This window comes from Pedobacter sp. SYP-B3415 (genome assembly GCF_004138205.1).
GTDB lineage: Bacteria > Bacteroidota > Bacteroidia > Sphingobacteriales > Sphingobacteriaceae > Pedobacter.
Map to the genome: position 1 here is coordinate 1 of NZ_RXNQ01000012.1, position 57,671 is coordinate 57,671.

Here is a 57,671-nt window from a genome sequence, read left to right on the forward strand (position 1 = left end):
GCCAATCCATAACTGGGGACTGGCATTCTCGCAATTATACATTAAATTTGGTGACAGAATTCTTCAGGAGAACAGAGGCTTCTGAGAGGCGTTAATTTAGAACTGACACAGTTCGCGTTACACTCCCATACACGTGTGTACAGGGCAATAAAAAAGCCCCTTGCGGGGCTTATGTATTATTTACTGAGGTACATCGACTTCTCTTTATACAGATGTCTGAAATAAGGATCTTCAAGATCTTTGATGAACCGGATGGCCTCACCGGTCGACTTCATTTCCGGTCCGAGTTCCTTTGCAACTTCCGGGAACTTCTCATAAGAGAAAACCGGCTCTTTGATGGCAAATCCTTCAAGCTTACGTTCAATAGTAAAGTCTTTAAGTTTATTCACGCCTAGCATAATTTTCGCAGCGATATTGATGTAAGGAACATCGTAAGCCTTCGCAATAAAAGGAACGGTACGTGAAGCGCGCGGATTGGCTTCGATAACGTACACCTTCTCGTCTTTTACTGCAAACTGAATATTCAGCAGTCCGCGGATATTTAAGGCTTTTGCGAGTTTGACAGAATAAGCCTCCATCTGATCCTGAACGTTCTGAGACAGCGCAAAAGGGGGCAGCACAGCGCTTGAGTCGCCAGAGTGTATCCCGGCCGGCTCAATATGCTCCATCATACCTACAATATGTACGTCTTCGCCGTCACAGATTGAATCAGACTCAGCCTCTTCAGCGCGGTCAAGGAAGTGGTCGATGAGCACGCGGTTGCCCGGCAGGTCACCAAGCAGTTTTACCACAGCTTTCTCAAGGTCTTCGTCGTTAATTACAATACTCATTCCCTGGCCACCCAGTACGTAGCTTGGACGGACAAGCACCGGATATCCAACCTGGTTTGCTACTTCAAGAGCTTCTTCTGCATTTTCAGCAACACCATAGCGCGGATAAGGAATATCCAGCTCTTTAAGCAGGTCAGAGAAACGGCCACGGTCTTCCGCTATATCCATGTCGTCGAATGACGTACCAATAATGCGGATGCCATTATCTTTCAGTTTTTCTGCCATTTTTAAGGCTGTCTGACCACCCAGCTGCACAATTACACCCTCTGGTTTTTCCAGATCGATGATCTCCCGAACATGCTCCCAGAATACAGGCTCGAAATATAGTTTGTCAGCCATGTTGAAGTCTGTAGATACCGTTTCGGGGTTACAGTTGATCATAATGGCTTCAAAGCCGGATTCTTTTGCTGCAAGCAGTCCGTGAACGCAGGAGTAATCAAACTCGATGCCCTGACCAATACGGTTCGGACCTGAGCCCAATACAACGATTTTCTTGCGATCAGACACCTGCGATTCATTCTCTTCTTCGAAGGTTGAATAATAATAAGGGGTTTGCGCAGGAAACTCTGCAGCACAGGTATCAACCATCTTATAAACACGGTTTATACCCAGTTCCTTTCTGCGGTTGTAAACATCGTCTTCAGACACATTGCCAAGCAGCCATGAAATCTGCACATCAGAGAAGCCTTTTTGCTTCAGGGTCATGAAGAAATCTGCAGGAATGTTATTGAGCGAGTACCGCTTTAGTTCTGTTTCCAGAACAACAAGCTCGTGAATCTGGTTAAGGAACCATTTATCAATACGGGTAACCTTACGGATAGATTCGATCGGCACGCCAAGAGACATCGCATCTTTGATCAGGAACAGGCGGTTCCATGACGGATGTTCAAGGCCTTCCATAATCTCATCAAGGTTACGGATCTGGCGGCCGTCGGCTCCAAGACCGGCCCGGTTAATTTCAAGGCTTTGACAAGCTTTCTGCAGCGCTTCGATAAAGTTACGTCCAATAGCCATAACCTCGCCAACCGATTTCATCTGCAAGCCAAGTTCTTTGTTTGCTCCTTTAAATTTATCAAAGTTCCAACGGGGAACCTTTACGATCACATAATCGAGCGTCGGCTCAAAATACGCGGATGTTGTCTTGGTAATCTGGTTTTCAATTTCGTCCAGGTTATACCCGATGGCCAGTTTCGCCGCAATCTTAGCAATCGGATAACCGGTTGCTTTACTCGCAAGCGCCGATGAACGGGAAACCCGCGGGTTAATCTCAATGGCTATGATCTCATCGTTAGCAGGATTTACAGAGAACTGCACGTTACAGCCGCCGGCGAAGTTACCTATAGCGCGCATCATGCGGATAGCCTGGTTACGCATATCCTGGTAGCAACGGTCAGACAGGGTCATAGCCGGCGCTACCGTTATCGAATCTCCTGTATGGATACCCATCGGGTCGAAGTTCTCGATCGAACAGATAATAATCACATTATCGTTGCTGTCGCGAAGCAGCTCAAGCTCATATTCTTTCCAGCCCAGAACCGCTTGCTCAACCAGCACCTCGTGCGTAGGCGATGCTTCAAGACCACGTTTCAGCGCTGCATCAAACTCTTCTTTCCGGTGAACAAATCCACCGCCTGAACCGCCAAGCGTATAAGACGGACGGATTACAAGCGGGTAACCGATCGTTTGGGCTGCTTCCTTACCTTCAAGAAATGAGTTAGCAATCTTTGATGTAGCCACACCGACACCGATATCGACCATCAGCTGGCGGAAAGCTTCACGGTTTTCCGTTTTTTCAATTGCAGCTACGTCCACACCAATAACCTTTACACCATGTTTTTCCCAGACACCACGTTCTTCAGCTTCTTTACAAAGATTCAAAGCCGTTTGTCCTCCCATGGTTGGAAGCACCGCGTCTATTTTCTGTTCAATGAGAATCTGCTCAATCGATTCGACGGTAAGCGGCCGCAGGTAAATGTGATCTGCAATTACCTTATCGGTCATGATCGTTGCCGGATTCGAGTTGATAATGGATACTTCAATGCCCTCTTCTTTGAGAGACAATGCAGCTTGGGATCCGGAGTAATCAAACTCACATGCCTGTCCGATAATAATAGGGCCAGAACCGATAATGAGTACAGATTTGATGGAGGTGTCTTTTGGCATAATGCTAAAAAGTCAATTTATCTTTATAAAACTGGAATAAGACTTGACAGACAGCCAGATAGCCTACCTAAAGGAAAGAAAAGCTCCGACTTCTGTCGGGATGCAAAGATACGCTTTTTGCAAACACCTCGGCTTAATTTTTTCAAATAATGCCGGATAGCAAACCTGATCGATTTTACCTACTGCGGAAGACGAATTACACCAAGATCAGTAACGTTGGTATCTGTTACGGCCACATTGCGGATCGTCGTATCGCGATAAGGCGAGTTGGCACGGATCAGCACCTGGTACACCCCGGCCTTCATCCTGCCAAAGCGGAAATTTCCTGACGTAATTGTGCCACGCAGGGTATCTGACCCTATGATGGCCAGAGCGGCATTTGCGCCCTGCGGCGGATTAACCTTTCCCTGCACAGCGCCCTGCTGCCGGTATGAAAAGCCGAGGGACATGAGGACGAAGAAGCAAAATGCAGTCGGTAGAATCTTTTTTGTTTTCATAAGAAGCATGTTAGCAGGTCTGCATCAATCCAATCGGGTTACATGCAGACAACCTAAGATAAATATAGCCGGCACAAATAATAAATAAAAATAAGGCGTAGCTAATAATTCGGGCAATTTGTACGTTAGGCATATATCTGTCGTAACTTTAAGCCGCAATAATAACGCCCTGCCATTGCCGGCAATGAGCCGCAAAAACAGACACACACAAATGATTCCATTTTTATGAACACCTTCAACAAATTCAGTACAATCGGCCTTGTACTTGTCATTCTGATTTCGGGATGCGCAACAGTACAGTCTTTTATTAAATCAAGTTTTCCGTATACCTCAACAATTGTAATTCCCGGCTCGGCTACCCCGGGACAAACGAATTCTGCCATCAGTTCGGCAAGCAGTTTTGATGAGGTCTTTGGAAATAAGGACGGCAATAACTACGTAAGAGACGTCAGGGCGGAATCTGCCCGAATTACTGCAGTAAATCCGGCAGACCAGAACCTTGGCGCATTTAAATCGATTAAGCTCTATATTTCTAACCGGACCGGGCACGAAGTCATGATAGCGTCACGAAACGATATTTCGGAAAATATTGGCTCGCCACTTGTACTTGACGTAGACAAATCCCGTTTTATAGATGAATACATCAAGGGAAGTAACCTGCGGATCCGGATGGAATACGTACTTCGAAGTAGCGTGAAGCAAGACATCAGCATTAAGGCTTCAGTCAGTTTCAGTTCACTTCCTGTCAAATAGATTAAAAGCTTCCTCAGCAACAGCGTTGCAAAGAGGATTTTCTTCATAAATAGTTTGTTTGGTTTATTATCCGGTACTGGAAGCCCTTCCATGCCGGATTTTTTTTGCTTTATTTATTACTTTTGAGCATGCACTTCCCTGTACCGGCAATCAGCCTCTCAGAAGCTTTTCATAATTTTTTTTTCGAAACAGGCGCTCTGGAATGGGCGGGCGTATTTACCGGCATTTTGTGTGTCTGGCTTGCTGCCCGCAACATCATCTGGAACTGGCCGGTTGCCATTGTCAGCGTGATCATTTACATCTTTATATTCCTCGAAGCGAGGTTATATGCAGACATGGGCCTGCAGGTCTATTTTTTCTTTATGAACGTATATGGCTGGTATTACTGGAGCAGGCGTCAGGGCAATCATAGAGAACAGCCCGTAACCAGTATGGGTAAAGAGGAGTGGCTGTTCTGCGCGGGTGCCACGCTTGTTTTCACGTTTGCCCTTGGCACTTTACTCTATCAGCATACCGACGCTTCTTTTCCCTTTCTGGATAGCTTTTGTACAGCTGTAAGTCTGGTTGCGCAAATTTTTCTGGCCCGCCGGGCAATGCAAAACTGGCTGATCTGGATCTTTGTTGATCTGATCTATATTGGCCTCTATATTTCAAAGGGACTTTACCCGACAGCAATGATGTACGGACTATACATTTATATTGCTGCGCGGGGTTACATAGCGTGGAAAAAGATCTATCTGGAGCAACGTGAACAAATCAATTAAAAAGATAGCTGTTGTCGGCCCTGAAAGCACCGGCAAATCTACCATCACACAGCAGCTGGCAAAACATTATGGTACGCTCTGGGTGCCCGAATACGCCCGGTATTATTGTGCAGCACTGACAGCTCCCTGTACCATGCAGGATGAGATCAATATGTATCATGGTCAGGTTGCGCTTGAAGAGTCTTTTCTGGCTGTCACAGAACAGGAACTGCTGTTTTGCGACACAACCTTTCTGACCGTCAAGATCTGGAGTGATGAGATTCTTGGCGAGAGCCCTGCTGTGGTGTTAAAGGGTTTGAAGGAACGGCATTATGATTTTTACCTGCTGCTTGATATCGATCTGCCATGGGCCGACGATCCGCTGCGCGACTTTCCGCACAAACGTGAACACTTTATGCGTGTCTGGCATGAGGAACTTCAGGCGCTGAATGCCGATTACGTAGTTGTGGGCGGGATTGAAACGCGACTTGCCAATGCGATTGCTGCAGTGGATGGTTTTCTTTCCCGTAATCAATCTTAAGGACCTGCATAAAAAAATCCCGCAAGTTAACTTGCGGGATCAGGTTTTATTTGTGTGTTTTTGGGAGGTTTCTATTTAGCGACGTACATAACCTCTTTCACAGCCTTAACCGTACGTGCTACATTTGGCAGACTTGCTGCGATAAGCGTTGGCGCATACGGGAGCGGCACATCCGCACAGGTAATACGTGTTACAGGTGCATCAAGATAATCGAAAGCATTCTTTTGAACATTGAAAGCGATCTCAGAAGAGATTGATGCCAGCGGCCAGGCTTCTTCAACAACAACCAGCCTGTTGGTCTTTTTAACTGAATTGATAACCGTAGCATAGTCGATCGGGCGAACGGTACGCAAGTCAATGATTTCTGCATTGATGCCTTCTTTAGCCAGCTCTTCAGCGGCCGGGTTAACAACCCTGCTGAGCATCTTGCCAAAAGTAACGATGGTTACATCTGATCCTTCTTTAACAACGTGTGCCTTTCCGATAGGAAGATAGTATTCGCCTTCAGGAACTTCGCCTTTATCACCGTACATGATCTCAGACTCCATAAAGATTACAGGATCAGGATCAATGATTGATTGCTTCAATAATCCTTTTGCATCATATGGTGTGGAAGGAACAACTACTTTTAGCCCCGGGGTATTGGCATACCAGTTCTCAAAGTTTTGGGAGTGCTGTGCAGCAAGCTGTCCGGCGTTTCCGGTCGGACCGCGGAATACCGCAGGGATCGGAAACTGACCACCGCTCATAGAAAGCATTTTAGCAGCACCGTTAATGATCTGGTCAATCGCAACGAGAGAGAAGTTGAAAGTCATGAACTCAACAATTGGAATCAGCCCGTTCATGGCCGCACCGATGCCGATGCCGGCAAATCCCAACTCAGCGATCGGGGTATCGATTACACGTTTGTCGCCAAACTCATCCAGCATTCCCTGGCTCACTTTATAAGCACCGTTGTATTGGGCTACTTCTTCACCCATCAAAAAAATGCGATCATCTTTGCGCATTTCTTCACTCATGGCTTCGCGAAGCGCCTCTCTGAATTGTATCTCTCTCATTGTACGTTTTTGATTTACAGACGGCAAATATAATTAATGTATCTTAAAAAGAAGACTGTGTTTTGATTCAGCAAAGCGGCATACGGTAATAAAATTGTTCCGGTTTAGAAAGCCTTATCCGGGAGCCATGAAATTCACGGTATAACGTTCCAAAGCCGGGAACTTCCCGATTATTTTACAACACTTACTTTCCGCAAATAGTTAAGTAAGGGCAGTAAACGCAGTTTTCTTCGACTGTTGTTTGCAAAAAAGGAACAGACGGGTCAAAAACTTCCGTAAGTTTAGAATGAAGCTGCTGTTCAAACCCTTCTTTGATACGTTGAAGCTGATCGGCTTCGAGTAGCAGGCGGCTGCGTGCCGTTCCTTCGCTGAAGAGCGTCCCTTCATCTTTCATTTTGCGAACAACGTACAGGTTTGGTTCTACGGCGCGCAGGCCCTTCACCTGTTCATATATATAGGTATAGAACAGCGTCTGAACCATGGCCTTGTTTGGCTTTTTGGTGTCGCCGGCAAAAAGTTCCTCTATAGTTGAATAGCGCAGCTCATCCTTTCCTGTTTTGTAGTCGACAATCCTGGTAATGCCGTTTCGCCTGTCAACCCGGTCAATGATTCCGTACAGGTTAATCTTGCGTGGCTTTCCGTCAACATGAATCGTATAAGGGAGTACGTAAGCCTCTTTATTTTCAAGTTCGATCAGGCTGAAGGGTGCAATCTGTTCGTCATGGTCAATAATCACGCTTGCATACTGTTTTACAATGGCGAGTATGACCTGCTGCATGCCCGAAAACCCTTCAGGCACGTCAGGTTTACCGAATATGACCTCTGCAAAGGCTTCGCGACACAGTTTATCCAGTCTGCGTCTGCCTTCCTTGATCCGCTCTGCCGTTACATCATGCCCCGATGTTTTCATGGGACTATAGAAATTCTCCATTACCAGGTGAAGAATACTACCGATCTGGTTTGCCTCCATATTTTCGATCAGTTCATCCGGTTCTTTTACATCAGCTACATAACGGAAGAAAAACTGCATCTGGCAGTTCAGATAAGTCGTCAGCGCGGTGGCAGATAATTTTTTTGCGAACGGACCATATGCATCCAGGTACCGGTCAAGACGTTCGCGAACCTGGCCTGCCTTTTCCACTTTGAAAGGAATTCGCCGCGTTGGACTAATCGGCTGCTGCTGCTCATAATAGGAAAAGCTGAAGCCGCTTTCGTATTCAAGCTGTCGAAGAAACCGGGTCGGCTCTCCGGTGTTTTGTTCATCCGAGAGCCCGTTATACACGAGATGAAGCGACTTGCACCGATGAAGCAGCCGGTAAAACATATAGGCAGAGATGGCATCCTGGTTTTCCAGTACCGGCAACCCATAGACACGCCTGATGCTGTCTGGTATGAAACTGTGTGCAACACCAACATTAGGCAAAACGCCTTCGTTGGCACCTATAATATAAAGGTCATCGAAATCCAGATTCCTGCTTTCAAGCAGCCCCATAACCTGTATGCCCTGCAAAGGCTCACCTGTCAGCGGAACCGAAAGACCCGACAGTGCCTTTCTGACAAGGCCGAAGACAAATCGATGTTCATTCACCTGGGGCAGGTATTGACGTAAGGTGTCTTCAAGGCGGTTCAGCTCTTTGATCAGTCCTGCCAGCAGGTCGGCGTCAAGCTGTTTGAGCGTACCGGCCGACAACTGAAGTTCAAGAACCTGCGTAAACAATGCCGACAACTGCGGCAGCACCTGCTGTGGCGTAGCCGGCCGGTCAAAAAACAGGGCAGTGACACCTTCGGTGCGTGTAAGCGCAAAGACCGGCACCTCTACCCATTGATTTTTAAGAATTTCTGATTGAATCTCCTGCTGGGCTGTCAGCGAAACCTGCGACAGCGGATGGCTAAGGAACGCGCTTGCATCTTTGTGATAGACACTGCGATGCCCGTTTTTCAGCAAGTGTTCCTGCATGGTAAGCCAGAGGTCTGCAAAGCCGTAGACAGAGGAGGCCGCCAGGGGGTAACCCATCGTTACGTTCAGTTGAATCGGATAACCAAAATCTTCAGGGTATTGCTGGGGTACGGTTTGCAGCACGGGAACCAGCAGGCTTTCATCTGCCAGGATCACTGCCATCCTGGACGGACCGGCGTTCTGCAGCGACGAATAAGCCTGACCAAGTGCGGTATGCAGAATTTTTGCCTGAGCAGCACGACCCTGCGCCTTGTAAACTGAAACCCGTTTTGGAGCGGATCTGATCAACGAGCGGTCGGCAGGCAGTTCATTTTTTAGTTGGAGCTGCCTGATATTCCGTCGTAAAAAAAGACCGGCTTCCTGGGTGGTATCATCGAGGTAGTAGCTATCTGTATCAAAGTAGAAGACCGCCCTGCCTTCGCCCTGCCAGCGTGTAAAAACCGCTGCTTCCGCTTTGCTAAGGGCGTTGAAACCAATAATGATCACTTTTGAAAAACCATCGGCAAAGCCGGGGTTACCCATTCTGTTTTCAGCAAGCTCGCGATAAATATTGCCCGTCGTGCTCAATCCCTTAGCTGCCAGCTCCTGGTGGAAGGCACGGTAGAGCGTCGGCATCCGGCGCCACATACGTATAAAGTGCTCCTGTTGCGCCTGTTGTTTGCCGGCAGAAAAAGATCGCCAGAATTGTTCCAGAAAAGCCTGCTGTTCTTCATTGAGGTGCTGAAATTGCTTTTGGATCACGGCTATGTCTTCCAGCTCTGTAAAAACCTGGACTGCGTCTGCCAGGTCGCTGTCTATTTGGGCAAAATCGTTCAAAATAGTCTGCGCCACGCTGTAAAATGCCTCGGGGCGAACCGGCGTATTGCCTTCAGCCTCCAGCAACCGTGAATAAACCTGGTACAAAGTGAAATACTGGCTGAAATGGTCGGCAACCTTCGCCGAAGAGGATCGCGCGAAAAATTCCTGAACGGTAAAAAAAGCCGGGCTCCAGAACGGCTTTCCGATTGCTTTTGAAAGGTAGTGCTGCAAATAAGCAACAGGCCGTTTGTTATTGAAAACAATAGCCGTGTCTTTCAGGCTATCGCCGTATACCGATACAAGGTGTGTGGCAACTTCTTCAAGGAATGCGTTCATGTCAGATCATTTTTAAAGTGCCGCGAAGCGCATAAAACAAATAGGCATCTACCTTCGTATACCCCATCTCTAACAACAGATCGCGGTATTCCTGAACCTGTCTGACATGTTTGTGCTGTTCCTCCTGCGTAAACTTGTAGTCGATAATGATAACTTCAGGGCCATTGATCAGCACTTTGTCAGGCCGTTTGCTACGCCCGCCGGGTGCTACAATATTTTGCTCATTCAGAACCTGGTAGCCTTGTGAAAGCAAGGCCGATAATTCGGGGTGCATCAGTACTTCCTCTACTCGTGAAAGAAATCCGGGTAACTCCGTTTCTTTCACAAGGCCTTCCAGCAACATTTCCTGCAGAACCTCTTCAGGTTTTTTTACACCATCTGTGCGTGACAGCGCCTCATGAAGTACTGACCCTTCGCGGCCGCTTTCTGCACCTATAAAAATGTCTGCGCGGATATTCTCCTTATCGAACAAACCTGACAGCCGTTCGGAGACCGGATAGCGGTCTAAAATGAGCGGCCGGTTTTTACCGGATTTTGGCTGGCGCGATGGCGGAAAGGCTTCCAGGACGAAACTTCCGTTTTCTTCCCGCTCTGTTGTGAAGACAGGATGCAGGCCCAGCGTCTGCTGAAGCAGATCGCTCGTGTTGGCAAGGCTTGCGCTATCCTTTTTCTTTCCCATTAGGGTGAGGGAAAGATAATCCTTGGCCCTCGTCGTGGCAACGTACAACATATTCAGCGCATCCATATTGTTGTATAAAAGTTCTTCAAAATAAGAAGCTGCAAGCCCCGAGCGGCTAAGGGCTTTTTTATATTTTAAAGGAAGGCTCTGCAAATGCTGATAGTGGGTATCCCGGCTGGGCACCCAGAAAATGCTGTTTGGCATCCCGTTCAAATCCCACGAACAGAACGGTATAATGACTGCCCGGAATGCCAGGCCCTTTGATTTGTGAATTGTGATAACCTGAACGGCATCACTTTGCTGGCTGGCAGGCAGGGCCATATCACTTCCTTCTTCTTTCCACCAGTCAAGAAAGGCGTGTAAACCTTTGTCGCCGCGCTGCGCAAAATTGCCGGCCATGTCTCTGAATGCAAGCAGATAGGCAAGATGTGCCGACTGCACGGGGCCGTTGAGCCCGTAAGCCACGATCAGTTTTTCTATTAGCTCAGGCAGCGGCAGACTAAGCCAGCGGCGGTAATTCTTACAGAGTGATGCAGGCAATACCCCGGTTAGCTTTTCGATATCTTTTACACCAAGTTTGAAATAAGATTCAGGTGGTGCAACAGCTCCGTTCAGCATGGCGTAAAGGCTTACGCAATTGGCGCGGTAAAGCTGTGTGTTTTTAGCCGCGCCCCCGAGCATTTCGAGGGTGTTGACAAGCAGTCTGATGGCCAGGTTAGATGCAACAAGCAGGGCTTCGCCAGAAATCACAGGAATGTGATCTTCCATCAGGCTTTGAACAGCATGTAAAGCTTCGCTGTTACTGCGTACCAGCAGGCAGATATCACCTGCCTGAAAACCCTGATTTTGCTGCAGATCGCGAATCTCCTGTTTTGCAGCGTCCATAGCCAAACGCCGGAAAGCTTCGTTTCTCAGCGTTTGCCCGTTCTCATCTTCATCAATTACACGAAAGCGCACTGTTCCTCCGGGCGCGGTACCGGCGTGTTTTTGCTGGGTTGCCCTGCTATAGACAGAAGTGATAATGGTGTCGTAATCCTGTGCTCGCCACCAGGACCTGACATCGGCAGCCGCCTCCTCGTCAATCATTTCATTCAGCCTTTGCTGCAGCAACGCCGGGCCATGCTGATAAATATGGTTGTTAAATAAGATGATGTTTTCTGCAGAACGGTAATTTGCTTCCAGGTTCTCTTCGTCTATGTAACCTGCGCCGATATCTGCAAGCGCCTGCCGGTGAAGAATGTTCCAGTCGCCATTGCGCCAGCGGTAAATCGACTGCTTGACATCGCCAACAATAAGGTGCTCGGTTCGTTCGCCCTGCGACTCAGCGAGCGCGTTGGCGAGCAGCGGCCTGAAACTGCTCCACTGGCTCACCGAAGTATCCTGAAATTCATCAAACAGAAAATGCTTGTACCGGCTGCCTGTTTTTTCCCAGATAAAGGACGGGTTGCCGTGATCCCCTCCGGTGATGCCTTCCAACAGCCGCTGGGCATCGCTGATCAGCAGATTTCCGCTTTCCTCGCGATACGCTTTCAGTAACTGGCTCATTTCCTGCATCAGTCGCAGAAAATAGAGATTTTCGTCTACAGCCCGTGCTACAAGGTAGTCCGGCAGTCCGTTTGCGTAGGCCTGAAACAGCTTTTTGATAGCTTCATTTAACTCGGCGAATACCGGCTCCTCATGACCGGCTTTGAACCATTCATTTGGTGTATCAATCAGTTTTTCCAGCTTCTCTATCTTCTCAAACTCGCCTGCGGCAATCTTTTGCAGGTTAAGCAGGGGCGACCGGGATTTACCTTTAAGTAATTCGGGGAAAATGTCTGCAGCAGAAAAAATTTCATGCGCACGGGCCGCCAGTGTGCCGATCTCATCTTCGAACGCTTCAATACCCTGCCGCGTAAGCTGCTGATAATCTTCAAAGAGCGTGTCAAGACCGCCCTGTGCAGACAGCTCCTGCATGGCAGCATCAAATGGCTGATAACGCTCCTTAAAGATCTCGCCGGCAAGGTCTTTAAGTTCGGTACGATAGTTCCAGCTTTTATTATTGGTAATGCGGTCGAGGGCCAGGCTGATGATCCAGCGCAGTAACCCCGGCTGCTCATCCAACTGCTGATCCAACTTTTCAGCCAGCTGCTCTTTTACCTTATCATAGTTCATTTCGAGCATATAACCGGTGTCCAGGCCGAGCTCAAAAGCAAAACCACGAATAACGCGTTGTACAAAGCCGTCAATCGTGCGAACTGAAAAGCGGCTGTAATCGTGAAGAATCTTGCGGTAAATTTTGTCTGCCTCAAGCTGCAGGGTTTCTGGCGAGTGGGCGGGATGCGCTTCAAGAAGTGCAGTTCGTATATCATCCAGTCCGTCGTGGTTCCGCGCCAGCCCCTCAAGCACTTCGAGAATCCGGGTCTTCATCTCTTCGGTCGCTTTGTTTGTGAAGGTGACCGCCAGTATTTCACGGTATTTGTTCTCGCCGGAAAACAACAGCATCAGGTAGTGCAAAGTGAGGCTATACGTTTTGCCTGAGCCGGCAGAGGCCTGTAATATTTTTACCGATCTGGGCATAATCGAGGTGCTGGTGCGCTTGACGAGGCAATTTAATTAAAAAAGCTGCGGCAGGCAGCCGAAATTATCCACATAGATTATAAAAAAAGCCACTGTCTGTAAAGACAGTGGCCCATATCATATCAAATGTATGCTTAGTCGATCACCGTGATCTTAAGCATGTTTGTTTTGCCTTTTTGCTCCATCGGGATTGCCGCGGTATTGATCACGATATCTCCCTTTTTGATCAGCTTTTGTTCTTTAAGCCATTGGTTAACATCAATAATAGTGTTATCTGTACTTTCAAACTTGTCGTAATAAAAACCGCGAACACCCCATATCAGGCTCAGCGTATTAAGCAGCGACCTGTTTCCTGTGAAGATATAAATAAGCGCTTCCGGACGATGGCTTGAAATCTCAAAGGCAGTGTAGCCGCTCAGTGTCATCGACACAATGCCAACGGCACCCGTTTGTTTTGACAGGAAAGCTGCAGAGTCACAAACCGCGTCGCTTAGGAAACTTGGCGATTTCGGCTTAAGGAATTTATCAGCATGAAACGGATAATTGTTCTGCTCAATATTCTGAATGATCTTCTGCATGGTTTCAATGACGATCAGCGGAAATTCTCCAACCGACGTTTCGCCGCTAAGCATCACCGCGTCTGCACCATCAAGCACAGAGTTCGCCACGTCATTTACTTCTGCGCGGGTAGGCCGTGGGGTAGTGATCATGCTTTCCAGCATCTGGGTCGCAATGATAACCGGTTTAGAAGCCGCCCGACATTTCTGAACAATCATTTTCTGCAGAAGCGGAACCTCTTCCATAGGCATTTCCACGCCAAGGTCGCCCCGGGCCACCATCACGCCGTCTGTAACTTCGATAATCTCGTCAATATTGGCAATCGCCTCCGGTTTTTCGATCTTGGCAATAACGCGGGCACTTTTACCACGCTCAGCAATGATTTTCTTTAATTCAATAATATCTTCTGCTTTCCGCACGAATGACAAACCGATCCACTCTACATCATTCTGCAGAACAAACTCCAGGTTTTCGCGGTCTTCCTTTGTCAGCGAAGGAATAGAAACTTTTGTGTTTGGCAGGTTAACACCCTTACGTGACGTCAGGATACCGCCATGCACGACTTCGCAAACCACTTCATCCTCGAGATTGGTCTCAAGAACACGCATCTGTAACTTACCGTCGTCGAGGAGGATGATCTCATTTTCCTGAACGTCTTTAGGGAAGTTCGGATATGTAATATAGATCCTGTCATCGTCGCCGATACATTCTTTAGTCGTAATAATCGTTTTAGTGCCGTTGATCAGGTTGATCCCGCCATCTTTTACCTGGCCTATTCTGATCTTAGGCCCCTGAAGGTCGGCCAGGATGCCTACGTTATAACCGTGTTTCTGATTAAGGTCCTTGATGGTATCCAGAACAACCTGGTGATCTGCCTGCGAGCCATGAGAAAAATTAAGGCGGCAGACATCCAACCCTGCGTTAAACATACTGTATAAAACATCGGGCTTTTGCGAAGCTGGGCCTAATGTTGCGACAATTTTGGTTCTGGAATGGAAAGGTTTCATGTATTATCTTTTATGTACAAAGCCGCGTTCCGCCCGGGCGGCTGCAGCTGCAATTTAATTACAATGTCTTGTTATTGGGGCGTTTGAGCCCTCCAAATATAGTGTATTTAATACACGATCAAGATAAATTTTATATTACCAAATTTTCCCGCGACTTCAATTTATGCGGGTCGATGCGGGCAGCAACCTGAATATCAGGCAATTTATTGAGACCGGAAAGTACAAATTCCAGGTCTTCTTCGTCTATGAAGTCGCGTATGATCATGAAAAAGTCTACCCGGCTCATTTCGGGCACCAGGAAACCATCCGGATTACGGTTTGCAAGAATATAATACTCCAGTTCCCGGTCTTCTATAAAATAGCAGTACTTGGAAAAGGCGAGCGGAGCTTCGTCGGCATTCAGGTATACCTCATGTTCCTCTACGCGCTCGAGCTCGATACCGAGCTGGTTATTGATCTTATGGCAGAGCACATAATCACGAAGTGGCGCGGTGATGGCGATCAGCGTAAAATCGAGGTCGAGTGTAAGCTTGAGATAAGTCCTGTTCAAAACCGCGGCAGATTTGTGAAGGCGAAATTAAAAAACTAATTCTATATTAGCTCTGTTAATACTGGGCCTCAGTACCGAGAAATAAAAACATTTGAAAATTGTCAGAATTTATTTTTCTTTGCACTGAATTATTTAACCATTAAAAAATTTAAAACTATGTCTGATATTGCTTCAAGAGTTAAGGCTATTATCGTAGAAAAATTAGGTGTTGATGAGAGCGAAGTTACGCCTGAAGCTTCATTCACTAATGACCTGGGCGCCGATTCTTTGGATACGGTAGAGCTCATCATGGAATTCGAAAAGGAATTCAACGTAGCTATTCCTGATGATCAGGCGGAAACGATCGGTACAGTTGGTCAGGCGATCGCTTATTTAGAAAAAAACGTTAAGTAATAACCCTTTCTGTCATAAATGGGACTAAGAAGAGTTGTAGTAACAGGGCTCGGTGCGCTCACTCCAATAGGTAATAACGTTCCTGATTTTTGGAACGCTTTAACTGCTGGCGTGAGCGGAGCTGCTCTTATCCAGGGCTTTAATACGGAGAAGTTCAAAACCAAATTCGCATGCGAGGTTAAAAACTTCAATCCTGAAGAATTCCTTGATCGCAAGGAGGCCCGTAAACTCGACCCGTTTGTGCAATATGCCCTTGTTTCGACTGAAGAGGCGATCAAGGATGCCGGTCTGGATTTCGAGAACCTGGATACCAACCGTATCGGTGTGATCTGGGGCTCGGGAATCGGCGGTTTAAAAACATTTCTTGACGAGGTGGTGAATTTCGCTAAAGGTGATGGAACCCCGCGTTACAATCCGTTTTTTATTCCAAAAATGATCCTGGACATTGCGCCGGGTCATATCTCTATTAAGTATGGCCTTCGCGGGCCAAATTTTTCGACTGTTTCGGCCTGTGCATCTTCTACAAATGCGCTGATCGATTCGATGAATTACATCCGCACCGGTTATGCAGATGTAATCATTAGCGGAGGCTCTGAAGCCATCATCAATGAAGCGGGTATCGGCGGTTTCAATGCCATGCACGCGCTTTCTACACGCAATGATGATCCGGCGACAGCCTCCCGCCCGTTTGATAAAGACCGTGACGGCTTTGTAGCCGGTGAAGGTTCGGGCACAATTATTCTCGAAGAACTCGAGCATGCCAAAGCACGCGGTGCAAAGATCTACGCCGAAATTGTTGGCGGAGGTATGAGCGCCGATGCAAACCATATTACAGCACCTCATCCCGAAGGGCTTGGCGCGCGCCTGGTTATGACCAATGCGCTTCGCGACGCCGGCCTGACCGTTGAAGATATTGATTATATCAACGTTCATGGAACGTCAACGCCCCTGGGCGACATCAGCGAAACTAAAGCCATTGTAGACCTGTTCGGTGAACATGCTTACAAATTAAACATCAGTTCTACGAAGTCTATGACAGGCCACCTGCTCGGAGCAGCCGGTGCCGTAGAGTCGATCGCTTCTATTCTGGCAATCAAAGAAGGTGTCGTTCCTCCAACCATCAACCACTTTACAGATGATCCGCAGATTGATCCCGAACTGAACTTTACGTTCAATCAGGCTCAGAAACGCGAAATCCGGGCTGCATTGAGCAATACCTTTGGTTTCGGCGGTCACAATGCTTCTGTGGTTTTCAAAAAGTTTGAAGAATAGTTTACGCTGATCTTTCCGCGCTGCGATAATTTGCATCCTGGCACGAAATAATATAAATTAGCTTAATTGGTTAAGCTGCTGTTGTTTATTCGCTGAATGCCTATTTTAAAATTCTACAAACTCTACTTTTCGCCGCAAAAAGAATTCGTAAGGAACCTTCGTAACGTTATAGGTTATGTTCCGGGTAATGTCTCTTTGTACCAGATGGCTTTCAGGCACCGGTCTATGGCCAGGGTATTAAAAAACGGCAGCCGCAGCAGCAATGAGCGTCTTGAATTTCTCGGCGATGCCGTTCTGGGCTCGGTTATCGCAGAGCTGCTTTTTAAACACTATCCCTACCGGGAGGAAGGCTTTTTAACCGAAATGCGTTCCAAAATTGTAAACCGTGCAAATCTGAACCAGCTTGCCCGCAAAATGGGCTTTGATAAGTTTATTCAGTTTGACCAGAAATCGGTCAGCATTCAGACCAAACACAATTCGATGCTCGGCGATGCTTTTGAAGCACTCATCGGAGCTATCTATCTTGATCGTGGTTATAACTTTACCCGCGAATTTCTTTTAAACCGCATCGTAAAACCGCACATCGACATCCATACACTTGAACTTACAGAAACGAATTTTAAAAGTAAACTGATTGAATGGTGCCAGCGTCATGGCAAAGATGTGTCTTTCGAACTAACGAACAACGGCGACGGCGAAAGCACAAAATTATTTACCGTACAGGTATTGGTTGAAGGTGAAAGCAAAGGTATAGGGCGCGACTACAACAAGAAGAATGCGGAAAAAATGGCTGCTGAGAAAGCCTGCGAAATGCTGGCAATTTAACCGCCATGACCTCATACCTGTTAGTCAGGTTTCACATCTCCGCGCAGAATCGCATTGATGCTGTCTATAGACAAATTTTCCTCGGGATTTTTCAGATAGCGGTTATAGCTCTCTTTGACATATTTGATGGCATCGTAACTATTCCACTTCCGCACAGTCTGGTAATCCGGGCGATAGTTAAATACAAACGACTGTAGTTCCTTCCCGCGCAGCGGTGTATGTTGTGCCACCAGCCGGCTATTGAAAAGCTGATCTACAAGGATGTTCTGATTTTCAGACGCATAGTATCTTCCGAACCTGCGCGCATTACGCGGCGTACGGCCAAAGGCCTCATAAATTGCTGTTAAAGGCGTAAACAGAAATGAAAGAAAAGGCGGTTTGCCTTCATAAAAAGATCCGTTTCTTTTAAAATCGCGCTTCGTTTCATCAAGACCGGCTTTCCGGTTAAATCCTGTTATGGTTACATCTTCCAGCACATTGACCATCGGAACAAGCTTTACCACCATCGGCGCGGCAGATGATACCGCCAGTCGCTGTTCATTAAATCCGCGCCGGCTAAAGATCAACGTATCTCCGGCCGCGGCACTAATGCTAAACAATCCCAGATCACTGCTTACAACAACGAAGCGGTTGCGCTTATTAGTAACCTCAACCCCGCCAACCCGGTTTTTAGTTCCCCATTCAAGTATAGCGCCTGTTACCTCCCGATTCTGGGCAGATAGCCTTCCGGCAAACAGAAGAGAAAAAGCACAAATGAATAAAAGGAATTTTGGCATCGAATGATCTTCAAAGATATTTGTTAAAATTAGCAATTGTTAGGCGTAAAATCTGTTAAAAAAGGTTAATGAATATCAGAAGATTTCTCGGTTTGATTTTTCTCGTTTACGCCGGACTGATCTTTCTTGTCTTCATGCTGGTTGTGAGTCCTTTTGTTGTGGCATCGGCAGTAGCGGGGCAGAAAAAACTCGCTTTTGCTTTTCTCCGGATCTGGGCTGCGGCATTCTCTTCGCTCACATTTTTCAGATTCGGGCGTAGATTGGCTGTTGAAATCAATCCGGATCAGGCGCACATTTATGTAGGCAACCACAGTTCTTATCTTGATGCTGTAGCCATTGTTCGTTGTCTGCCCCAGGAATTTAGTCCGCTGGGTAAAATAGAAATGACCCGTATACCCGTTTTTGGCTGGATGTACCGGCATATGGTTGTTACGATAGACCGCAGCAGCAAGGAAAGCAGGGAATGTTCGGTTCTACGCTTGCAGGAACGCCTGCGCCAGGGTGAATCTGTGCTTATTTTCCCAGAAGGAACAATGAACCGGGGCCCTGATATCCTGCTTCCCTTCTACGATGGCGCCTTCAGGCTGGCCATTGAGACGGCTACGCCGGTTCTTCCCTTCGCAATCTTGAACAGCAGAAAACTATTGCCGCGTAGCGATGTACTCATGCTCAGGCCAGGCCTTGTAAGCGTTATAATCGGCGAGCCGGTCCCTACAGCTGGGCTTAAGCTGCAGGATCTACCTGAACTGAAACTACGTGCTGAAGAACAGATACGCATGATGCTGCGCACGAAACAAGTTTGACCGCACTGCGCATTGCCCAATGGTTTTTCTATCTTTGCACATGATCAAATCCATGACCGGGTACGGCATCGCAACTGCAGACGCTCCGGAAAGCAGGTACAGTGTCGAAATCAAATCACTGAACAGCAAATTCTTCGAACTCAACCTGAAACTGCCAAAAGCTTATGCGGAAAAAGAACTTGCCGTTCGCAACCTCTGCAGCAAGGAAATTGAACGTGGAAAGGTAAGTGTAACGATTGTCGCGGAAAAGAACAACGCTGAAGCGAAAGGCGCCAAAATAAACACGGCACTCGTTCAGCAATACTTCAGTCAGCTTAAGGCGCTCGATCTTGAACTGGGTGCCGGTAGCCAGGACCTGCTTTCAACAATTCTGAATTTCCCGGAGGTAATCAGTTATAGCGAAGAAACCGTTAGCGAAGAGGAATGGGCTCAGGTTCAGGCTACCTTTGCAGAGGCGCTTCATAATTTTAATGCCTTCCGCAGAACCGAAGGTGCGGTATTGAGTAAAGACCTGAGTCTGCGCATAGGCAATATCCTTTCAAATCTTGCAGAACTTGAGATACTCGAGCCACAACGGATCAAACACATCCGGGAAAAGTTCAGCCGCTTCCTGGAAGACGCGGTTGGCAAGGCCAATATAGATATGAACCGTTTTGAGCAGGAACTGATCTACTATATTGATAAGATAGACATAACAGAAGAAAAGATCAGACTGAACAGTCACTGCGACTATTTTCTTCAAACGCTTGGCAACGCTGACGCAAACGGTAAAAAACTGGGATTTATTTCGCAGGAGATTGGCCGGGAGATCAATACCATGGGAGCAAAGGCCAATGACGCCGGCATGCAGAAACTTGTTGTGGGAATGAAAGAGGAACTTGAGAAAATCAAGGAACAATTGTTAAACGTACTTTAATCGCGCTTGCCTGATTTATGATACAAGGGAAACTTATTATTTTTTCAGCCCCATCGGGTGCCGGCAAAACCACAATTGTACATCACCTGTTGCGGAAATTTCCGGAGATCAGCTTCTCCATCTCAGCTACCACGCGTGAAAGCCGGGGCACGGAGCAACATGAAAAAGATTATTACTTTATCAGCAAGGAAGAATTTCTGCATCGGGTTGCACACCAGGAATTTGTTGAATTTGAGGAAGTATACAACGGCACTTTTTACGGTACCCTGCGTTCAGAAATCGACCGCATCTGGGCAGACGGCAGGCACGTAATTTTTGACATTGACGTAGAAGGCGGCCTGCGGCTGAAGCGGAAGTATGAAGATGACGCGCTGGCAATATTTGTTCAGCCACCTTCGCTGGAGGTTTTGAAGGAACGGTTAAGCGGGCGAGGTACAGACAGTGCAGAGAAACTACAGGAGCGGTTTGCAAAGGCTGAGAAAGAGCTGAAATACGCCGATAAATTTGACGTGATTTTGAAAAACACTGATCTTAATATTGCCTGTGCTGAGGCAGAAGAACTCGTAAAAAAATTTATTTATAATTAGATCGGGGCTTGCCATGACCGGATTATTTTTTGGCTCCTTTAATCCTATCCACATTGGGCACCTCATTATTGCCAATTACATGGCAAGTTATACCAGCCTTGAAGAGGTCTGGTTTGTTGTATCGCCGCTTAACCCTTTAAAAGAGCGGAAAGGCCTGGCAGGAATGTATGACCGGCTGGAGATGGTTAACCTTGCTACCGATCAGGCGCCGGGCATCCGCGTCAGCGATATCGAATTCAAGCTGCCACAGCCCTCGTATACGATTGATACACTTGCATACCTCAAGGAAAGATACCCGGAGAAGACATTTGCACTGATCATGGGATCTGACAACCTCGTGTCTTTGCATAAATGGAAAAATCATGAGGTGCTGCTGCGCGACTATCAGATCTTTGTTTATCCGCGGCCGGGTTTTGATCCAACGGCGTGGAAAAACCATCCGTCGATTGTAATTACCAATACGCCACTCATGGAAATTTCTTCGTCATTTGTGCGGAAATCCATCACCGAAGGGAAAAACATCCGCTTTTTTGTCCCGGATAAGGTAATCGAATTTATGGAGAGTAAAAACATGTACAGATGAAAACCGCCATACTAAACCTGAAATTACCGACCGACCCTTTCTGGGTCAAAAACGTAGTGGAGGGCAACCTGCAGGCATTGTAGAGCGATCATGCATACTGTGAGCAAAAGGCCGCCAGCAATGCGATTACGCTGATTACACTCAATCCTGACCGGACAGAACTGGTGACTGCCATGTCTGCGCTTGCGCAGGAAGAGATGGAGCATTTTCAGCGCGTTCATCAGCACCTGGTAAAGCGTGGTTTTACGCTCGGCTGGGATAAAAAAGACGCCTACGTAAACGAACTGGTAAGATTTATGAAAAAAGGCGGATCGCCTACCGAACAGCTTACCGAGCGCCTGTTATTTGCTGCCATGATCGAAGCCAGAAGCTGCGAACGGTTCAAGGTTCTGGCAGCGCATATTGCAGATGCCGAACTTGCCGGTTTTTACAAGGAATTAATGGCCAGTGAAGCCAATCACTACATGCTGTTTATTCGCCTGGCAAAGCTGTACGCCGCCGGTATAGACATTGACAGGCGCTGGCAAGAGTGGCTGGAATATGAAGGGAAGATAATCAGCAATTACGGCAAAGAGCAAAGCATTCACGGTTAGAAAATCAGGAAGATGGCCGGTTTTTTATGCAGATCGGGGGTATCCTTTTTCCATTGCGACACGGGCTGTGTTTTAATCAACTCATCATGTGCTGTCAGATTACAGGCTATACACAATTGTGTGTCAGGCCGGCAGCTTTTAATGACTTCTTCGAGAAGCTGGTTGTTGCGAAATGGCGTTTCTATAAAGATCTGTGTCTGCCGGTATTTTCGGGCAGAAACCTCGAGGTCGCGCAGCCGTTTTGCACGCTGCTCCTTATCAATTGGAAGATAACCGTGAAAAGAAAAGCTTTGTCCATTAAAACCCGATCCCATCAAAGCGAGGATGATAGAACTGGGGCCTGGCAAAGGTACAATACGAATTCCCTGCTTATGTGCTTCAGCAACGATATCCGCTCCGGGATCAGCAATGCCGGGGCATCCCGCCTCACTCATAAGTCCGACATCTTCTCCGTTATTTAATTCTGCAAAAAATTGTTTGAGTCCGCGGTTTCGCTGGTGTTTACCATAGTCATGAATAACAAGTTCATTTTGGGGCCGTTTTAAACCGGCTTCTTTTAAAAATCGCCTTGCCGTTTTTTCGTTTTCGACAATGTAGCAGCGAAGCTGATTAACCGTTTCGATTATAAAAGGGGTAAATGTCTTTGCTGGTGCATCTTCAGCCAGCGGAACAGGTATCAGGAACAGGGTGCCTTTTTGCATGTGTAATGATAGGAAAAAAAATAAGAATGCCCGGTCAAACGCTGCACAACAACCCTACTCAGCAGACAGGCTTTCTGCCGTATTTTATTCTACAAAATAATAAGTGTAGCAAATATTGCTATGCAATGACCGTTTTAGCGCACAATAAAATATTATTTCTGCGGGCATTTCATGCAATTTTTGATCATCTAAACCGTTTTACTTATATTTAGTTAAGTGTTTGGCTCCTAGGGTTTAAACCATTTGCATATTTTGGTTCTCTAATTGATACACACACAGCGTTAGGTTAAAACACACACACAAATGAAAAGACTGAAATTAGCGGCGATTGTGCCGGGGCTTATGTTGCTCCTTGCCGTTACCACGACTCAAAAAGTCATGGCACAAGACGAAGAGGTTTCGATGCAAACCTTTTATGACGAGTTATCGCCCTATGGCACCTGGATTCAGGATCCGGAGTACGGATATGTATGGCGGCCTGATGTAGATCAGGGCGAGTTCAGGCCGTACTATTCGAATGGTCGTTGGGTAATGACCGATTATGGTAACACCTGGGTTTCAAATTACGATTGGGGTTGGGCACCGTTTCATTATGGTCGCTGGGTTTACAATCGCTATAATACCTGGCTTTGGATACCGGATACAACCTGGGGACCGGCGTGGGTAGATTGGAGAAGCGGTGGCGGATATTACGGCTGGGCTCCGATGGGACCGTCGATAAACATCAATATCAGCATAGGTCGCAGGTACCGTGTTCCTGATTACTGCTGGAATTTCATCCCTCAGCGTCAGATCTATTACAGCTCCTATCCGAGATATTATGCCGGTAGAAACGTAACGATCATCCGTAATACGACGATAATTAATAACACTTATATTAACAACAGGCGCACCTATTATACCGGGCCACGCGCTGATGAGATCAGACGAGCCACGAATCAGGATGTTCGTGTATACAGCGTAAACCGCAGCAGCAGACCTGGCTCTACGAGGATTTCAAACAATACTGTTAATATTTATAACCCAAGGCCGACACGTGGTGTCGACAACCGGAATGCTGCACCAAGAAATGTCGTTGCAGGCAACATCAGCGACGCCCGTCCGGGTCGCGGCAACAGCAGAGGGGCAACAGCTGAACGCCGTACCTGGAGTATGAACCGCGATGGAAACGCTTCAGCAAGCAGACCGTCGAGAGTTGAAGGCAGCCGCGGGGAAGAGCGGACCGAAGGAGCACGTCCATGGTCACTGAACCGTAACCGCAGTAACGAGGGAAACAGCGGTGCAAGACCTGAAAGAATGGAACGTGGCGAATCAGGCAACAGGATTGCTGACCGTATGCAATCTGGAAGCACACTGGAAGGCAGGGGTAATACTGATCGTGCAGAGCGCCCTCAACGTATGCAGGCACCCGAACGCAGAGAAATGCCCCAGCGCATGCAAGCGCCTGAACGCCGCGAAGCTCCGCAGCGCATGGAAGCACCACAGAGGCGTGAAGCACCACAAAGGATGGAAGCACCACAGCGCATGGAAGCACCGCAAAGGCGTGAGGCACCGCAGCGCATGGATGCACCTCAGCGAAGCGAAGGCCGTTCAATGGGCGGCGGCGAGAGCCGGTCGCGTGGCGGAGATAACGGCGGCGGCGGAAGGCCATCCCGCGGAGGAAGAGGATAAACTAAGCACACCATAATCAGGCCGGCAATTGCCGGCCTTTTTTATTACCTTTGCCGGTCGCAAGCTGTTCAGAATGCCCGATTTGGCGTTCATTAATTAAGCGCAGCTCCATCTTTAGTGTGTTATTCGCAACATGGCCAATCCGGAAATAGAAAAAAGAAAAACTTTTGCCATTATCAGTCACCCCGATGCGGGCAAGACGACCCTAACCGAGAAGTTTCTGCTTTTTGGCGGCGCTATCAATACTGCCGGCGCGGTTAAGAGAAACAAAGCCAACCAGAGCAATACTTCGGACTTTATGGAAATCGAAAAGCAACGCGGTATATCTGTTGCAACTTCGGTGATGGGATTTGAATACAGCGGGAAGCGCATCAACATCCTGGATACCCCGGGGCACAAAGATTTTGCCGAGGATACCTATCGAACCTTATCGGCTGTTGACAGCGTAATCCTTGTTGTTGATTGTGTAAAAGGTGTAGAGGAACAAACCGAAAAGCTTATGTCGGTTTGCCGCATGAGAAATACACCGGTTATTATATTCATCAACAAGATGGACCGTGAGGGCAAAGATCCTTTTGATCTGCTCGATGAGATAGAAGAAAAACTTAATATCAGCCTTTGTCCGCTTTCATGGCCAATCGGCCAGGGACATACCTTTAAAGGCGTGTACAGTATTTTTAATAAACATCTTAATCTTTTCCAACCGGATAAAACAAAGGTGACGGAATCTGTTATCCAGGTCGGCGATCTGGGCGATCCTGCGCTGAAAGAACATCTTCGCGATCAGGAGATCAAAACGCTTCAGGACGATCTTGAACTGGTGGAAGGTATTTATGGCAACATTGATCAGAACATGTATGCCGAGGGATTGCTGGCGCCTGTGTTTTTTGGCAGCGCGATTAACAACTTCGGGATCAAAGAATTGCTTGATACATTTATTACGATTGCACCAAGTCCGCGCGACCGGCCTGCCGAAGAACGCGTTGTTGGTGTGGATGAAAAAAATTTCACAGGCTTCGTGTTTAAAATTCACGCAAACCTCGATCCGAAACACAGGGACAGAATTGCCTTTCTTCGCATCTGTTCGGGTAAGTTTGAGCGCAACAGGTTCTATTATCACACCAGACAAGACAAAAAGTTAAAGTTTGCCAACCCAATGGATTTCATGGCAAATGAAAAGAGTATTGTGGACGAGGCATGGCCCGGTGACGTTGTCGGACTTTACGACAGCGGTAACTTCAAGATCGGTGATACGTTAACTGAAGGCGAAAAACTGCAGTTCAAAGGTATTCCAAGCTTTTCACCGTCGATATTCAAAGAGGTTGAAAACATGGACCCGATGCGTACCAAGCAGCTGGAAAAAGGAATTGAACAACTGACCGACGAAGGGGTTGCGCAACTGTTTGTCATGCAGCCAGGAAACCGGAAAGTAATTGGGGCAGTTGGCGAACTTCAGTTTGAGGTGATCAACTTTCGGCTGGAGCACGAGTACGGCGCAAAGTGTCGCTTCAGAACGCTGACTTATAGCCGTTCGAGCTGGGTTACTTCATCTGACCGGAAGAAGCTTGAAGAGTTTTTGAAAAGGAAACAGCAGCACATCGGTGTTGATAAGGAGGGAAACCCGGCCTATCTTGCCGATAACGATTATATGATCAACCTGACCAAACAGGACTATCCCGACATTGAGTTTCACAAAACGAGCGAATTTAAATCGTGATTTCGTAAAACTTTTTGTTTTTTAACTTAAAGTTGGTAACTTTACGAAAGTTACCAACTTTGCAGGACTCGAACTATGCCCATGCCGGGCCGTTGTCAATTCGGGAAACTTAGCTGCCTTAAGGCCGCTTCGATGCGGGGTAACATCTCTTTGATATCATTCAGTGTACACGCCCCGACAGATGCGCGGAACCAGGGCATGTCTGCGCTGTTTCCAAAGGCAGAGAACGGAACAAATGCAGCACGCGCCTCCCGTATCAGGTAAAAATTCACATCGGCGCTTGTCTTGAGGAGCGTTCCATCCGGCGTAGCCGCACCGATATAATCAAGTTTTATCGTTAAGTAGATGGCGCCCATAGGCTCAACAGCATCTACCTTTAGCCCGGCCTGTTTCAGGCTTTTGAACCCCTCAAAAAGGGCATTGAGTGATTCTCTGATCTTTAACTTGAATAGGGACAAAAATGTGTCAACCTGCGCTTCATTGTTATAAAAACTGGCTGCCGCAACCTGCTCAGATTTCGGGGCCCAGGCACCAACATGACCCAATATTGCTTTCATCTTTGACACGACCTCTTCCGGACCGAATGCCCAACCTACCCGTACTCCGGTAGCTGCAAGGCTTTTGGAAATTCCATCAATATAGATTGTATATGGCTTCAGTTCCGGCACCAGCGTAACTGGATCCACATGTTCCCGGCCAAAAGTCAGCAATGAATAAATCTGGTCATAGAGGATATATAGTGGTTTTTCACCAGAACTTCTGGTTTGATTTTCCTCGACCACCAGCTCACAGATTTGCTTCAGTTGTTCTTTTTCGAACATGGTTCCCGTCGGGTTTAATGGTGAACACAGGGCAAGCATGGTCGCGCCCTTTAAATGCGGCCTGATTTGATCGGCAGTAGGCATGAAGTCTGTGTCGGCCGTGGTAACAATGTCAATCCCTTCTGCACCCGAGAGGTGACAGTAATGATTGTTATTCCAGGAAGGTGCCGGATAAATAACCTTATCACCCGGATCTACGAGGGCAAGGTACGTTGCGTAGATGAGGGGTCTGGACCCTCCTGCAATCAGGATCTGTCCCGTCGAATAGTCCAGCTGATAGCGGCTTGCAAGTATCTGCTGTACCGTTTCTCTCAAGGGCAATATACCGTCGGCAGGCGGATAATTGGTTTGATGGTTACGGTATGCGGCAACGACCTCCTGCTCAAGGGCTTCAGGTATCGGATAAATTGCAGGATCAAAGTCTCCGATCGTAAGGTTGGCGATATCTTCACCCTTACGCTTCATATCGTTCACCTCGTTTCCGATCTTAATGATCTCAGACCCGATCAGGGTGCTGGCCAGTGTTGAAACATTCATGCTTTCTGGTTTGAATGCGCCAAAGATACGAAATTGCTCAGCGGCGTGCCGATTTCAATGTCACTCCCCGCAAAATGAGGCCTATAACCGTGGGACCCGCCGATGGCAAAGGCTCAGCTTACCAGGTCTTCTAAGGCCGCGCGCACACCGGCAAAACCAAACTGGCCCAGCACAGCCTGCATCATTTCGGCAATCTGCTCGTTTTGCAGGTTGCCAATGCTGCCTTCGTGCGTATGGTTAAGTGTTGTGGCAGGATTGAATGTCCCGTTCTCGATACTCTCACCAACTTCTTTATATGCCTCGCGGAAGGGAACACCTTTCAGTGCCAGCTCATTAACCACTTCTACGCTGAACAGGTAGCTGTATTTCGCATCATCAAGAATGTTGTTCTTTATCTCAATATGCCCGAGCATAAATTCTGTGATCTCCAGGCATTCTTTCAGGCTTGTAATGGCAGGAAAGAGGTTCTCTTTCAGCAGCTGTAAATCGCGGTGATAGCCGGATGGGAGGTTGGTTGTCATCATGGCAATCTCGTTCGGCAGCGCCTGAATTTTGTTACATCTTGACCGGACCAGCTCGAACACGTCAGGATTCTTTTTGTGGGGCATAATGCTGGATCCTGTAGTCAGTTCGGCCGGGAAACTGATAAAGCCGAAGTTCTGATTAATAAACAGGCAGACATCCATAGCCAGTTTGGCCAGCGTCGCGGCGACAGAGGACATGGCCTGTCCGAGAATACGTTCCGTTTTTCCGCGGCCCATCTGTGCATAAACCACATTATGATTCAGGCTGGCGAAGCCAAGCAGTTCTGTGGTCATAGTCCGGTTTAACGGAAATGATGAGCCATAACCAGCTGCTGAACCGAGCGGATTTTTGTTACAAACCTTCCAGGCGGCAAGCATAAGCTCCATATCATCTACCAGGCTTTCTGCGTAAGCGCCAAACCAAAGTCCGAAAGATGATGGCATAGCAATCTGCAAATGGGTATAGCCGGGAAGAAGTTTATCCTTGTGTGTTTCGCTGAGCTGCTGCAGGCGCCTGAAGAGAGACTCGGTTAAACCAACCATGTCCTCGATCGCGTCCCGGAAAAACAGCTTCAAGTCTACAAGAACCTGGTCATTGCGTGACCTTCCGCTATGTATCTTTTTGCCTGCTTCGCCGACACGTTGCGTAAGCAGCCACTCAACCTGAGAATGGACATCTTCAACAGCTTCGTCGATTCTGAAGTCGCCGCTTTCAACCTCCCGGTGAATATTTTTAAGCTCGGTCTGAACCAGATTTAAATCTTCCGCAGTAAGCAGTCCGATACTTTCGAGCATTCGGGTATGAGCCAGCGAACCGAGCACATCAGCTTTAGCAAGCAGAAGGTCCATCTCGCGGTCCTGACCTACAGTAAATCGCTCTACGAACTTATCTACATCAGTATTCTTTTGCCAGATCTTCATTTTATTCGCTTATTTGCCGTTTATAACAGGTTTCAACATATTTATATACCCTTCAACACCGCCAGCTACCTCGGCTACATAGATGAATTCATCGGCCATGTGTGAACGGCCTGAAAAACCGGGGCCGACCTTTACCGAAGGTATACTCAAAAGTGCCTGATCTGACGTAGTTGGTGAACCGTAAGTCGTTCTGCCAAGTGCAATCCCCGATTTTACTACCGGATGATCTTTATCTATAGATGATGGTTTAAGCCTGATGGATCGTGGCTTGACCTCACAGTCAACGTTTGCCCGGATAATTTCAAGTACTTCTTCATTTGTATATGCATCTGTGACCCTGACATCGACCGTAAACGTGCAATTTGCAGGAACGACATTATGTTGAGACCCAGCATTAATGATGGTAACAGTCATTTTTAGCGGACCAAAAACCTCCGAAACCTTTGGAAACCGGTAGTTTCTGAACCACTCAATATCTTTCAGCGCTTTGTAAATAGCGTTCTCTCCTTCTTCGCGCGCAGCGTGCCCCGCCTTACCAAGTGATGTACAATCGAGAACAAGAAGTCCGCGTTCGGCAATCGCCAGGTTCATTTCCGTCGGCTCACCAACGATGCCAAATTCCAGATCGCCCAAATCGGGAAGAACCAGTTCAAGACCATTGTTGCCGGATATCTCTTCTTCTGCGGTTGCGGCCAGGCAAATGTTATAGCTGAGGTTTTCCTGTTCATAGAAGTAGAGGAACGTACCGATTAATGAGACCAGGCACCCCCCCGCATCATTACTGCCAAGGCCAAAAAGTTTATCGTCTTCGATTGCCGCATCATATGGATCGCGGGTGTAGCCGGAATTGGGCTTAACCGTATCATGATGCGAGTTTAATAACACGGTTGGCTTTTTCGGATCGAAATATTTGTTATAAGCCCAGACATTGTTGAGTTTCCGGTTTACCGGGATTCCGCGTTCCTGAAGAAATTGAGCGATCAGATTTGCTGTGCGGTCTTCCTCTTTACTGAAAGACTGGATGCGGATAAGCTGACGCAGCAGATCGAGCGCCTCTTTTTGTATGGTTTGCAGCATAATTTTTTTGTTCGGTTCTATGCCATCGGCACAGAGCCGGTTTATTCTTTTGTATACAGGCTTCCGGCTTTGTCAGCTGAAAGTTTGATGCCTTTAATGAGTGATGAACTAAAGCCGTTATGCTCCATTTCGTTAAGTCCGGCAATGGTACAACCTTTTGGCGAAGTTACTTTATCTATCTCTGATTCGGGATGGCTTTGGTGTAATAATAACAAATCTGCAGCACCCTTTGCGGTCTGAACAGCCATTTTAAGCGCTTCGTCAGCATGAAAACCGATTTCAACACCTCCCTGGGATGCTGCGCGGATAGCGCGAAGAAAAAATGCCGTTCCGCAGGCGCACAAGGCAGTGGCAGAGGTCATCAGTTCTTCATTGATCTTTACCACGGCTCCCACTGTTTCAAACATCCGCATAACATCTGCTATGTTCTCTGCAGAAGCGTTGTCGCTGGCAATACACGTCATTGACTGGCCAATGGCTATCGCGGTATTCGGCATGGCCCTGACGACCTGAACAGATGTACCCAGCTGCTCTCTGACAGCAGCACAGCTTACCCCGGAGATAACCGAAATAAACACATGGTCCGGGCGCACCTGCGGAATGATGTCTTCGAGCACATTGTTCAGCTGCTGGGGCAGCACTGCCAGAATCACGACTTCTGCATTTGAAACTGCTGCAGCGTTGTCTGAAGACACATTAAACCCTTCTTCTGCGTAGGCGCTGAGATGGTTGAGGTTCCGCCTGGTCAGGGTAATGCCGGATGCAACCGCATAGTTTGCCTTAACAAGGCCCCTGGCGAGCGAAAGACCAATGTTGCCGCTTCCGATAATTGCTATTTTTTTCATGGTTCGGTATGTAGGTTCCGGCAGTGACCGGAGGTTGTTTAGTTTCAGGTTTACTCAGCCGCAGGCAGCTATCAGGCGGCGACAGCCATTCTTCGTCAATCTGACTTCAGAAGCTATCCGATCATTCTGGTGCCAAACCTGGCGCTGCTTAGTTCGCTCAGTTCGTCGGCTTTCCCAATATAAACGGCTTCAACACCTTTTTTAATGGCCTCGAAAGCATTGTGCAGCTTGGGGATCATTCCGCCGGCTACCGTTCCGTCGGCTTTGAGCGACTCAAACTCTGCAGCTCTAATCTCGCGTACCACCGTATCGTCATCATTCACATCGCGAAGCACACCTTTCTTTTCAAAGCAGTACACCAGGCTGGTATCGAACAACGTAGACATGCCAACGGCCAGCGCCGAAGCAATGGTGTCTGCGTTCGTATTCAATAACTGGGTGTCGCCATCATGGGTAATGGCACAACATACCGGTACAAGACCGGCCTGAAGCAGGCTGGAGAGTGTGTCGGCCGCAATGGCATCATCACCCAGATCACCCACAAAGCCATAGTCAATGTCGCCCACCGGCCGTTTCGTAGCTCGGATGATATTCCCGTCAGCACCACTCAGCCCGATCGCATTGCAACCGCGAGCCTGAAGTTGTGCAACCATATTTTTGTTGATCAGTCCGGCATACACCATCGTTACGACACGAAGCATCTCAATATCAGTAACGCGCCTGCCTTCAACCATGGTAGCTTCAATACCGAGAGATTTCGCCATGTCGGTTGCTACCTTACCGCCTCCATGCACCAGAATCTTATAACCTGGCAGGGCAGTAAAGTCCTGAAGAAAATTATGCAGATTCTCAGAATTGTCTATGACGTTTCCGCCGATCTTGATAATTGTAAGTTTCTCTTTGTTCATGACCTGTCGGGAGTATTAACTGAGCATTTTTTTCAATACAGCCTGCGCTGCCCAAAGGCGGTTACCAGCTTCCTGTATAACGAGTGAATTCGGACCGTCGAGCACCTCTGCGGCAAGTTCAAGGTCGCGCCTTACCGGAAGGCAATGCATGACACCGGCGTTATTGGTTTGCTTTAATTTCTGATTGTCTAACATCCAGTTGCCGGAAACCGGGAGCACCTTGCCATAGTCCTGATAGCTGCTCCAGTTTTTTACATACACATAATCAGCACCGTGCAACGCGGCATCAAGGTCGTGTACAATTTCAGCTCCCTGCGTGAACTGCCCGTCAAGTTCGTATCCTTCGGGATGAGCGATCGTGAAATCAACCAAACCTTCCTCCTGTGCCTTGCTCATCCACTCTGCAAAAGAGTTCGGAACGGCCTGTGGCAGGGCCTTAACGTGCGGGCCCCAGGCAAGAACAACTTTTGGTTTGCCGTTGCCTTTCCAGGTTTCACGAATGGTAATCAGGTCGGTAAAACTCTGCAACGGATGTCGCGTAGCACTTTCGAGACTAACAACCGGCACGCCGCAATACTTTACAAATTTGTTAAAAAAATCTTCGCTGTAATCTTCTTCCTTATTTTGTAGCTTCGGGAACGACCGTAGTCCAAGAATGTCGCAATATTGCCCCATCACAGCAGCGGCTTCGCGTATATGCTCTACCGTTGTACCATTCATGATCATGCCATCCTGTGTCTCAAGTGCCCAGCCCTCCTTGTCCATGTTCATCACGATCACAGTCATACCAAGATTCAGGGCTGCCTTCTGTGTACTCAACCGCGTGCGCAGGCTTGGGTTCATAAAAACCAGTCCCAGGGTCTTGTTCCGGCCCAGTTCTGCGTGTGCATGCGGAGCCGCTTTCAGATCGAGTGCATCCTGGACAAATTGTTTGATATCTGTTACGTCGTGAACGGAAGAAAATAGTTTCATAGTCTTGATTAGGTAAGAACAAGGCACCAAACTGTAATTTTGGTGCCTGTGCTGATTTAGTTCGGTTATTGTGTCTGTACTGCGAGTTCGGCTTTTAATGCATCAAGAAAAGCGTCGGCTTGTTCTTTGCTCAGGTTCAAAGCAGGCAATAGCCTGATTACGTTTGGTTTTGCTTCACCGGTAAAGATTCGGTGCCTGAACAGCAGGTTCTTTTTAACCTGAGCCAACGACTCGGGAAGCTCAATTCCAATCATCAGACCTCTTCCGCGTACCTCGGTTATTTCCTGAATTTTTCGCAATTCGCCGATCAGATAGTCGCCGGTTTCTTTTGCATTCTGTATCAGGTTATCCTGTTCAATAACCTCCAGAACCGCGAGTGCCGCTGCGCAGGCCAGATGATTGCCGCCAAAGGTGGTTCCCAGCATGCCATGCCAGGGTTTGAATTTTGGTGCGATCGAGATGCCCGCAACGGGAAAGCCGTTGCCCATTCCCTTCGCCATAGTGTAAACGTCTGCCTGAACGCCGGCATAATCATGCGAATAAAAATCGCCGGTACGCCCATATCCACATTGTACGCTGTCAGCTATGTAAACAGCGTTATATTCGTCGCAAAGCGACCTGATCTTTTGCAAGAACGTTTTCGAGGCTTCTTTAATGCCACCGACACCCTGGATTCCTTCAATGATTACCGCGGCAATTTCATGGCCGTGTGCGGCAAAGGCTTCTTCGAGCGCTACCTCATTGTTGTGGGGAAGAAAAATAACGTTGTCTGTTTCGTTGACAGGTGCAACAATCTTCGGATTGTCTGTAGCCGCTACCGCTAGCGACGTTCGTCCGTGAAACGCGCCTTTAAAGGCAACGATTTTTTTCCTGTTATTATAAAATGAGGCCAGTTTGAGCGCGTTCTCATTGGCTTCTGCGCCAGAATTACATAAAAAAAGCTGGTAATCGGGCTTGCCAGAAACCTGACCAAGTTTCTCTGCGAGCTGCTGCTGGAGAGGAATCTTTACCGAGTTTGAGTAAAACCCAACCTTATTAAGTTGTTCGGTAAGCCTGGAAACGTAGTGCGGATGCGTATGCCCGATAGAGATAACCGCATGACCACCGTACAGGTCAAGGTATTCCTGTCCATCGGCATCCCAGACAGAACTGCCTGCAGCCTTGGTAATTTCTATATCGTTAAGTGGATAAACGTCGAATAAATGCATGGTTGAAAGTTTAAAGTTTAAAGTCAAAAGTTTAAATCAGAAGTTGAGAGCTTGAGTCTCTATCATCTTTGTAAATTGGGATCGACAACTGTATCGATGTCTCCAGATCGGCATATAGGCAATGACTGATCATTGCCGTATCTTTTTTATAAAAACAATCAGCATAGCTTTAATTTCATTTATCTCCTGATTGAGTATTTCAAAGCGTTCTTTTGCCAAAAACGACAGATCCTTAGCTAACAAAACCAGATATTCAAGTTCATGAACTGACCCTAATGCTATTTGTAAGAAGTGAGCGAAATCTTTTTTTGAAAGGCGGCCCGATCCTTCAGCAATGTTGACAGGAATCGAGTAGGCAGCTCTTTTCAATTGACGCACCAGTGCATAGTCTTCTTCTCTTGGAAAGCCGCTACAAACCTCATAAATCAGCAGCACAAGTTTGTGAGCACGCTGCCAAACCAGAAGATCTTTGTAATTCTGCATTTGCCTGAGATTATTTTTTAAGCAAGAAACTTTTAACTTTCTACTTTTTATCTTTCAACTTAAAACCCTCCCGCTTTCAACTTCAACCCCTCTCTTTCGTCAAGGCCGAACAGGAGATTCATATTTTGAACGGCCTGGCCACTTGCGCCTTTCAGCAGGTTATCTATAATACTGATAATAAACAATTTACCCCCATGCTTCTCCACATGCAGAAGCGCTTTGTTTGTGTTTACCACTTGTTTCAGGTCGATATTTTTGCGACTTACGTGCGTAAAGGGGTGGCCGGCATAATATTTTTCATACAACGCAATTGCTTCCTCCCCGGTAAGGTCGCTGTCAAGATATACCGCCGCAAGGATGCCGCGGGTAAAATCGCCCCTTTGCGGGATAAAGTTGACGGCTTCAGTGAATCCGGGCTGCAGCTGTTTGATACTCTCACCTATTTCATTCAGGTGCTGATGGCCAAAAGCTTTGTATATCGAAAGGTTGTTATTTCGCCAGCTGAAGTGCGACGTCGCCGACAGGCTTTGACCTGCGCCGGTAGATCCGGTAGTTGCATTAATGTGCAGCTCGCCTTTCAACAAACCCTTAGCAGCCAGAGGCAACAGGGCCAGTTGTATGCAGGTGGCAAAACACCCCGGATTGGCAATATTGTCTGCCTCAGCAATTGATTGACGGTTCAGTTCAGGTAAACCATAAACGAATTTTCGTCCTGCCAGCTCTGCGTTTTTTTGCAAACGGAAATCCTGAGAGAGGTCGATAATCTTTATTTTATCTGCAACTGTATTTGCATCCAGGAACTTTTTCGCATCGCCATGCCCCACGCATAGAAACAGCACATCAATATCGTCTGAAAGATGATCACTGAAAACGAGATCGGTATCACCAAGCAGGTCTGTATGCACGTCAGAAACAGGGTTTCCTGCATTGCTGTTGCTGTGCACAAAAGTGATGTCTACTTTCGGATGGTGTACCAGGATGCGTAAAAGCTCGCCGCCTGTATATCCGGCGCCGCCGACAATACCTGCTCTTATTTTTTCGGAGTTATTTACCATGTATCAGAGTTGTTGTGGCTTAAGATAAACCCGTTAATTGTTAATTATCCTGGTTTACCTTGTGCCAGATCATAACCTGGTTGCCAAATATTTTCGAAAAGCCTTTCACATCATCACCGCTCCAGGCATTGTTCATTTCGCCATAACTACCGAATTTATTGCTCATCAGATCGTGGTCAGATTCGATACCGATTACCTGAAAGCGATAAGGCTGAAGCTCTACAAATACTTTTCCGCTGACAGTCTGCTGTGTATTAAGCAAAAAGGCCTCAATATCGCGCATAATCGGATCATGGAACTGCCCCTCGTGAAGCCAGTTGCCATAAAACGAAGCAAGCTGCTCTTTCCAGCTTAACTGCCATTTGGTAAGTGTATGTTTCTCGAGCGTGTGGTGCGCCTTGATAATGACAAGGGGTGCGGCAGCTTCAAAACCTACTCGGCCTTTAATTCCAATAATTGTATCGCCAACGTGAATATCGCGTCCAACGCCAAAAGGCTGGGCAATGGCCTGCAACTTTTGGATGGCACGTACAGGCTCCATTTTTTCGCCATCTATGCCGACCAGCTCGCCTTTGCGGAAGCTCAGCTCAAGCCTTTTTGGCGCGGTCTCTGTAACCTGCGTTGGCCAGGCCTCTTCCGGCAATGTATCATGAGAAGTAAGTGTTTCTTTACCACCTACAGAAGTTCCCCAAAGACCTTTGTTGATTGAATATTTTGCTTTTTCGGCGTTAAATTCAACACCGTGCTCATGCAGATATGTAATCTCCGCTTCGCGTGATAATTTCAGGTCGCGGATCGGGGTGATAATTTCAACACCCGGGATCAGGATATTGAAGATCATGTCAAAACGAACCTGATCGTTGCCGGCACCGGTACTCCCATGCGCTACATAGTCTGCACCAATCTTTTTAACGTAATTGGCTATAGCTGTTGCCTGACTTACACGCTCGGCACTCACTGATAAAGGATAGGTTGCGTTTTTCAGAACGTTGCCAAATACCAGGAAGCGGATGCAGCTTTGGTAATAGTTTTCTGTTTCATCTACAACGGCATGAGAAGCCACACCAAGTGCATACGCGCGGCTTTCGATTTCCTGAAGTTCATCTTCGCTGAAACCGCCGGTATTAACGATAACAGAATGCACCTCCAGTCCTCTTTCCTGAGCCAGGTAAATACAACAGAACGAGGTATCAAGTCCCCCGCTGAATGCCAAAACAACTTTTTTCTTCATTATCAGCTATTTAAATAAAAAGGTAAACAAAAATAAAAGCACCTTCATGCCGGGGTTTTTAGGCTTTGGCTTTAGGACCAGGCGCTGTTTTATGCGCATGAAGCGCTCGTAAAGTTTGGGTTTTCGCTGCAGTTCTTCAGCGAAGCGTTTCGCTGCGTCATGCTTCTGCGTTGCAGGATCGTATAGCATGGCGGTGCACATGCAGTTTTTGCGATCTTTCGATTTAAGAATTTCGAAGTTTACACAACTCTGGCAGCCTTTCCAGAACTCTTCATCCTGGGTAAGCTCAGAATAGGTTACCGGTTCATAGCCGAGGTCAGAATTGATCTTCATGACTGCCAGGCCGGTAGTAAGCCCGAAAATTTTTGCTTTCGGGTACTTTTGCCTCGAGAGTTCGAAAATTTTGTATTTGATGGCGTGTGCAAGACCGACCTTCCTGAATGCAGGGTTCACAATCAAACCTGAGTTGGCAACGAACTGCCCATGGCTCCAGGTTTCAATATAACAGAAGCCTGCCCATGTGCCATCCTGATGAAATGCAATAACGGCTTTCCCTTCAGCCATTTTACCGGCTACATATTCCGGAGAACGCTTTGCAATACCTGTGCCTCTGGCTTTTGCTGAGACTTCCATCTCATCACAGATTTCTTCTGCAAATACACGATGCTCAGGAAGTGCAACCTGCACGATGAATTCGTTAATATTCATTGATAATGATAACGAAGAAAAATTATAATTCGGATTAATTGAGTGGGTGGATATTGGAACTTATCCATTGTCTTTGATCGGCCGGCCTAAACGATTCAAATACGGTTCGTATAATGTTGCCGGAATCTGGGAGCTACGAGAACCGGAGTTCGCCGGCACATAAATGATAAAACCAGACTTTTTGGAGTAGCCTGCATCGCTGTTATCAAATATGTATTTTGCCTCTTCAATTCAGTGTTAACGGTATTGTGATGCAAATGTTTAAATAAATTCTGAGTTAAGCAACTCCTTGAAGTTTTTTTTACAAAAATTGGTGAATTTGATAACGTTCATTGTCGGACTCGCAATGTTTTAATTTACTCAAATCCCGCTCCTCAATATTGACCTGTCATCTTCGCACTGTTATCCGCTCTGCCATCAGTGTATTGAACGTACACAGCTTGAACTGCCTGGCTAAAATTCAACTTTTTCTTGCGCAACTAAATATTTGTCCCTAACATTGCAATCAATTTAGAATTAGTCCAAATAAACAATGATAAGATCTTTATTAACATTTATTTTTGCCGTATTTGCCGCGACAGCATTTGGTCAGAATGCCACACTCTCAGGAACTGTCTCGACAGCCGATGGCCATGTTGCGCCGGGCGTTACCGTAAGCCTGAAAGGTAAGGGTAATGCAACGAGTACAGATGCGGGGGGCAGATATACGCTTACCCGGATCAAACCTGGTTCTTACGTAATCAAAGTTTCTGCTATCGGCCTTAACAGTCAGGAAAAAACTATTGTCCTTGCTGATGGCGACCAGAAATCAATCGACTTCACGCTGCAGGAAGACAAACAGTTCCTTGACGAGGTGAACATTGCCGGCCGCCGCAGAACGCAGTCGCCAACACCTTCAAGTTCGCTGCGTCTGAATACACCCCTGCTTGAGGTTCCTCAAAACATCCAGTTGGTCAGCTCAGCAGATCTTGCGCAACAGCAGGTTGTAAGCATGAGCGATGGCCTGATCAGGAACGTGAGTGGTGCCGTACGTGTTGAACACTGGGGAGACATGTATACCAACATCACCATGCGTGGCTCGCAGATCCAGGCATTCAGAAACGGCTTCAATGTCGTGGCTTCTTACTGGGGCCCATTGACAGAAGACATGAGCTTCGTAGATCATATTGAGTTTGTAAAAGGACCGGCTGGTTTTATGCTGGCAACCGGAGATCCGAGCGGCCTTTACAACGTGGTAACTAAAAAACCTACCGGACAGTCGAAAGGTGAGGCTACGGTAACTTTGGGTAGCTTTGACATGTTCCGTACAGCTATTGATCTGGATGGAAAGGCAACAAAAGACGGTAAACTGCTCTACCGTCTGAATATGGCCGGCCAGAACAAAAAGTCTTTCCGGGATTTTGAATTCAATAACCGGTACAGTTTTGCTCCGGTCATTTCATATCAGCCTACTGAAAACACAAAAATCACCGCGGAATATACCTTGCAAAATGCTAAAATGAGTGAGGTAGGTTCATTCTATGTATTTGGGCCGGGGGGCTATGCTACGGCGCCCGCATCATTCACAATGACGAATGCGGGTATTCAGCCTACACGTATCAACGACCACAGTGCCTACCTGATGTTTGAGCAGAAGATGGGCCAGTCATGGAAACTTACAGCACAGGGTTCTTACTTCAATTACAACCAGGTCGGTACAAGCTCGTGGCCAAGCAAGGTAAATGCCGACGGGTCAATTATCAGAAATATGGCTATCTGGGATGCTGCCAGCGAAATGACCTTAGGTCAGTTATTTGCCACCGGAACAGCCATGACGGGCGGTGTGCAGCACCGTATCCTGGGCGGCTTTGACGTTGGCCGGAAAGACTATGAAGCAGACTGGGGACAATCGCACGATCTTGATATCGACTCTGATCCTTTTTACCTCAACAATCCAGACTATGGTATGCCGCCAAACGGTTTTGCAAACTTTGACCGCCAGACACCGCTTTCTGAGCGGGCCAAAACGGCAGGCGGCCTGATGGACCAGCGCTACGCGGCGGCCTACCTCCAGGATGAACTCGGTTTTTTTGACAACCGTCTGCGCTTAACGCTGGCCGGCCGGTATACCTGGGTAAAACAGTCTGCCTGGGGTGGCCCTGATCAACAAGCGAGGCACTTTACACCGCGCGCCGGATTAAGTTATTCTATAGACCGCAGCGCTTCGTTTTACGCTTTGTACGACCAGGCCTTTATTCCGCAAAACGGTCAGCTGGCAGGCGGCGGGTCGGTTAAGCCCATTACCGGAAACAATATGGAACTCGGTTTGAAAAAAGACTGGTTCGATGGAAGCTGGAATACTTCAGTTTCTGTGTACCGGATCCTGAAGCAAAATGAACTCACAGCCGATCCGAACAGCTCGCCAAATTCCGGTCTGAGCATTGTACTCGGTGAAAAACGTGCCCAGGGTATCGAATTCGACGTTCGCGGAACCGTGTTAAACGGCCTTAAAATTACTGCAAACTATGCTTACACAGATTCGAAAGTAACCGAGCTGGCTCCCGGGGTAACCGGCATGAGCGTTGGCGATGTCGTTCCCGGCTTTGCGAAACACACTGCTAATGCCTGGGTTAGTTACAACCTGACCCGGGGTGCACTGAAAGGTACCGGTATATCGGGCGGTGTAACCTATCTTGCCGATCGCGCTACTGATACCTGGAGTGTAGGTCTGCAACGCCTGCCCAATTACGTTAAGGTTGATGGCGGCCTGTTCTGGGAGAACAATAAAGTACGTATTAATGCGAATGTGTACAATCTGCTCGACGCTTACCTGTACAGCGGTTCATACTACTCCTGGCTGAGTGCCTACTATTGGCAGGCCGAAGCTCCGCGGAATTTCCGTCTCGGTGTTGCTTATAAATTTTAGGGAATCCACCACCACCTGACAAACCGCTCAGGATATCCGCATAAAAGCTATTTTTTGCACGAGTGCTGCCAGACAGTATCTTAGCAGGAAATAGCTTCTATGTTTTCCAGCACGCGCCTGTTTATATTTCTGTTTTTCTTATCGGCCACTCAGGCAATAGCCCAGGACCGGCCACAGACCATTGAACAGGTAAAGACGCTTAGCTCTGAAGCGTTCTGGGGGCGGGGCTATACCCGCGATGGCATGAAAAAGGCAGCGGCATACATTGCAAAAAACCTTGAAAAGTCTGGTGTGGCACCAATGAATGGCCCCTCTTACCTGCAACATTTCAGCTACCCTGTGAATACCTTTCCTGGTGCCATGGAACTCCGGTTAAATGGCAAAAGTCTCGTTCCCGGCCTCGATTTCCTTGTGGGCAACGAAAGTACCGGACAGCGAATTGAAAATGCATCGCTTGAAAAGAAAGACAGTGTAACCTATCTCTCAGCAGCGACGAAAACCATTTTTGTCCTTCAGAATAAGTTAACATGGTCTGTTTCCAGTTCCGTTGAGCCTTATACGGTTATCTATCTTGACAGAACACGTCTGAAAACAGAACCGGAAAATTTTTCAATGAATATTGAAAACCGGTTTCTTCCTGCGTTCGAGGCGGCAAATGTCTGCGGAATGGTCAGAGGAACGCGTCGGCCTGATTCTGTACTGGTATTGAGCGCACACTATGACCATCTGGGTAGTATGGGTAGTAACACATGGTTTCCCGGCGCGAATGACAACGCAAGTGGCGTGGCAACCCTGCTCAGTCTTGCAAGGCACTACGCAGAAAATCCGCCGGCATACAGCATCGCTTTTCTTTTCTTTGCAGGTGAAGAAGCCGGACTGATCGGTTCAAAGTACTTTACAGAGAATCCGCTCGTCCCTTTAAGTTCGATTCGATTTCTGCTTAACCTTGATCTGGTAGGCACCGGTGTTGACGGCGCGACCGTCGTGAATGCAACAGTTTACCCAGAGGCTTTTGCCGAATTGGAACGCATAAATAATTCTGGAAACCTGTTTTCAAAACTTGCCCGGCGCGGGAAGGCCGCGAACAGCGATCACTATCATTTCTCAGAGAAAAATGTGCCTGCCTTCTTCTTGTATACCATGGGCGGTACGCAGGCCTATCATGATATAAACGACAAGGCCGAAACACTGCCAATGGGCAGCTATGAGCAGGTATTTAAGCTGATAACGGGCTTCTTTTCAGCGCAGATGGATCGCTGACCGCCACTGCAACTAACAATCTGAAGTTAGGGCAATATGATGCCTCAATCCGCTACTAAAGAAACAATTTCGCTAATAATTCGTAAGACGACAGCCTGTCTTCAAAATGTTCGGTGATGGTAACGGCCATTAACTCGTCAACCTGATATGCTTCTGCCAGCTCCGTTAAACGTTCCTTTACCTCTTCAGGTGTTCCGCTCACCATGCGTTGTTTATTATAATCAATACGCTCCTGTTCGGCGGGTGTATAGACTACATCTCTGATATCATCAAAACCAAAAGAGCTTAAACCCTGACCTTTCTCAAGCTGAAGGAAGCGATGTGCCATCAGCGCCGATTGTTGTCTTACTTTCTCCTCATCCTCCGAGCAAAAAACAAACAGGGCTGCATTGGCCTGGGGCGCTGCAAGATCTGCCGAAGGCCGGAAATGTTCGCGATAATACTGGACAGCCTGAGGGCCCCCGTTCGGATTGATAAAATGTGCAAATGAAAAGCCCATACCAAAATGCGCCGCGAAAAGCGCGCTTTGGCCGCTGCTGCTTAAGATCCATTGGGCCGGAACCGTTTCTGCTACCGGAATCGCTTTGACCCTGCCATTCAGATTGCCCTGGTCAGGAATATCATGAAAAAAGTTTCCAAGATCGTTTAGCTGTGCAACGAAATCCTGCTCACTGAAATTGTTCGAAGGATTTAGCATTGACGCGGTGATGCGATCTGTTCCGGGTGCACGGCCTATACCAAGATCGATCCGGCCGGGATGCATCGTCTCCAGCAATCGGAAACTTTCTGCAACTTTTAATGCGCTATGGTTGGGCAGCATGATTCCGCCTGAACCAAGCCGGATCCTGCTCGTGTGGTTAGCCAGATGTGCGATAAGGATTTCAGGGGTAGAGCCGGCCAGGCTACCCGTATTGTGGTGTTCAGACACCCAGAACCGATGGTAACCTAACCCTTCTGTATGCTGCGCCAACAGTGTAGTTTCTTCAATTGCGCGACGGGCCGTGGCACTTTTACGCACCGGCGACTGGTCCAGTACACTAAGCTTTATCTTCTGCATATTCAAATATACAGTGACCAGACCAGCTGTCAGGTCCGGGAGCGTTTTTTGACTTTTCGTCTGTCAGAATTTGACGGTTTGCTGATCTGACACCAAACCGGCTGAATGCATGATATGGACCAGCACTTCGGCGAATGCTTTGGAATATTTTTTCTCAGGATCAAGGTCGGGATCCAGGATGGTCACCTCAATTCCCGCACAGCGCGGATCGGCAATGAGCGTTACGAGCAACTCTTCAAGCTCGTCGTAACGCAGGCCGCCTTCCTGCGGGCTGTCTACAGCCGGCATTAACAGGTTATCGAGTACATCAGCATCCAGATGAATAAAAAAACGTTGTGCCTGCTTTTCGGTTACAAAGTCGATAAATGCGGATGCGCAAACGGTGATTCCCATTTCACGTAAACCCGGCAGATCCAGGTAGGTCATTCCGGATTTCTCCATGGGTGCGAGGTACTCAGCGTCAAAGTACCTGTTGCCCACGCACCAGGTCAGGTTTTCCTGAAAGTAAGGACCCAGGCCGTTTATCGAGCTAAGAAGTGCCGGCCCATGCCCGGTTACAAGCGCAAGGTCCATGCCTGCAGCGCCGCCGGTAGCAGAAGCCTCTGGCGTTACAAAATCAGTATGGCCATCCAGAAAAAACAGGGCACAGTTCGCCAGACGCCTTAACGCCAGGGCACTTCCAATAAGTATACTGCAATCTCCGCCAATAATGAAACAGAAGGTGCCCGCTTGCAGCGGATCTGCCAGCACCGCTGCCTGCTGTAATGCATAACTGCGGATGGCCGGCGCATTTCTGATGCCTGTTGCAGGATCGAGGTCCATTGTATATGGGAGTCCGGGCAGGGTTGTAACGGCAGCCGGATGCAGGGCCTCATGCAGTCCGACTTCGCGCAGGCGTGCAGTCAGCCGTGCAACACCAGGCTCCCGGTCGGCAAGTTGCTTTAATCCGAGGTTACTCGGAAACTCAAAGATATGAAGCTTCCTTTTCATCGGTCTTCAGTGTCAGTTGAACCAGAAACTGATCCTCACCATCATCAAAAAGGATTTCACAATTCCAGCCGGCGGCATTTGCAAGTTTTTTCAGCAGGTCCTGATCCAAATAAAGCCAGTTAAACCAGCTGCCTTTTTCGCCTTTGTATGTGTACTGGTAGGAAATTTCCCCATAGTACGCCGAAGCCGGCATATCCAGGTCATCGTAAAGATAGCGGATATCGGAAGAGTCAAAAATTACTTGTCCGCCAGGAGCAAGCAAAGCAGGTATATGACGGAGAAAATCGTTGAAACCGTTAACAGTACCACAGAGGCCAATGCCATTCATGAGCAGCAGCAGGGTATCGAACTTCCTACCCTTATACCGGAAGACATCCCCCTGAAGGGCTTTTTTCACTTTACGTTTCTTCATGACCTCCACACATCCTTCAGATACATCAATGGCTGTCACATCTTTTCCGTCGCGCTGCAGCGCAAGCGCATGACTACCTGCGCCTGCGCCGATATCAAGAATGCTGCCGCGACACATGCGCATAGCAATCAGCTCAAGCTGCGGCATTTCGTTCTTCTTCCGAAAGAAAACATCAACGGGCATTTCTTCCGGTTCGCCGTAAGAGTTATTCAACCACAAGGTTTCCGCATGGCCTGTTGTATAAAAATCGAGAAGGGCTTTACCGTAAACGTCCATGCTGTAAAGATGAGGATTGTTTATGGAAAATAACGCGTGCACCGGCGTACGCACGGCGCGGCGCTAAAAACTATGAACCGGCCTGGAGCTCGAAGCGTTCGTGGTACTCCGGAATAGTAATATGTTTAAACCCTTTGTCGCGCAGGCGCTGGGCAAAATTTTGCTGCACATCGTATTCCCCGTGTACCAGAAACAGCTGCCTCACCTTTTCGGGTTCCTGGCAGGCGAGGAAGTGAAGCAGATCTTCATAATCGCCATGGGCGCTCATCGATTTGATAGCACCTACTTCTGCCTGGACCTGAAAATGTTCGCCAAAAATGTCGACTTCCTTTTCGCCGGCTATGAGGCGGCCACCCAGCGATGTAGGCTCGCAATAGCCCACAAGCAAAATGGTGTTTTTTCTGTTGCTGATGCAATTTCTGATATGGTGTTTAACCCTTCCGGCTTCAGCCATACCAGAGGCAGAGATTACAACACATGGTCTCGGGTCTGCGGTCAGCGCCTTTGATTCTTCAACACGTTCGATAAATTTCAGCCCCTTGAAAGAGAACGGATCGTCGTCGCGCTTCATGACCTCTTTCACGCCGTTGTTGTAAACTTCAGGATGATCTTTAAGCACTTCTGTTGCCTGAAGCGACAGCGGACTATCTACGAAGTATGGAACATCGGGAAGTTTACCCTTCAGTTCCAGCCCGTTCAGCGCATACAGTACCTCCTGTGTACGGCCTACGCTGAAAGCAGGTATGATCAGTTTGCCTTTCTTGACCTCGCAGGTTTGCCTGATGTATTCCAGCAATGCGTTTTCAATCGGCTCGAGGTCTTTATGCAGACTGTCACCATATGTCGATTCCATGATGATGTAATCGGCCTGTGAAAATTGCTGCGGGCTCTTCAACAGAAGATCGCCATAGCGGCCAACATCGCCGCTGAACGACAGGCGCGTCGTCTTTCCGTCTTCGTTAATCGATAAGTGCACGGCGGCGCTTCCAACCACATGGCCAACATCCGTAAACCGCAGCGAGATGGAATCATTGATTTTAAAATCTGTATTGTAATCAACAATCTTGAAGAGCGACATCGTTTTATTCACGTCTTCTTCGGTATATAGTGGTTCCTCCTGCTGCTTACTTTTCCGGTTATGGTATTCAGCGTCCTGCTCCTGGATCCGTGCAGAATCAAGCAGAAGGATTCTGCACAATGCCATAGTGGGGGCGGTGGCGAATATCCGGCCATCAAAACCTTCTGAAACCAGTCGCGGCAGAAGGCCGCAATGGTCAATGTGCGCATGGCTAAGTACAACATAATCTACCCGCGCGGGGTTAAAGCCAAAGTAGCCATTCAATTTGTCGGTTACCTGGCCCATGCCCTGGAACATTCCGCAATCGAGCAGAACCGACGTTCCGTCGTTAAGTTCGAGCAGGTGTTTGCTGCCCGTAACGGTGCGGGCAGCACCATGAAAAGTTAGATGCATATATGGTTAAATAGGTGGCAAAGAAAAAGAGAAACCTGGATGGATTTCTCTTTTTCTGAAGTTGATCAGTGTTTTTTTAAGCTTTCAGATCGCTGTATTTATCTTTTGCTTTGTCGGCAACATCACTTGCAGCAGATGTAACTTTGTCTGCAAGGTGTGAGATTTTATCTTTTGAAGAATCAAAAAGGTCGCAGAACCAGTCGCTTACCTTTGATGTTATATTATCATTCTTACTTGTTGTGATCAACAGTGCGGCCACTGCACCCAGAGCGGCTCCGGCCAGTACGCCAGTAAGTATTTTTGTTTCCTTTGTCATAACCAAATATTTTAGAATTCCTTATTTAGCAAACAACATTGTCTTCAAAAGGTTCTGGGCATCTTCTTTTTTTAAGTTTCAGCAGCATACTCCGGCTCAATGCCTAACTTAGAATTTCGCGGATATCGTCTTTTGTGAGCGATTTGATAAAGCTTTCTTCTGTGGTGATCAGGGCACTGGCCAGCGACTTCTTTCTTTGCTGCAGGGCAAGGATCTTTTCCTCTACCGTGTCTTTCGCAATGAACTTGTAAATGAACACTTTCTTTTCCTGCCCGATGCGGTGCGTACGATCAATTGCCTGCTGTTCAACCGCGGGGTTCCACCAGGGATCGAGAATAAATACATAATCGGCCTGAGTCAGGTTAAGTCCTACGCCACCGGCCTTTAAAGAGATCAGGAAAACCTTGAGCTGCTTGTTTTCCTGAAAGGCCGAGACCACCTCACCACGGTTGCGTGTACCCCCGTCCAGGTAAGCAAATGGGATCTGTTCTTTTTCGAAGTACCTCCTGAATATGTCCAGGTGTTTTACAAACTGAGAAAACACCAGCACCTTATGGCCACCTTTCAAGACATTATCAAGGGTATGGATTACGTTTTCAAATTTACCTGAGTCGGCGGTATACCCGGCATCAATCATAAGCGGGTGATTGGCCAATTGCCTCAGCGCGGTCAGTCCCTGCAGCAACTGCACCTGTTTTTGTGCAAAAGTACCATTGTCCATACTTTCAAGCAGGTCATTCCGGTACGCAGACTTTGTCTTTTCGTAATAGGCTGCCTGATCCTCACTCATATCGCAATAAAAAACCTGTTCGGTTTTTGGCGGCAGTTCTGCTGCAACCTGTTCTTTGGTTCTTCTGAGCACGAAAGGTTTAATAATGCTCTGAAGTTTCCTTGCCTTCTCCTCATCCTTCTTTTTTTCGATTGCCTGAACATACTCTTCATAAAAGAAAGCCTGCGAACCGAGCAGTCCCGGATTCAGGAAGGTAAGCTGGGGCCACAGATCGCCGACAGAATTTTCTACGGGCGTTCCGCTTAGAATAAGCCTGTATTTTGACTTTAGTGCCCTTACCGACTTAAAAGATTTCGATCCCGGGTTTTTTATATTCTGGCTTTCGTCAAGGATTACGTAGTTGAAGTAAAAGTTTTCGAGCAAGCCGATATCAATACGGGTTACCCCATAGGTTGTAATGATCAGGTCGTGTTTAGCAAACAGCGAGAGGTCTTTTGACCGGTTTGTTCCCGTATGCGCCAGAATCTTCAGCTTCGGGGTGAATTTTTTTGCCTCGTTCGTCCAGTTGTGGATCAGTGAGGTTGGCATAATGATGAGTGAAGGGTGGTGGCTGTTATTCTGCTCATTCTCTTCCTTTACCTTCTGCAGCATGGCCAGTGTCTGAACGGTTTTACCCAGACCCATGTCGTCGGCCAGGCACCCGCCAAAGTTGTACTCACGCAGAAAACCGAACCAGTTGTACCCGGCTTTCTGGTAACTGCGCAGATCACCCTTAAAGTGAACAGGCAAATGGGTGTCGTCAATTTGCTCAAAGTCGTTCAGTCTTTGAAGCTTCCGCTGAAGGGTCACATTTGTAATACTGTCTTCCGCCAGATCATTCACCAGGCCGATGTGGTGTTTCTTCAGCTTAAGGCCTTTGCCCGATTCTGCCAGACTGAAAAGTGTACCATACTGTGCAAACCATTTGTCAGGTATAATCGCAACTTCCCCGTCTGGAAGGGTAAATTCCCGCCGTTTATGCAAGATATGCTGCTTTAGTTCTATAAATGGGATCTGATATTTCCCAAAGTAGACGATCGCATAAATATCGAACCAGTCATTGCCCTCTTTCACTTCGAGGTCAATCTTATTGGCACCGATTACAAATCGCTTCTGCCCGGTCTGCTGCTCAATTTCAAAGCCCTCGCTCTCCAACTGCTCAATGTGCTCATTGATCCAGTTCAGCACAGCATAACTTTGGTTGGCATCATCAGAGAGCCCCGACACTTCGAGGTTACTGAACAATGCACTCGTTTTTTTCAAGCCCAGCCCGGTCAGAAATGCAAACTTTTGTTTTTCCCAGTCAAGCGACCTTTTTACGCGGTGAAAAATATAATTATCATCGTCTTTTTCCAGGCGTACGGTCACTTTACGGTCGTTACCCATGGCAAAAAGATAATCGCCATAACGGAAATATACCTGGATCTGGGAGATGCCTCCATCAACATAGATAACTTTGAGGATAGGGCGCGCATCATATTTCTCGGTCCGGATCTCAAAGCCCTCGGCGTATACATTATATTTTTCAATGAGCGGACCGACGAACTTTTCGAAATATGTTTTTTCTGTAGCTTTCGGAATCGCGATATAACGTTTCGCCAGGAAAGGCTGGAGTTTCTTTCCTTCAATTCCCTGTTCAAAATAATACAGTACATCATCCAGCAGCAGCCATGCGGGCTGGTTGCTAACCACCTGCGCATCTTTGAACATAAACTCGATCCGCTGCCCCTGGTATTTAATTGTCGGAAAATAACGGGTTTCCGTTTCGTTACGTCTGAAATGGAAAAGTACGGAGGCTGCTTCTGCCGCCAGGCTGATCTTTCTTTCTACCGGCCAGCCATCCTTGCCCATCAGGTAAAGGCTGTCTTTAGTTTTCAGGATTTCGAGTGCCTCGGCAAGTTTTTTTTCAATCTTCGGACGCACATTTTCATAAAAGGCTTCGTCAAATATTTTTGTGAAAAATTCGCTGGAACGAACGCTCTTTTTGTGGTATTTTTTAATCAGATAGTCCTGCTCAATCTCATCCAGAATTTTGATGAGTTTCATGTCTGTCGCATCGAGATCACAATCGTAATCTTTGGCGGTATGTGTAAATACCCGCTGATAACTCAAAGAAAAGTCACCCTGCGGATTCAGTTGAACGATATGAGGCTCGATCAGGTATCCGAGGAACTCGTGTTTACAGAGCGCGTAAACCATCCGGCAGGGTTTTTCAGTATCGGCAAGTAACATGGTAGATTAGGTAAATGTTGCGGCGCTATGCGCTGCGGAAACCTTCAAACATACACCAAATTGAACGAACAATCAAAAAATAACCCGCAGCTCTTAAAAAAACTGCGGGTTGTTCCGTTTGGTGATTTGCCTGGCTTATTGCCAGCCTCCGCCAAGGGCGCGATAGAGGTTCACGACAGCCTGCAATTTCTGCAGCTGGTCATTAACCCCGGCAAGCTGTGCGGCAAGTAAGGCCTGTTCTGAGGTCAATACATCGGTATAATTTGTTGCCGAACTGTAGCGCAACAATTCTTTTGTATACTCGACTGCTTTGGTTAATGATGCGATCTGCCGGCTGCGGCTCTGCTGTTTATCGCTGGCCGCCTGGTAAGCATATAGGTAGTTTGACACCTCGTTACCCGCATTCAGCAATGATTGCTGGAAGTCGTTGTAAGCAATCTGCTGGTTGGCCTGAGCTGTACGCAATCTTGCCTTGTTTAACCCCCTGTTGAAGATCGGCTGGGTAAGTCCGCCGACAATATTATAAAATATAGACTGCGAAAAAAAGTTCTGCAGCTGCAGGGAGGAGAGCCCGCCGCCGGCAGTCAGTGTCAGAGAGGGGTAGAAGAATGTGCGCGCCACGTTCGTATTTTCAAACGACGCACGGAAAGCAAATTCTGCCTGCTGCACATCCGGGCGGTTTTTCAGCAACTGGCTCGAAACACCGGTCTCCAGGTTGGTAAGCGGCACCTGGCTTTCCAATTTACCCCGCACAATTGTTCCGGGAGCGCGGGCCAGCAGAATGCTCAGTGCATTTTCGGTTTCGCGGATGCCTTGCTTCAGATCTGGTACGGTAACTTCTGCTGCATACCGGTTCGCTTCGCTTTGCACCACGGCTGCACCATTTACTACAGCTCCTTCTTTGAGCGATCGCATGGTTTCAACATCCTGGATGCGGATACGTATTGTTTCTTCGGTAATGGCCAGCTGTTTGTCAAGCGCCAGAAGCGCATAATAATTGTTGGCAATTGCGCTTACAAGCTGGGTCTGTATAGCACGCTTCGCTGCTTCTGTCTGCAACAGGGTAGCCAGTGCGGCACGCCGTCCGCTGCTCAGTTTACCCCATATATCAGCCTCCCAGGACGTACTCAACTGCGCCCGGTAGGTTTGCGTTTCCAGGTTAATGTTGATACCCGGCGGGAAGTTCAGCGCTGCGCGCGATTGTTTGTTATCTGTTACTGAGACATCTGCATTCAGGCTGGGCAGAAACGCAGCGCGGCTTTGCCGTAACGCAGCATCGGCAGATTTGATCCGCTCGAGGGCCGAACGCAGGTCAAGGTTTTTTTCGAGGCCTTCGCGAACAAGCGTTTGCAGTACCGGATCGGTAAACAGGCTGTCCCAGCGCATCAGACCGATCGAGTTGGTATCGGTCGACTGCACGTCGCGGTACAATCCCTGATCTGGCACAACAGGCCGCTCATATTGTTTGGTTACCCGGCAGGCCGCGGCACCCAGCAACAGGAGCATAAATAATAGTGTATGTTTTTTGAACTTTGTCATGTTGTTTTTCCTAGTGGTGGTCATTGCCTGAAGGTTTTTCGCCGGCTTCTTCCAAACGGGCGGCTTCAGCATCTGCTTCGAAGGGTGATTTGTTACTCACTTTTTCCTGCAGCATCTGGAATATGATGAACAGGGCCGGAATTACAAAAATCCCGAAGATGGTACCGAAAAGCATACCGCCTACCGCACCGGTACCAATAGAGGAGTTACCCGCGGCGCCAACGCCGCGCGAAAGCATAAGCGGAAGCAGTCCAAGAATAAAGGCAAACGATGTCATGAGGATCGGGCGTAAACGGGCTGTTGCACCGTCTATTGCAGCCTCAACAATGCCCATCCCTTTGCGCCGGCGGTCGAGCGCATACTCTACAATCAGGATCGCATTTTTGGCAAGCAGCCCCACAAGCATAATCAGCGTGATCTGCGTATAAATGTTATTGTCAATTCCGAAGATTTTATCAAAGATAAAGGTACCGGTGAGACCGACCGGTAAGGAGATCAGAACGGCAAGCGGCAGCATATAACTTTCATACTGGGCTGCCAGCAGGAAATAAACAAAGACCACACAAAGCATAAAGATAAAGACCGTCTGACTTCCGGCATACTGCTCCTCCCTCGACAGGCCGGAAAACTCATAGCCGTAGCCAGCAGGCAGTTTCTGAGCCGCAACTTCCTGAACGGCGGCAAGCGCATCGCCAGAGCTGAAGCCCGGCTTGGGGTTACCGGTTACCTGGATCGATGTATACAGGTTAAACCGGGAAATGGTCTGCGGACCATACACTTTACTCAGGCTGATAAACTCTGTGATCGGTGCCATTGTACCGGCTTTTGTGCGAACAGAAATGTTATTCAGACTTTCCTGGTTTGTCCGGTATTTGAAATCGGCCTGGTATACCACGCGGTATTGCTTACCGAACTTGTTAAAGTTCGATGCATAAACCCCGCCATAATAACCCTGCAGCACGCCAAGCACATCATTTACGCTAAGCCCGGCCTGCTTGATTTTGGCCACATTAGCCGTAACGAGGAACTGCGGAAAGTTTACGTTGAAGGAGGTTGATGCGTACTGGATCTCCGGGCGTTTATTTAGCTCGGCCAGAAATTCATTGGCTGTATTGCTGAATTTGGCGATATCTCCGCCGGTGCGGTCCTGCAGCTGAAATTCAAAACCGCCGCTGGTACCGAAACCCTGTATGGTTGGCGGTGCAAAAAAGATAACACGTGCCTCCTTGATACTTGCGGTTTTTGCAAACAGGTCTGCAATAATTGCTTTAACGTCACGGTCGCGCTCTTTCCATGGCTGCAACCGGGTAATCACCATACCATAAGCGCTTCCGCTTCCGCTGATCATGGCCCGGCCTACAACACGCAGCGTACTGTTTACTTCCGGTACCGTACGCACGAGGCTGTCGATCTTTCTTACAACTTCGTCTGTGCGCTCTTTTGAAGAAGAAGGCGGAAGCGAGATGTCAGACATGATCGTTCCTAAATCTTCATTGGGTACAAATCCTTTTGGTGTGGTGTTCATGGTCCATACCAGAACGGCGGTAAAGCCGACAATGATCAAGCCTGCAATCCATTTTTTCTCCGCCAGAAAAGAAACCGCACCCTTGTACCGATTCGTCATCCGGTCGAAAGAGGTATTGAATGCAGTATAAAAACGCTGCATAAAATTTTTCTTACGCCCATGGTCATCTGAATGCGGTTTCAGGAACAGCGCACAAAGCGCCGGACTCAGCGTTAAAGCATTGATGGCGGAGAGGATGATCGAAATGGCAAGCGTCAGGCCGAACTGTTTGTAGAATACCCCCGATGATCCCTGGATAAAACTAACCGGCACAAACACCGCAGCCATCACAAGGGTAATGGAAATAATAGCTCCGGTGATGTCTTCCATCGCGTCGACCGTTGCTTTGCGTGCCGATTTATAACCCTGGTCCAGTTTCGCATGGACCGCCTCGACCACAACGATCGCATCATCGACCACGATACCAATGGCCAGAACAAGCGCAAACAGCGTTAGCAGGTTGATCGTAAAGCCGAAGAGATTCAGGAAGAAGAAAGTACCTATAATTGCTACCGGCACAGAGATGGCCGGGATAAGCGTTGAACGGAAATCCTGCAGGAAAATAAACACAACCAGAAACACGAGGATAAACGCCTCGATCAGTGTATGGATCACTTTGTCAATAGACGCATCTAGAAAGTCATTTACGTTAACAAGCGGCATATAATGAATGCCCTTCGGGAAGTTGGCTGACGCATTTTCAAGCACCTGCAATGAGCCCTCGATTACTTCTTTCGCGTTTGAACCGGCTGTCTGGTTGATGGCGATACCCAGACCCTGCTTTCCGTTTACCCGCACCGTACTGGCATAACTCTGGGCGCCCATCTCGATCCGGGCCACGTCTTTCAGGCGCAGCACTTCGCCGTTTTCGCTGGCGCGGATGATCATGTCGCCAAATTCGGTCTCGCTTTTCAGCCTGCCTGTGTATTTTAAGGTATATTCGAACGACTGGTTACCCTCTTCGCCAAACTGACCCGGCGCGGCTTCAATATTCTGTTCAGCCAGCGCAGTGCTGATATCGGCAGGAATCAGGCCGTAAGCAGTCATTACATCCGGCTTCAGCCATAAACGCATGGTATAGTCTGAGCGGCCGAATGCGCTCGCATCACCCACACCGTTAATCCGCTTGATCTGCGGAACCAGGTTAATCTCTGCATAGTTCTGCAGAAACTTCTGGTCGTACGATGGATTATCGCTGTAAAGCGCAAATATCAATACGTTACTTGGCTGCCGTTTTGAGGTGATTACACCGGCACGCGTTACTTCCTGCGGTAGCAGACTTGTTGCACGCGATACGCGGTTTTGAACGTTTACGGCCGCCAGGTCCGGATTGGTACCCAGTTTAAATGTGATCGAAATGGCGGCGGTGCCGTCGTTGCCGGCAGTAGATGTCATGTAGGCCATGTCTTCCACACCGTTTATCTGCTCCTCGAGCGGAACAACAACACTGTTCATGACCACGTCGGCGTTGGCCCCCTGGTAAGAAGCCTGAACCTGCACCGTTGGCGGCGCTATTTCAGGGTATTGCGAAACCGGCAAGGTAGCCAGGCCGAGCACCCCCAGTATCACAATGAGAATGGAGATAACCGTTGACAGTACCGGTCTTTCTATAAATTTTTTAAACATGATTTTCTGCTTGGGTTAACAGTTATTTTTTAAGTTCGGCAAAGACGCTGTCGGCAGCTCTTTCTTCCGCCTTGATCTTTGTGCCGTCTTTCAGACCGGAAAAACCTTCCAGTACAATTTTGTCACCGGCTTTCAGACCCTTGGTAACCACATAAAAATTTCCTTTTGTGTTGTCCATGATTTCGATCTCAGTAGATTTTACCGCGCCAGAACCGTCAACTACGTATGCGAACTTCTTACCCTGAATGTCTGATGTAGACTTCTGAGGGATCAGGATAGCTGATTCGATGTGTTTTGGAATCCGTACCAGTGCGCTGGCGCCGCTTCTCAGCAAAACAGAGGGGTTTGGGAATGTAGCGCGCATACTTGCAGATCCTGTCTGGGTATTGATCTGGCCGCTCACTGTCTCGATGCGCCCGTTTTGCGCATAGATGGTGCCGTCTGACAGGATAAGTGAGACGGATGGAATCTGACGAATCTTATCTGTGAGCGTGGCGCCTTTATAGTCCCTCGAAAAATCAAGAATTTGTTTTTCATTCAGCGAGAAATACGCGTACACTTTGGCAATGTTCGAAATTGTGGTTAACGGCTCGGCACTCTGGCTGCTTACCAGCGCACCCGTTTTGTAAGGAATGCGGCCAATTACACCATTTACAGGAGCTACAACGCGGGTATATCCCAGGTTTACACGGGCGTTGGCGAGCGAAGCGCGCGCCTGCGATAGTGCAGCCTGTTTGATCTTCAGGTTGTATTCGGCAGACTCAAGATCGAAACGGCTGATGATGTCTTTTTCAACCAGTGGCTTGGTTTTGTTGTATTGAAGACGCGCGGCATTAACTTCTGCCTCGGCACTGTTTATCGCCGCCTGGGCGGTACGGACTTCCTGTGCATACTGCGGTGCATTGATGGAAAAAAGCGGCTGACCTTGTTTCACGGTAGCACCTTCATCAACAAATATTTTCTCTATAAAGCCGTCAATTTTAGGGCGAATGTCTACGTTTTGCTGTCCTTCAAGCGTGGCAGGATAGTCGGTTTCAAGGGTGGTGCTCCGTTCGGTAAGCGTTACGACAGGGTAAGTCTGCGGCTGATCTGCAGCTGCGGCCTGTGCCGCCTTGTCGTCTTTTTTGCCGCCGCATGAAGCCAGCAACAGCGCTGAGCAGCTCAGCGTAAAAATAAACGTGCGTATTGTTCTCATGGTCATTATGTGCTCTATATAAAAATTGATTGAAGGATGATATCTTTTCGTTCGTCGATGAAATTTTCGTAGCGGGTATGGCTCAGATTAAACAGCTGCTGGTAAAGCGGTGACATGATAATCGGGTAAGACAGCATGGAAAACAGGTTAACCAGAAAGTGCATAGGGTCCATGGTTCTTATGGTTCCCTTTTTCATTTCTGCTGCAATTTCATCGAGGAAGCTGATCAGCTTTGCGCTTTTCTTTTTGTTTTTCAGTACAAAGTCCTTATGGTTGATTTCTGAAATCAGGAAGGCTTCCTTAAAGGGATACTTGCGCATGTCGCGGAGGTAGACATCAATAAAACGTTCCACTTTTTCCCTGAACGGAAGGTCGGCATCAAGTGCTTCATCCAGCTGGCTTCTTTTGCTTTGTACAGCTTCGTTGTAGACCTGCTCGAACAATAGATCGCGGGAGCGGAAATAATAGTTCAGCAACGAGCGGTTCACACCGGCTGCATCTGCAATGTCCTGGGTAGTTGCATGCAGGTTTCCCTGTTTAAAAAAGATGTCTTTTGCTGTTTCCTTGATCAGCTCTTCGGTCGCTTTTTCCATCCTGTTTTTTTGTCGGGAGCGTTTAACAATTTTGTTAAGCGACAAAAGTAGGCCCATTCGGATGTTCGCTCTGTCAGAGAATCATCATTTAATCAAACGATTGATTTATGTTAGTGTATTTGTTACACTTTGTCGGAGTCTTCGTGAACAGAACCGTGGGAATACCGGTTCGCGAAGCATTGGCACCGACTGCTGCGGGGATCAGATACTGCCCTGGAAAACAAGTTTTGCGGGTCCGCAGAGAAAAATATTGGTAAAGCTTTCGCCGTTGTAGTCAAATTCAATACGAAGGTTGCCGCCAAGCACACGGATTGGTGTAATGATGTGCCCCTGCTTGTTTTTCGCCGCAGCATCTGCCAGCGCTACGGCAGTTACACCTGTTCCGCAGGCAAACGTTTCAGCTTCCACACCCCGTTCGAACGTGCGAACAAACAAATGGTCGCCCAGGTCTTCTACAAAATTCACATTGATACCGTCGGTACGGTAGGTGTCGTTATTACGAATAGCTCTGCCTTCGCTAAAAACATCATATGCTTCGAGACCTGTTACCGGCAATACATAATGCGGCGAACCTGTATTAAGGACCCAGGCCTCTCCGTCCCGGTTTAACAGGTTTACGTCAACCATTTGTAACTCTACCCAGTCGCCTTCAGATGAAATTTTGGCATAATGCGGACCATCAACTGCCAAAAAGTTAGTTTCCAGGTCAATTAGTCGCAAATGTTTGGCGAAGGCCACGATACAGCGCCCGCCATTGCCGCACATGCTTCCCGGCTTGCCATCGGCGTTGTAATACAACATTTCGAAATCGTAATCAGTGTGATTTTGCAGGAGCATGAGTCCGTCGCCACCAATACCGAACCGGCGGTCGCAAAGGCGCGAAACTGCCTCATAGTCATCAGAATTGAAGGCTGCGTTCCGGTTATCGACCAGGATGAAGTCATTTCCGGCGCCCTGGTATTTATAAAAATTGAGTGGCTGAGATTCGATTTGCATATTTTAAATGGTGCGGGTCAAACGAAACTAAAGAGCGGCGCTAAGTGTTTCATTTAACATAATTTAACAGAAAAATCCAGTTCCCTGTGATACAAATATCGTTGATATGGTGCTAAATTTGATCATCACATCGCAAAAAGAAAATTAGGAGCTATATGAAAAAGATAATGAGTTATGCTGTTCTTGCCGCATTTATAGGTGGTGCGGCGGCGATAGGAGGCTACAAACTCCTTGAGCATAAAACAGAAAATGCATCTTTAGAAGAGAAACAAAAAGTTTACTTCGCAAATAATCCGCTAAAAATATCATCGGCCGGTGCAGAAGACTTTGTGCAGGCAGCCGCCGCAGTGTCGCCGGCAGTTGTGCACATTAAAACAACGTATGGTACAAGCAACCGGCAGTCGCGCAGCAGTTCACCATTTGATATGTTCGACGACTTTTTTGGCGGCGGCGGCGGCAGACGGATGCAGCGCGCACCCAGGGCAGCATCGGGCTCGGGCGTTATCTTGTCTGAAGACGGGTATATCGTAACGAATAATCACGTTGTCGACAATGCTGAAAAGATCGACGTGATCCTGACAGACAAACGCCGCATGACAGCAAAGGTTGTAGGTAAAGACCCGAACACAGACCTGGCGCTGTTGAAGATCGAAGCCAAAGGTTTGCCGGTGGTAAAAATGGGCAATTCTGATAATGTACAGGTAGGTGAATGGGTGCTGGCAGTCGGTTATCCGCTTGATCTGCAAACCACGGTTACTGCCGGTATTGTAAGTGCAAAGGCGCGTCAGATCGGTATTCTTGCTCAGGATCAGCAGCAGCCGCTTACAGAAGAAGAATATGAAGAATACATGCGTTCGGGTAAAGTTCCTGAGCGTGCAGCAAACCAAAGCATTGAATCATTTATCCAGACCGATGCGGCTATTAACCCGGGTAACAGCGGCGGGGCGCTTGTCAATGCCAACGGTGAATTAGTTGGTATTAACTCGGCTATCGCCTCTCAGTCAGGCCGCAATGAAGGTTATGGTTTTGCGATTCCTGTAAACCTGGCTAAAAAAATCCTTGACGACTTTATGCGTTTCGGCACTGTAAAACGTGGTTATGTAGGTGTAAGCTTCCGCGCACTCGACGCAGAGGCGGCCGAGCAGCTGAACATCAAGGACCTTAACGGACTATACGTAAACGAGGTTGTACCAAATGGTGGTGCGGCAGCCGCAGGCATTCAGAAAGGCGATATCATCAAAAAAGTTGATGGCAAGATCGTTTCAGACGCACCTGATTTGCAGGAAAAAATTGGCCGGATGAATCCGGGCGACC

General features: G+C 47.8%; 46 protein-coding genes and 1 pseudogene (1 of these 47 running past the window's edge). 16 read left to right on the forward strand and 31 right to left on the reverse strand.

Features of this window, described 5'->3' with window-relative positions; all coding sequences use genetic code 11:
- Window positions 1-176: 176 nt before the first annotated feature.
- Both carB and EJV45_RS07615 read right to left on the reverse strand, forming a co-directional pair.
- Complete coding sequence (carB, locus tag EJV45_RS07610; protein WP_129715078.1) at window positions 177-2,993, reverse strand: carbamoyl-phosphate synthase large subunit; 2,817 nt, start codon at window positions 2,991-2,993, stop codon at window positions 177-179.
- Between the two features lie 179 nt (window positions 2,994-3,172).
- Window positions 3,173-3,490 carry a carboxypeptidase-like regulatory domain-containing protein gene (locus tag EJV45_RS07615; RefSeq protein ID WP_129715079.1) on the reverse strand — a complete coding sequence of 106 codons (318 nt, stop codon included), beginning with the start codon at window positions 3,488-3,490 and terminating at the stop codon, window positions 3,173-3,175.
- 225 nt (window positions 3,491-3,715) lie between these two features.
- On the opposite strand from EJV45_RS07615, the gene EJV45_RS07620 reads away from it, so the two are divergent.
- The 3 genes from EJV45_RS07620 to EJV45_RS07630 all read left to right on the forward strand — a co-directional run bounded on the left by EJV45_RS07620 (window position 3,716) and on the right by EJV45_RS07630 (window position 5,527).
- A complete protein-coding gene (locus EJV45_RS07620; RefSeq protein WP_129715080.1) occupies window positions 3,716-4,243 on the forward strand; it encodes a hypothetical protein in 528 nt (175 codons plus the stop codon).
- 128 nt (window positions 4,244-4,371) lie between these two features.
- Window positions 4,372-5,007 carry a nicotinamide riboside transporter PnuC gene (gene pnuC / locus EJV45_RS07625; RefSeq protein ID WP_129715081.1) on the forward strand — a complete coding sequence of 212 codons (636 nt, stop codon included), beginning with the start codon at window positions 4,372-4,374 and terminating at the stop codon, window positions 5,005-5,007.
- On the forward strand, window positions 4,991-5,527 hold the full coding sequence (locus EJV45_RS07630; RefSeq protein ID WP_129715082.1) for an AAA family ATPase: 537 nt from the start codon (window positions 4,991-4,993) through the stop codon (window positions 5,525-5,527). The genes pnuC and EJV45_RS07630 overlap by 17 nt, the downstream gene beginning before the upstream one ends.
- 71 nt (window positions 5,528-5,598) lie before the next feature.
- Here the strand turns inward: EJV45_RS07630 and EJV45_RS07635 are convergent, their stop codons facing one another.
- From EJV45_RS07635 to EJV45_RS07655, 5 genes are all read right to left on the reverse strand, one after another.
- Window positions 5,599-6,612 (reverse strand): pyruvate dehydrogenase complex E1 component subunit beta, encoded by a 1,014-nt coding sequence (locus tag EJV45_RS07635; protein ID WP_255466179.1) that lies wholly within the window; start codon window positions 6,610-6,612, stop codon window positions 5,599-5,601.
- 157 nt (window positions 6,613-6,769) lie between these two features.
- Window positions 6,770-9,676 (reverse strand): PD-(D/E)XK nuclease family protein, encoded by a 2,907-nt coding sequence (locus EJV45_RS07640; protein WP_129715084.1) that lies wholly within the window; start codon window positions 9,674-9,676, stop codon window positions 6,770-6,772.
- Window position 9,677: 1 nt separating this feature from the next.
- Window positions 9,678-12,914: an exodeoxyribonuclease V subunit beta gene (locus EJV45_RS07645; RefSeq protein ID WP_129715085.1), complete on the reverse strand. Its 3,237-nt coding sequence runs from the start codon at window positions 12,912-12,914 to the stop codon at window positions 9,678-9,680.
- 134 nt (window positions 12,915-13,048) lie between these two features.
- Window positions 13,049-14,479, reverse strand: a complete 1,431-nt coding sequence (gene pyk / locus EJV45_RS07650) for a pyruvate kinase (protein WP_129715086.1) — start codon at window positions 14,477-14,479, stop codon at window positions 13,049-13,051.
- 130 nt (window positions 14,480-14,609) lie between these two features.
- Window positions 14,610-15,029 (reverse strand): IPExxxVDY family protein, encoded by a 420-nt coding sequence (locus EJV45_RS07655; RefSeq protein ID WP_129715087.1) that lies wholly within the window; start codon window positions 15,027-15,029, stop codon window positions 14,610-14,612.
- A 156-nt stretch (window positions 15,030-15,185) separates the two neighbouring features.
- Between EJV45_RS07655 and EJV45_RS07660 the strand changes: the two genes are divergently transcribed.
- The 3 genes from EJV45_RS07660 (at window position 15,186) to rnc (ending at window position 17,519) form a co-directional block, all read left to right on the forward strand.
- Window positions 15,186-15,422 (forward strand): acyl carrier protein, encoded by a 237-nt coding sequence (locus EJV45_RS07660; protein ID WP_008508386.1) that lies wholly within the window; start codon window positions 15,186-15,188, stop codon window positions 15,420-15,422.
- An 18-nt stretch (window positions 15,423-15,440) separates the two neighbouring features.
- A complete protein-coding gene (gene fabF, locus EJV45_RS07665; RefSeq protein WP_129715088.1) occupies window positions 15,441-16,694 on the forward strand; it encodes a beta-ketoacyl-ACP synthase II in 1,254 nt (417 codons plus the stop codon).
- Between the two features lie 96 nt (window positions 16,695-16,790).
- A complete protein-coding gene (gene rnc / locus EJV45_RS07670) occupies window positions 16,791-17,519 on the forward strand; it encodes a ribonuclease III (RefSeq protein WP_129715089.1) in 729 nt (242 codons plus the stop codon).
- A gap of 20 nt (window positions 17,520-17,539) precedes the next feature.
- Here rnc and EJV45_RS07675 read toward each other — a convergent pair whose 3' ends face one another.
- Window positions 17,540-18,295, reverse strand: a complete 756-nt coding sequence (locus EJV45_RS07675; RefSeq protein ID WP_129715090.1) for a hypothetical protein — start codon at window positions 18,293-18,295, stop codon at window positions 17,540-17,542.
- Window positions 18,296-18,363: 68 nt separating this feature from the next.
- On the opposite strand from EJV45_RS07675, the gene EJV45_RS07680 reads away from it, so the two are divergent.
- The 5 genes and pseudogenes from EJV45_RS07680 to EJV45_RS07700 form a co-directional block, all read left to right on the forward strand.
- Window positions 18,364-19,098 carry a 1-acyl-sn-glycerol-3-phosphate acyltransferase gene (locus EJV45_RS07680; protein WP_129715091.1) on the forward strand — a complete coding sequence of 245 codons (735 nt, stop codon included), beginning with the start codon at window positions 18,364-18,366 and terminating at the stop codon, window positions 19,096-19,098.
- A gap of 40 nt (window positions 19,099-19,138) precedes the next feature.
- Entirely contained in the window at window positions 19,139-20,014 is an 876-nt protein-coding gene (locus EJV45_RS07685; protein WP_240755225.1) for a YicC/YloC family endoribonuclease, read from the forward strand.
- A gap of 17 nt (window positions 20,015-20,031) precedes the next feature.
- Window positions 20,032-20,601: a guanylate kinase gene (gene gmk / locus EJV45_RS07690; protein ID WP_129715092.1), complete on the forward strand. Its 570-nt coding sequence runs from the start codon at window positions 20,032-20,034 to the stop codon at window positions 20,599-20,601.
- 13 nt (window positions 20,602-20,614) lie between these two features.
- Window positions 20,615-21,184: a nicotinate (nicotinamide) nucleotide adenylyltransferase gene (gene nadD, locus EJV45_RS07695; RefSeq protein WP_129715093.1), complete on the forward strand. Its 570-nt coding sequence runs from the start codon at window positions 20,615-20,617 to the stop codon at window positions 21,182-21,184.
- 98 nt (window positions 21,185-21,282) lie between these two features.
- Window positions 21,283-21,777: pseudogene (locus EJV45_RS07700) on the forward strand (tRNA-(ms[2]io[6]A)-hydroxylase); the annotation flags it as partial.
- Here the strand turns inward: EJV45_RS07700 and EJV45_RS07705 are convergent.
- Window positions 21,774-22,478 (reverse strand): SAM-dependent methyltransferase, encoded by a 705-nt coding sequence (locus tag EJV45_RS07705; protein ID WP_129715094.1) that lies wholly within the window; start codon window positions 22,476-22,478, stop codon window positions 21,774-21,776. The pseudogene EJV45_RS07700 and the gene EJV45_RS07705 sit on opposite strands and share 4 nt — an antisense overlap.
- 303 nt (window positions 22,479-22,781) lie before the next feature.
- On the opposite strand from EJV45_RS07705, the gene EJV45_RS07710 reads away from it, so the two are divergent.
- Together EJV45_RS07710 and EJV45_RS07715 are read left to right on the forward strand one after the other, a co-directional pair.
- A complete protein-coding gene (locus EJV45_RS07710) occupies window positions 22,782-24,149 on the forward strand; it encodes a DUF6600 domain-containing protein (protein WP_129715095.1) in 1,368 nt (455 codons plus the stop codon).
- A gap of 133 nt (window positions 24,150-24,282) precedes the next feature.
- Complete coding sequence (locus EJV45_RS07715) at window positions 24,283-25,866, forward strand: peptide chain release factor 3 (protein WP_129715096.1); 1,584 nt, start codon at window positions 24,283-24,285, stop codon at window positions 25,864-25,866.
- A 95-nt stretch (window positions 25,867-25,961) separates the two neighbouring features.
- On the opposite strand, the gene EJV45_RS07720 is transcribed toward EJV45_RS07715, so the two are convergent.
- The 11 genes from EJV45_RS07720 to EJV45_RS07770 form a co-directional block, all read right to left on the reverse strand.
- Window positions 25,962-27,224, reverse strand: coding sequence for a pyridoxal phosphate-dependent aminotransferase (locus EJV45_RS07720; protein WP_129715097.1), 1,263 nt, complete (start codon window positions 27,222-27,224; stop codon window positions 25,962-25,964).
- Between the two features lie 113 nt (window positions 27,225-27,337).
- Window positions 27,338-28,669 carry an argininosuccinate lyase gene (gene argH / locus EJV45_RS07725; RefSeq protein ID WP_129715098.1) on the reverse strand — a complete coding sequence of 444 codons (1,332 nt, stop codon included), beginning with the start codon at window positions 28,667-28,669 and terminating at the stop codon, window positions 27,338-27,340.
- A 9-nt stretch (window positions 28,670-28,678) separates the two neighbouring features.
- Window positions 28,679-29,746 carry a M20 family metallo-hydrolase gene (locus tag EJV45_RS07730; protein ID WP_129715099.1) on the reverse strand — a complete coding sequence of 356 codons (1,068 nt, stop codon included), beginning with the start codon at window positions 29,744-29,746 and terminating at the stop codon, window positions 28,679-28,681.
- 41 nt (window positions 29,747-29,787) lie between these two features.
- Window positions 29,788-30,591 carry a pyrroline-5-carboxylate reductase gene (gene proC / locus EJV45_RS07735; protein WP_129715100.1) on the reverse strand — a complete coding sequence of 268 codons (804 nt, stop codon included), beginning with the start codon at window positions 30,589-30,591 and terminating at the stop codon, window positions 29,788-29,790.
- Window positions 30,592-30,704: 113 nt separating this feature from the next.
- Window positions 30,705-31,499 carry an acetylglutamate kinase gene (gene argB, locus EJV45_RS07740; protein ID WP_129715101.1) on the reverse strand — a complete coding sequence of 265 codons (795 nt, stop codon included), beginning with the start codon at window positions 31,497-31,499 and terminating at the stop codon, window positions 30,705-30,707.
- A 15-nt stretch (window positions 31,500-31,514) separates the two neighbouring features.
- Entirely contained in the window at window positions 31,515-32,471 is a 957-nt protein-coding gene (locus EJV45_RS07745) for an acetylornithine carbamoyltransferase (RefSeq protein ID WP_129715102.1), read from the reverse strand.
- A gap of 65 nt (window positions 32,472-32,536) precedes the next feature.
- Window positions 32,537-33,679, reverse strand: coding sequence for an aspartate aminotransferase family protein (locus EJV45_RS07750; RefSeq protein ID WP_129715103.1), 1,143 nt, complete (start codon window positions 33,677-33,679; stop codon window positions 32,537-32,539).
- A 129-nt stretch (window positions 33,680-33,808) separates the two neighbouring features.
- On the reverse strand, window positions 33,809-34,162 hold the full coding sequence (locus EJV45_RS07755; protein ID WP_129715104.1) for a four helix bundle protein: 354 nt from the start codon (window positions 34,160-34,162) through the stop codon (window positions 33,809-33,811).
- Between the two features lie 59 nt (window positions 34,163-34,221).
- Window positions 34,222-35,217 carry an N-acetyl-gamma-glutamyl-phosphate reductase gene (argC, locus tag EJV45_RS07760; RefSeq protein ID WP_129715105.1) on the reverse strand — a complete coding sequence of 332 codons (996 nt, stop codon included), beginning with the start codon at window positions 35,215-35,217 and terminating at the stop codon, window positions 34,222-34,224.
- Window positions 35,218-35,257: 40 nt separating this feature from the next.
- Window positions 35,258-36,448, reverse strand: a complete 1,191-nt coding sequence (gene argG, locus EJV45_RS07765) for an argininosuccinate synthase (RefSeq protein ID WP_129715106.1) — start codon at window positions 36,446-36,448, stop codon at window positions 35,258-35,260.
- Between the two features lie 6 nt (window positions 36,449-36,454).
- Window positions 36,455-37,156, reverse strand: coding sequence for a GNAT family N-acetyltransferase (locus EJV45_RS07770; protein WP_129715107.1), 702 nt, complete (start codon window positions 37,154-37,156; stop codon window positions 36,455-36,457).
- Between the two features lie 532 nt (window positions 37,157-37,688).
- Between EJV45_RS07770 and EJV45_RS07775 the strand changes: the two genes are divergently transcribed.
- On the forward strand, window positions 37,689-40,061 hold the full coding sequence (locus tag EJV45_RS07775; RefSeq protein ID WP_129715108.1) for a TonB-dependent receptor: 2,373 nt from the start codon (window positions 37,689-37,691) through the stop codon (window positions 40,059-40,061).
- Window positions 40,062-40,160: 99 nt separating this feature from the next.
- Window positions 40,161-41,321 carry a M28 family metallopeptidase gene (locus EJV45_RS07780; protein WP_129715109.1) on the forward strand — a complete coding sequence of 387 codons (1,161 nt, stop codon included), beginning with the start codon at window positions 40,161-40,163 and terminating at the stop codon, window positions 41,319-41,321.
- Between the two features lie 55 nt (window positions 41,322-41,376).
- Here EJV45_RS07780 and EJV45_RS07785 read toward each other — a convergent pair whose 3' ends face one another.
- The 11 genes from EJV45_RS07785 to dapF all read right to left on the reverse strand — a co-directional run bounded on the left by EJV45_RS07785 (window position 41,377) and on the right by dapF (window position 56,357).
- The gene (locus EJV45_RS07785; RefSeq protein ID WP_129715110.1) at window positions 41,377-42,378 is read right to left on the reverse strand and encodes an LLM class flavin-dependent oxidoreductase; all 1,002 of its coding nucleotides are present in this window, start codon (window positions 42,376-42,378) and stop codon (window positions 41,377-41,379) included.
- Between the two features lie 63 nt (window positions 42,379-42,441).
- Window positions 42,442-43,368, reverse strand: coding sequence for an arginase family protein (locus tag EJV45_RS07790; protein WP_129715111.1), 927 nt, complete (start codon window positions 43,366-43,368; stop codon window positions 42,442-42,444).
- Window positions 43,343-44,056: a bifunctional 2-polyprenyl-6-hydroxyphenol methylase/3-demethylubiquinol 3-O-methyltransferase UbiG gene (locus EJV45_RS07795; protein ID WP_129715112.1), complete on the reverse strand. Its 714-nt coding sequence runs from the start codon at window positions 44,054-44,056 to the stop codon at window positions 43,343-43,345. Before EJV45_RS07795 ends, EJV45_RS07790 begins: the two co-directional genes overlap by 26 nt.
- A gap of 70 nt (window positions 44,057-44,126) precedes the next feature.
- Window positions 44,127-45,527 carry an MBL fold metallo-hydrolase RNA specificity domain-containing protein gene (locus EJV45_RS07800; RefSeq protein WP_129715113.1) on the reverse strand — a complete coding sequence of 467 codons (1,401 nt, stop codon included), beginning with the start codon at window positions 45,525-45,527 and terminating at the stop codon, window positions 44,127-44,129.
- Between the two features lie 76 nt (window positions 45,528-45,603).
- Window positions 45,604-45,843: a YtxH domain-containing protein gene (locus tag EJV45_RS07805; RefSeq protein ID WP_129715114.1), complete on the reverse strand. Its 240-nt coding sequence runs from the start codon at window positions 45,841-45,843 to the stop codon at window positions 45,604-45,606.
- Between the two features lie 103 nt (window positions 45,844-45,946).
- Window positions 45,947-48,844, reverse strand: coding sequence for a DEAD/DEAH box helicase (locus EJV45_RS07810; RefSeq protein WP_129715115.1), 2,898 nt, complete (start codon window positions 48,842-48,844; stop codon window positions 45,947-45,949).
- A 135-nt stretch (window positions 48,845-48,979) separates the two neighbouring features.
- Complete coding sequence (locus EJV45_RS07815) at window positions 48,980-50,383, reverse strand: efflux transporter outer membrane subunit (protein WP_129715116.1); 1,404 nt, start codon at window positions 50,381-50,383, stop codon at window positions 48,980-48,982.
- 10 nt (window positions 50,384-50,393) lie between these two features.
- The gene (locus tag EJV45_RS07820; RefSeq protein WP_129715117.1) at window positions 50,394-53,573 is read right to left on the reverse strand and encodes an efflux RND transporter permease subunit; all 3,180 of its coding nucleotides are present in this window, start codon (window positions 53,571-53,573) and stop codon (window positions 50,394-50,396) included.
- Window positions 53,574-53,595: 22 nt separating this feature from the next.
- Window positions 53,596-54,768 carry an efflux RND transporter periplasmic adaptor subunit gene (locus EJV45_RS07825; RefSeq protein ID WP_129715118.1) on the reverse strand — a complete coding sequence of 391 codons (1,173 nt, stop codon included), beginning with the start codon at window positions 54,766-54,768 and terminating at the stop codon, window positions 53,596-53,598.
- A 14-nt stretch (window positions 54,769-54,782) separates the two neighbouring features.
- A complete protein-coding gene (locus EJV45_RS07830) occupies window positions 54,783-55,361 on the reverse strand; it encodes a TetR/AcrR family transcriptional regulator (RefSeq protein WP_165305012.1) in 579 nt (192 codons plus the stop codon).
- A 201-nt stretch (window positions 55,362-55,562) separates the two neighbouring features.
- Window positions 55,563-56,357, reverse strand: coding sequence for a diaminopimelate epimerase (dapF, locus tag EJV45_RS07835; RefSeq protein ID WP_129715120.1), 795 nt, complete (start codon window positions 56,355-56,357; stop codon window positions 55,563-55,565).
- A 155-nt stretch (window positions 56,358-56,512) separates the two neighbouring features.
- On the opposite strand from dapF, the gene EJV45_RS07840 reads away from it, so the two are divergent.
- A protein-coding gene (locus EJV45_RS07840) for a trypsin-like peptidase domain-containing protein (protein WP_205942347.1) crosses the window boundary here: on the forward strand, window positions 56,513-57,671 show its 5' portion. It continues 386 nt past the right edge of the window; 1,159 of the gene's 1,545 nt are visible here — the first part of the coding sequence; its start codon is at window positions 56,513-56,515; its stop codon lies beyond the right edge, outside the window.

Bases quoted from the DNA above. Each gene is read 5' to 3' on its own strand.
- carB (WP_129715078.1), bottom strand. From the start codon at position 2,993: ATGCCAAAAGACACCTCCATCAAATCTGTACTCATTATCGGTTCTGGC.
- EJV45_RS07615 (WP_129715079.1), bottom strand. From the start codon at position 3,490: ATGAAAACAAAAAAGATTCTACCGACTGCATTTTGCTTCTTCGTCCTC.
- EJV45_RS07620 (WP_129715080.1), top strand. From the start codon at position 3,716: ATGAACACCTTCAACAAATTCAGTACAATCGGCCTTGTACTTGTCATT.
- pnuC (WP_129715081.1), top strand. From the start codon at position 4,372: ATGCACTTCCCTGTACCGGCAATCAGCCTCTCAGAAGCTTTTCATAAT.
- EJV45_RS07640 (WP_129715084.1), bottom strand. From the start codon at position 9,676: ATGAACGCATTCCTTGAAGAAGTTGCCACACACCTTGTATCGGTATAC.
- EJV45_RS07645 (WP_129715085.1), bottom strand. From the start codon at position 12,914: ATGCCCAGATCGGTAAAAATATTACAGGCCTCTGCCGGCTCAGGCAAA.
- pyk (WP_129715086.1), bottom strand. From the start codon at position 14,479: ATGAAACCTTTCCATTCCAGAACCAAAATTGTCGCAACATTAGGCCCA.
- EJV45_RS07660 (WP_008508386.1), top strand. From the start codon at position 15,186: ATGTCTGATATTGCTTCAAGAGTTAAGGCTATTATCGTAGAAAAATTA.
- fabF (WP_129715088.1), top strand. From the start codon at position 15,441: ATGGGACTAAGAAGAGTTGTAGTAACAGGGCTCGGTGCGCTCACTCCA.
- rnc (WP_129715089.1), top strand. From the start codon at position 16,791: ATGCCTATTTTAAAATTCTACAAACTCTACTTTTCGCCGCAAAAAGAA.
- EJV45_RS07675 (WP_129715090.1), bottom strand. From the start codon at position 18,295: ATGCCAAAATTCCTTTTATTCATTTGTGCTTTTTCTCTTCTGTTTGCC.
- EJV45_RS07680 (WP_129715091.1), top strand. From the start codon at position 18,364: ATGAATATCAGAAGATTTCTCGGTTTGATTTTTCTCGTTTACGCCGGA.
- EJV45_RS07685 (WP_240755225.1), top strand. From the start codon at position 19,139: ATGATCAAATCCATGACCGGGTACGGCATCGCAACTGCAGACGCTCCG.
- gmk (WP_129715092.1), top strand. From the start codon at position 20,032: ATGATACAAGGGAAACTTATTATTTTTTCAGCCCCATCGGGTGCCGGC.
- nadD (WP_129715093.1), top strand. From the start codon at position 20,615: ATGACCGGATTATTTTTTGGCTCCTTTAATCCTATCCACATTGGGCAC.
- EJV45_RS07705 (WP_129715094.1), bottom strand. From the start codon at position 22,478: ATGCAAAAAGGCACCCTGTTCCTGATACCTGTTCCGCTGGCTGAAGAT.
- EJV45_RS07710 (WP_129715095.1), top strand. From the start codon at position 22,782: ATGAAAAGACTGAAATTAGCGGCGATTGTGCCGGGGCTTATGTTGCTC.
- EJV45_RS07715 (WP_129715096.1), top strand. From the start codon at position 24,283: ATGGCCAATCCGGAAATAGAAAAAAGAAAAACTTTTGCCATTATCAGT.
- EJV45_RS07720 (WP_129715097.1), bottom strand. From the start codon at position 27,224: ATGAATGTTTCAACACTGGCCAGCACCCTGATCGGGTCTGAGATCATT.
- argH (WP_129715098.1), bottom strand. From the start codon at position 28,669: ATGAAGATCTGGCAAAAGAATACTGATGTAGATAAGTTCGTAGAGCGA.
- EJV45_RS07730 (WP_129715099.1), bottom strand. From the start codon at position 29,746: ATGCTGCAAACCATACAAAAAGAGGCGCTCGATCTGCTGCGTCAGCTT.
- proC (WP_129715100.1), bottom strand. From the start codon at position 30,591: ATGAAAAAAATAGCAATTATCGGAAGCGGCAACATTGGTCTTTCGCTC.
- argB (WP_129715101.1), bottom strand. From the start codon at position 31,499: ATGAACAAAGAGAAACTTACAATTATCAAGATCGGCGGAAACGTCATA.
- EJV45_RS07745 (WP_129715102.1), bottom strand. From the start codon at position 32,471: ATGAAACTATTTTCTTCCGTTCACGACGTAACAGATATCAAACAATTT.
- EJV45_RS07750 (WP_129715103.1), bottom strand. From the start codon at position 33,679: ATGCATTTATTCGACGTTTATCCACTTAACGATATAGAAATTACCAAG.
- EJV45_RS07755 (WP_129715104.1), bottom strand. From the start codon at position 34,162: ATGCAGAATTACAAAGATCTTCTGGTTTGGCAGCGTGCTCACAAACTT.
- argC (WP_129715105.1), bottom strand. From the start codon at position 35,217: ATGGTAAATAACTCCGAAAAAATAAGAGCAGGTATTGTCGGCGGCGCC.
- argG (WP_129715106.1), bottom strand. From the start codon at position 36,448: ATGAAGAAAAAAGTTGTTTTGGCATTCAGCGGGGGACTTGATACCTCG.
- EJV45_RS07770 (WP_129715107.1), bottom strand. From the start codon at position 37,156: ATGAATATTAACGAATTCATCGTGCAGGTTGCACTTCCTGAGCATCGT.
- EJV45_RS07775 (WP_129715108.1), top strand. From the start codon at position 37,689: ATGATAAGATCTTTATTAACATTTATTTTTGCCGTATTTGCCGCGACA.
- EJV45_RS07780 (WP_129715109.1), top strand. From the start codon at position 40,161: ATGTTTTCCAGCACGCGCCTGTTTATATTTCTGTTTTTCTTATCGGCC.
- EJV45_RS07785 (WP_129715110.1), bottom strand. From the start codon at position 42,378: ATGCAGAAGATAAAGCTTAGTGTACTGGACCAGTCGCCGGTGCGTAAA.
- EJV45_RS07790 (WP_129715111.1), bottom strand. From the start codon at position 43,368: ATGAAAAGGAAGCTTCATATCTTTGAGTTTCCGAGTAACCTCGGATTA.
- EJV45_RS07795 (WP_129715112.1), bottom strand. From the start codon at position 44,056: ATGGACGTTTACGGTAAAGCCCTTCTCGATTTTTATACAACAGGCCAT.
- EJV45_RS07800 (WP_129715113.1), bottom strand. From the start codon at position 45,527: ATGCATCTAACTTTTCATGGTGCTGCCCGCACCGTTACGGGCAGCAAA.
- EJV45_RS07805 (WP_129715114.1), bottom strand. From the start codon at position 45,843: ATGACAAAGGAAACAAAAATACTTACTGGCGTACTGGCCGGAGCCGCT.
- EJV45_RS07810 (WP_129715115.1), bottom strand. From the start codon at position 48,844: ATGTTACTTGCCGATACTGAAAAACCCTGCCGGATGGTTTACGCGCTC.
- EJV45_RS07815 (WP_129715116.1), bottom strand. From the start codon at position 50,383: ATGACAAAGTTCAAAAAACATACACTATTATTTATGCTCCTGTTGCTG.
- EJV45_RS07820 (WP_129715117.1), bottom strand. From the start codon at position 53,573: ATGTTTAAAAAATTTATAGAAAGACCGGTACTGTCAACGGTTATCTCC.
- EJV45_RS07825 (WP_129715118.1), bottom strand. From the start codon at position 54,768: ATGAGAACAATACGCACGTTTATTTTTACGCTGAGCTGCTCAGCGCTG.
- EJV45_RS07830 (WP_165305012.1), bottom strand. From the start codon at position 55,361: ATGGAAAAAGCGACCGAAGAGCTGATCAAGGAAACAGCAAAAGACATC.
- dapF (WP_129715120.1), bottom strand. From the start codon at position 56,357: ATGCAAATCGAATCTCAGCCACTCAATTTTTATAAATACCAGGGCGCC.